A 55,835-nucleotide genomic window follows, 5' to 3' on the forward strand; every position below is an offset into this window, starting at 1 on the left:
AGTGCCCTTGATGTATGGCTGCGCAAGCGCGGTTGGACTTTCAAAAAAAGACCGCACATGCATTGGAGCAAGAACGGCCCGACCTGCTGAAACGTCGTCGCGACTGGTTCGATGGTCAGCTTGATCTGGATCCGGCAAGGCTCGTGTTCATCGATGAAACTGGCCTGTCTACGAAGATGTCCAGGCTGCGCGGCAGGTCCCCTTGCGGCGAGCGTTGTCGAGCCGCGATCCCACATGGGCACTGGAAGACGACGACTTTCACCGGTGCGCTCAAGCTCTCGGGCATGACCGCGCCCATGGTGCTCGATGGTGCCATGAACGGCACGGCCTTCCGCGCATATGTCGAACAGGTTCTGCTTCCAACGCTGACAGTTGGCGATGTCGTTGTGATGGATAATTTGCCTGCGCATAAAGCGGATGGTGTGCGGCAGGCTATTGAGAGCGTTGGTTGCCAGCTTCTCTACCTCCCACCCTACAGCCCGGACTTCAACCCTATTGAAAAGGCCTTTTCCAAGCTCAAGGCGCTCCTGCGTGCGCGAGCCAAGCGCAACGTCGAAGCACTGTGGGACACGGTCGGCGAAATCGTCCCCCTCTTCAAACCCAAAGAGTGCGCCAACTATTTTGCGTCGTGCGGATATGACCCCGAGTAAAGTGGACGCGCTCTAGAAGCGGCAACCAAGGTGAAAAAAAGCCGCCTCCAGATCGCGCACCCGAAGAGCAAATCGGGCTTCACCGTCATCTCATCCGATGGCGATCGATCGCAGTCAATCTCCCCGAACTTCATGATTATTGATGAGCTTTGGGCGCACAAGAAGACGGCGACGTTCCAGAGCGCGAAGGGCGCAATGGCAAAGGTCGCCGGTTCCCTCATGGTGATCGCGACAACAGCGGGTCGGGGCAGGGAAGGGCCGGACTTTTCGGAATACGAATATGCGAAAAAGGTCCGCGACGGCGAGATAGACGATCCGTCGTTTTTGCCGATCATATTCGAAGCCGACGAAGACGACGCGATCGATGATCCGGCTGTTTGGAACAAGGTGATGCCCGGTCTTCGCCATGGCTACCCCGATCTTCCGATGATCAGGAAGGCGGCGGAACAGGCTCATTTCCGGCCGGCAGAACGTGCTTTCTTCGAGCAATTCTATCTTGGCCGGCGCCAAGACAGCAGCTTAACGCCGTTCATTCCCTCGCATGTCCTCGACCTTGGCCGCCAGCCGATCAACCTTGATGACTATCGAGGAGAGCCATGTTGGATCGGCCTTGATTGCTCATCGACACGGGATCTCACCGGCCTTGTCGCCTGCTTCCGTCGTGGTGAGGAATTCCACGCCAAAGCCTGGGCCTTCTGCCCGGGTGAGAACATCGCGGAGCGCGGCGAGCGGGACAAGGTTCCGTATCCCTTCTGGGCCGAAGAGGGTTGGCTTATCCCGGCCGGGAAAAGCGCCATTGATTATTCCGTTGTCGAGGCGAAAATCAGGGAACTGATTGCCGTTTTCGACGTGCGGGAAGTCAGTTGTGACATAAAATTCGCACAACCCATCGTCGGCCCACTGATCGAGGATGGAATCGATGTTGTCGCACTACAGCAAGGTTGGGTGACCCAGAGCCCGGCACTGAATGTGCTGGAGAAGGCCGCCTACGACGGGCACCTAAAATGGGATAGTCCCGTTCTGGCCTGGTGCTTGGACAATGTCGCAATCCAGCAAGTCGACAGCAACGGCAACCGCTTGATGCACAAGGGCAAATCCCGCGATCGGATCGATCTAGCCTCCGCACTCTGGATGGCTGTTTCCCGCGCGGCGGAAGGCGAAAGCTCGCATTGGCTCGCCGATCCAACCCTCGACGTTTCGAAATTCTTCGCGGATCTCCGATGACAATTCTGGACGAACTGACTTCCTTTCTTGAAGAGAGCGCAGACGTTCCCCTTGTCTGGGGGCAATCCGATTGCACAGCATGGTCTGCTGCCTGGGTAGAGCGCGCCACCGGATGCAGAATCGTCATGCCGGAATGGTCGAGCCGCGATGAGGCGATGGAATACATCGCCGGGGCCGGGTCGTTGGCGAATCTCTGGTCCGACATCATTGATGATGATGATAGCGGCGTTCTTATGGACGGCCACGGCGAGCCATCGGCCGGCGACGTCGGCATTATTGAAACGCATCTAGCCGGACAAGTCGGCGGCGTCTTCCTGAATCATCGAAATTTCGCGTGGCGCGGTGATGCTGGAGGCTTCCGCATCATCCGCCCTCGACTGCACACCATCGTTAAATTTTGGAGGCTGCAATGCGCTTCATGAAATTCCTCGCACTTGGCGCCGCCTTATTCGCGATCGCGGCACCGGCCCACGCCACCGGCTTGGAGCTGCCAATCGGAAATGCCATCTTTGCCGGCCTCTATTCGATAGGGCTGCCAGGCGCTGTCGCCAATTTTGTCGCCAACAACTTCCTTCTTATTGGTGTGGCAACCCGCGTGATTGGGGGGTGCAAGATCAGATGACCACGATCAATTGCCATGTCTGCAGAGACAGGATTGTGGTGGTGACAGATGGCGGCTTCACGCATTTGGATCATCGGTTCATCCAAAAGATCACAGATGTTCCGGCCGGACTGTCGAAGACGGTTGTTCTGCCGCATCTGCAATGCGTCGTCGCCGCAAGAGGACCGATAGCAATCACTATGTGGCTCCCATGGTTTGCCTCATATTTTTCATCTCTTCCGGAGATGAAAGAAAAACTATCTGATCGCCTCAGAAAGGGATGTGGCGGCCTCCTCTTTCGACTGTTCCCGAAGTTGTTTGCGTGTGAATTTTTTGTAGCAGGCTACCATGAAAGGAAGCCAATAGCTTTCTGGATATCTTCGAAAGAAGGGTGGGAAACGTGCGACATTCCAGACTTCCTTGTTGCTCCGGACATCAGCACGGAAAATCTTCCGCCGGTCAACGCGCACGAGGCGCGAACGATCGACCGCCAAGCTACCGCGCGCATGTTGTCCCTCCTCAACCGTCAACGAGATGAATTCGGGCCGGCTGCCGTTTCCGGACCTTGCCAGATGACGCAGATCTTCCCCTCCGGCGACATCCTCACGCGCATCATCACAAAATTCTAAGGGTATCTCATGGGATTCTTTACGCGACTGGCGCACAGCATTTTTGCGCCATACGACGCTAATGGCGTCGCCAGAGCAATCAATCTTTCTCACATTCAGCAATGGGGAACGGAGGTTGAAGCTCTCGCGAATGCGACGGCCGTCTCAGCGGCAGTATTCGACACGGTCACCAATCTCAACGCCTCTCTTGCTTATGCTCCCAACACGCTCGCATGGGTCATGGGCGCTGGAGCCGGCATCTACCGCAAAGTGGGAGCTTCTGGATCTGGATCGTGGGCGAGGGTAGGTGATCTGCCCTACAATTTCGCTGTTGCGGTTGACGACGGATCTGGCACAGCCAACGCGGTGGCGCTGACATCTACAGTTCCCCAGTTCGACGGACTGGTCTACTGCTTCACCATCTTTCGCGCCACCACGGCGGCTCCGGTTACGGTTTCTATCAACGGCGGCTCTCCGCTCACGCTCAAAACCAACCGCGGGTCCAACGCGAGCGGATTGACCGCGGGAATGGATGTATGGTTCCGCGTGCGTGCCTCCGATAACACGGCGCGGATGCTGAACGATCAGGATGTGGCCGCGCTGGTGGCGCAGGCCGAGGCTGCACGTGACATAGCCGTTGGAGCGGCTGCGGGAATCAACCTGCCGGCCATCACCTTCGCCGATGCTGGCAAGATCCTCACCGTCAAACCGGATGGCACCGGCTATCTTGTCACGGGTGTCGCTGATGCTTTCGTCGCGTCAGTCGCGGGGCTGAAAGCGCTGGACCCGACGATTGTAACAGCAGCGTATCTGACGGCGCCAGGTCGCGCCGGACAGTTCTTGTGGCGCACGGGAGACTACGCTGCGCGTGTGACTGCCGACGCGGCGGGCGGCATGTACATCAAGGCTGACAGCGTTTCTGCATCAAGCGGCGCCTGGGTTCGCCAGACAAACGGGCCGATGTGCGTCACCTGGTTTGGCGCCACCGGCGATGGGGCGACCGATGATACCGCAGCCTTTGCGTCTGCCTTTGCGCTGGGCGCAATTCTCGGCGCGCTTCGTCTGTTTATTCCAATGGGCACCTACCAGCTTTCCGCCAAGCTTGATTGCGACGGCGTGCCGATCTGGATTGAAGGAGAGACGATCCTAACCACCATTATCAGGTGGACCACCAACACCGCCGGTTTTGCCTTCATCGGCGATAGCCCGGTGTCGGAAACGCGCGATTATGTGTCTATCGGCAAGCTTGCTTTTGTCGCGACGCAGGCCAACAGCGGCAACGCACTTTTCATCGACTGCGGTTCAAACAACGGGATTTCGGCGCCGAGCGTGCACCTCTATGATGTGCATACTTACCAAGTGTCCGGTTACTGGAATCGCGGGATTTATCTGCGAAACGCCGCATTCGCGACCGTAGAACGTCTTTACCTCAGGCATTATGGGAGCGACACCACCGAGTGCTTCTATCTCGATAGCACCACTTCCACCACTTATGCCGGTGGTCAGATCAATTTCCGAGACTGCGACATCAATGGCGGCGGCACGGCAAGCCTGCACATCTATGGCTCCTACGAAAGCGTGTATTTCTCGGGCTGCGTGATCGTCGGTGGGCGCGATTGTCTGTGGATCGAGGGCGCTGGAATATCGGTCGCGGACTTCGGTATTACCAACTGCCACATCAACGCCAAGCGCCACTCGGTCAATATCTCGGGAGCGCAGACGATTCACATCGTGGGCTCTGACATCTATTCCGGCGTCGGGTCCGGCGATGTGGACGGCCACAACCTGTTCCTCACGTCGTGCACGCGGGTGAGAATTTCTGCCAGCAAGTTTCAGACAGGGGTACCGGGTTTGAACCGCACCGGAATTTACGCGACAGGCTCGTCGAAGGTCATTGTGACCGGCAACGAGTTTGTCTACCTGCAGACCGGTATCAACATCAATGGCGCAGGCTCCTCTGAATGGATCGTATCGAACAATCTGTTCTATGGCCTCAATGGCGACCATACTGTTGCGGCCGTGACGTCTGACAGCAATCTCAACAATGCAAGGATCACAGGCAACGCCACGCAGTACTGTGACGCCGTCAAGACCGGTTCCGGAACCAACATCACGCTGGCTGATAATACGGCTTGGTGACAATCCACGTTTATTGCCGCCGCTGCCCTCACGGGTGGCGGCGGCTTTTTGCGTTTCGGGCACGTTTCCCCCAACGGGGGAAGCATCTTTTCTCATAATCGCATTCGCATAACTATACACTAAACTATTGAAAATATGAGATAATTTTTGTTTACGCGACAATGCGGCGATGATACTTAATAGCTAGTTAATAACTCGAAGGGGGAAGTGATCATGCAGAGAGTAATCATCGAGTCCCGCGTCAACGATGCGAAACGTCTGGTCCTTGCTGCGCAGGGTTTGCTGCTGCATTCAGACCTTCTTACCGGAAGACATGGCGAAATCGCCGATCAGATCGAAACCATACTGATGAAGGCCTCTGAGGATCTTTCAGCGGCAATCGCATCGATGGAGGACAACTTGTAATGACAGAGGTCATTTCTGATAGGTATTCGGTCGACGACATTGAGCGCGCGATGGACCGCGTCGCCGAGGAGATCGAGGCCAATCGAAACGGAGCATCACTGCTGCCACTTTATGAGTGGTTCGAACAGCAGTTAGAGGCGCGGCGTCGGCGGCAGTCGACCATGAATTCGGTCAAGGCAAGGTTGGCGAGGAAGAGGGGCGGGATATGAGAGACTTGAATGAAATCATTGCCGAAGAAAAGCGAAAGACGAAAGAGGCGCGCGAACGGGTTGCCGTTTTTCTGCGTTCAATTGGCTCACAAGACGCGCAGATGATACATAGTTCCTTCGCCGCAATCGAGAATGACTATTACAAAGGGGGCGGCTACAGTGCAGCGTTTTTGGGAGTGCTTCGCGTTCCGTTGATCTCGGATTTGGCCAAGGCGACATTTGTCGATATCTGGATTCAACATGGCGCTCATATCCGACAAGAAACGCGCAACCAGATTGCTCTTTTCAATGCTTTGCCCAAACTTCTACCCCGATATAACGGGCGTGACGAAATCACGATATTTCGCGGCGAAGGAGCACTCAATCGCAAACGCCGCTCTTATGGCGCTTCATGGTCCTCGGATATCGAGGTGGCGGATAGCTTCGCCAGGGACTATTGGCGCGACCATACTGGTGGAAGCGTTTTGTTACGCACAGTCGTACCGCCAGAAGCAATCATTTTCATGACTAATGAAGCTGGGGAGAGTGAGTATGTGGTTGACCGGCGGAAGCTGAAAAGGATTGAGGTCATTCGGCGGTACCCCGAACTCAGTTGGGATAAAGCCAGTCAGGAAGCCGCGCATTGAGGGCGTAGGGGTCGTGGCAATGTCACGGCCCCTTTTTGATTCGAACGCGCGCCACCGTGGGGCAAACCGACCTAAGTTGGGACTGAAAGTGTGACCGCACGAACTGTAAGGAAATTTATCCAATAAAATCAGATCCATAAAACAGGATCTGGCGGAAGAGGTGGGATTCGAACCCACGGTACGGTTTCCCGCACGCCGGTTTTCAAGTTTTACCATGCTTAGCCCTTAGCTGCACGCAATTGTACGCCACTATCCGAAAATGCCATAAGAATCAGTATCTTGATGCCCTTGCTTGCTCGTCGTAGCATGTCGTAACCCGCTGTAGCGCGCTAGAAATGCGCTATGAACAGCATCAGGAGCACGACATGGCAAAGTTGACGAAGGGATACATCGACAAAGTTCAGCCACCGGCTGAGGGGTACAAGATTCACTGGGATGAGGCGGTCAAGGGCTACGGTCTGCGTATCATGTCGAGCGGCAAGAAGGTGTTCGTCGCGCAAGGGCGAGTACGGGGCAAGCCCGTGATTGTCACCATCGGCCCCTATGGCCTTTTCACAGAAGATCAAGCCCGTAAGAAGGCCCAGAGCATCCTGCAGCAGATGCGTGACGGCATCGATCCTCGGGACGCGAAGAAGGCCGAGGAAGCTGCCGCTGTCACCCTTCGCACCGTCGCGACCGAATACATGAACCGGCCCGGCAAGCTGAAGGAAAGCAGCAAGGGCGAGATCGACCGGCACGTGACGACCACATTTGCGGCATGGCAGGACAAACCCATCGCCTCCATCAGCGAAGATGACGTTCGGAAGCGCTATCGCGAAATGCTGACGAAGGGCTTGCGCGGCAAGGCACCAGCGCCCGGCCAAGCGGCTCAGTGCATGTCCGTGCTTCGCGCGCTCATCAATTTCGCGATGCGCCGCTATAAGCGCGCCGATGGCACTCCACTTATCTTGAATAACCCCGTCAATGCCCTGAAAGACGATTGGGTCCAGTTGCAACCACGCACGTCCCGAATTCCGGACAACAGGGTTGGCGCTGTGTGGTCAGCGCTGAATGAATGGCGGGCAGAAGCCTACACTCGGGACAGCCTTGCCGGGATTGACCTTGTGATGTTCCTCCTTCTGACAGGGTGCCGCCTGAACGAGGCAGCGACGCTGACGTGGGATCGCGTCCATATCGAGGACGACCCGGCTAACTGCTGGTGGCACCTGCCTGACCCGAAGAACCATCATCCATTCTGGTTCCCGCTGTCCTCGCTGGCCGTCGAACTGCTCAAGACGCGGCAGCGCGTGGAAGGTTCGCCTTGGGTCTTCACGACCTGGAGCAAGTCCGGGCACATCATCAGCCCACGTGAGTTGCTGGAAAAGGTCAGCAAGGTCGCCGGAACCAAAGTGACCGCGCATGATCTCCGCAGGACGCACACGACCATCGGCATCGCCAATTGCGGCATCGATTTCTACAAGGTGGAATTGCTCACCGGGCACCTGCCAAACGGTAGCGTCACTGCCCGCCACTATCTGGAAACGTCGCGCCTTGGCTATCTATATCCGGAGACGCAACGCATCGCTGACTGGATTGGAGAGCAGGCCGCAAAAGCGAACGGCGGCAATGTGGTGGCTCTTCGGGCTTAGCTTGGCGAAAGGCTGCCGATAGTGAATCCATCGACGGACGACAGCTTACCCCTCCAGAGAACTCCCTGATTGCCGGGAATTGGGGCCTGACCGGGAGCGTAGAAACGAGCGTTCTTCAAATGAATGTAGCCAACAGGTCCCGGCTGCCAGTCCTCCGGAGCATCCTCGGGCTTTTCGTAGATTGCGGTAAACTGTTTCCACGAATCGCCAAGTGCATCCGAAATATCATCAGGAGCACGGGAAGCTGCCTTCATTGTCTTGGAAAGCTCTTCGAAATATTTCTTCCCTCCAATGAGCATTCCAGAAATAATCACACCATTAACGGTCAATGTGATTCCGATCTCGACTCCCTGCGAGATGATGTTCTCGATTGTCGACCTAAGAAACCAGTCGGCGTCATTGATAATTTCTACCGGCTGCACTTTCTCATCGACGGCACCTTCAATGTTCGCTCCGCCTGTCATCTTATGTCTCCTCGATTCACCAGAAGAGTGTATCAGGACTAATGTCGAGTGAGAATGACGTTTCCGCCCTCTCACCGGAAACACACGATAAACGGGCATGCCCCAAATTATCCATGTGCAATAGGAGCTTGTGCGAGCTATCGCGTGTAATGTACGGTATCAACATTACCTCGCTATCCGCCACGTTTCACACGGGGCGGGACGCTCGCAAGGGCGCATCCGGTTGCAGCATCATGGGTTGGGCGACCGGGGACTGAAATGACCACATGGGTGGTTCAGCGGGACAACGCCTCGTCCGGAAACGGGTGAGCGCAGTCGGAAGCGCAACCCATGATCCTCTCCGAAGCTACCTTTGAACATCTCTGCGACCTGTTCAGCTACTCGCCCAAGGGCCGACCGCTGGACGTGAAGGAATCTGCTGATCTGCTCGGTCTCTCAACCGACACCCTTGAGGGATACCGCTATCGCGGTGTTGGCCCCCGCTATTTCATGCCCAAAGGCACCCGCCGCGTCTGGTACTCCGAACGAGACCTGCTCGCATGGCTGGCTTCGGGCGCACGCCAAAGCACCAGCGACCAGCCCGAAGATTACGTCGCAGCATAACCCGCACCAAACATGGAAAATGCTGCCGGGCCAGATGAAAACGGAATGTGCTCGCAGGGTTCGCACTCAGTGCGGGCGCATCATCTAGCCCACTCGCAGCCAGCTCAAGAAAAAGCGGCAGGATGTGCCACCATCCCACCGCCAAGGAAACCCCAACATGGAAACCCTAGGTTTCAGCTTGGAAACAGTAGGACATGCCGCGCGAGGCGGCACCGACAAAATGCACCTCGATACACCGCTGGCGCGGGAACTCGCGCAGCCGCCGCTACAGCCACGATCAGGCAACGGCCGAGGGGGTAACGGCGGCACGGTGGCAAACGCGGCTACAGCGCCAGCGCAGCGGCCCGCAGCCGGGGAGGCGCAGCATGGCTGACCTCATGGAAAACGCTCCCGACTGGTTCAAAGAAGCGCAGGCGCGAAACCAACACCGCCCGCAGGCCAGCCTTAACGATCAATGGGCCGCTCGCGGTGTTGAAGCAATGAGCGATGCCGCCCGTGACCTCCGCGCGGCCAAGGAAGCCGAAGAGCGGATGCAGTTGCGAAAGATGAACGGCCAGCCAGTGCTCTTTGAGTTTCGTAAACCACGCGATGTATTGCGAAAAGTTACGCCACCGCCGTTCGCCTTTGATGACGTTCCTCCTGCCATCGGATACTTCGCCTACCATTACTCGCAGGCGACTGGATTTGACCAAAGCGGGGTAATCGTGGCGTGTGTTACCGCCGCTGCTTCCGTCATTGATGATCGATATAAGCTGACCGTTCGCCGGGAATCGAACTGGCACGTGTCCGCAAGGCAATGGTCGTTCCTCTGCGGTGGGCCTAGCGCAGGCAAGTCGCCCGCGATCAGGGCGGCAACCGATCACATCAAGCACATGCATGGCATCCTGCATGAAAGGTGGCGCGAGGCGAACGACGACAAACGCCGCGGCGAGAAGGCACCGGCACCCGCTCTCTACACGAGCGACACGACCATTGCCGCTCTGTCAGAGCGATTGCAGGGAAACCCGCGCGGGCTGCTCATGTTGACCGAAGAGTTCGCTTCCTGGATCGGCGGAATTGACAGCGGTGACCGGGGTGATGCGTCAAAGAACCGAGGCGACTGGCTACAGCTTCGTGATGGCGGCCCGCACCAGATTGACCGGGTAGAACGTGGATCAGTATTCGTGCCAAATTGGGGTGTCTCTGTTCTCGCTGCCTGCACCCCTGACGGCCTCGCCAAGCAGATGAAATACATGCCCGAGGACGGACTGATCCAGCGCTTCATTCCCTGTATCTTGGCGGCACCAAACTTGGACGCGACGGGTGACTGCACGCAGGCGATGGGCACATGGGCACAATCCCTTGAGTGGGCCTATTTAGCTACGACGCGCGACTTGCCAACCTATGCCGCGCTCAGCGTTGATGCGCGCGCCATGTTCGACTCCGAGGTTCGGCAACTTCGGGAGTTGGTCATCGCAACCGAAGAGTTCTCGCCCGCATATGCCGCGCATCTGGGAAAGCATCCCGGGATGTTGGCAGAGGTGGCGCTAGTGTTCCACGTCTTCAACCCTCAATCTGGCGCTCGCGAACCGGGGGGCGAGATCAGTGCCGAGGCGATGGGGTATGCGGTCCGCTACATGCGTACCGTTCGTCGCCACGCGCACACTCTCTACTCCAGCATCCTAAGCAGCGCCCCCGCTTTCGAGTTGGCACGAGCATTAGCCCGGTCAATCGTTGCGGCCGACGAGGTGCTGACCACAGTGGGACGCGATTGGATGACGCAACACTGTCAGGCTTTTAAGAAGGCCGACGACCGCCTGCGTCGGGAGGCAGTCCAGATCCTTGAAGATGCGGATTGGCTTGAATCGCAATCTCAAGCTCGTGCCTATGGTGGTTGGCCCAGCAAATATGCGGTTCACCCACAGGTCTTCAGTCTGTTTGCTCGCGAGGGCCAACAATGGCGCGCTCGTAGGGCAGCGGTACGTGATGCGATTGGCGACACTGAATAACCACGCAGAGATAGCAGAGTTGGAAATGACGAGTACCGATCTCTGCGATCTCTTGCTTGCGTGCGCCATACAGGGAAGACGATTCCTCCCTCCTAGACAAGTATGCGGCGTGCGTAATGCAGAGATAGCAGAGATGAGTTGGGTCAGTTCTACCGGTATGTGCTCGCCTTCCGCCACGCATACAGTTCGCAAACTGCGTTGTTGACGTTCCACCCATGTTCGGCCGCAGCTTCCCGCACTTCCTTTGCCGTGGTTGTCGGGTGTTCATCGAGGTAGTCCCATATGGCTGCACACTTGCCGCCAGCCTTGGGGCGCTTCGGGGTGCTGCTCTCGCTGCGCCGCCGCGTGGGGCGCGTTTCGGGGGTACTCGCCGCGTGGGTAGCTGGGGCACCGTGTTGCGGCTGTAGCGGCCCCATATCGCCGCTGCTGGTTTCCTTCTCCTTCCAGCCAAAGCGAACTTCGCCATTCTCTTTATGCACCGTGATCTTGATGCGTTCCGAAGGCACCCCAGCCGCCACGCCTGCGCGGCGGGCATTCTCTCGGCGGGTGTATGTGGTCATCTCGTCCATTTCGCAGCCTCCGTTCATGTTGTGTCCAAGTTGACGCTGCTGTTACACGACAGGTCATCCGACCCCGGCAACGACTTTTGCGGATGAAACGACCTTCGCCAAATATACAGTTTGGTGCGGGTTAGCTCGCCAATCAGACCTAACACATTGATATAAAAACTATTTCACTTGCATGAACAAAGCAAGAACAGGTAATTTGCAGCACATATCACGCCACATCAGCGTTCAAGAGGCCAAAATGAGCACTGAAATCTCAACCCAGATTACGCCTGCCCTTCATCCCGACAACGTGATGCAGATCGAGGGATACGACTCCGACACCGCGCCGATCCTCGCACCGACTATGACGGCTTTTTCCGAAGCCTATGAAGGGCTGCGGCAGGTCCACACCGCGCGGGAGAAGGCAAAGACCAACCCGACTTGGAACGAAGCCATGCAGGTCATCCACACCCAGGAGTTGGCTGACAAGGTGATGGCACGCATCACCCGGACCTTCGACGCGACCCGCGCCAACTTGGAAAAGGGCATCGCGCATCTCGAAGGTGAATTGACCAAGCCGGTTGAAAGCAAAGCGGCGGGGAGCATCGCAGCGGAGGTTCGCGCCCATGTCAAGGGCATGCCTACGGCGGAACGGATGAAGGTCATCCAGCAGGCAATCACAGACGGCGACCACATTGTCGCAACCGCAGTGCTGGGCGCGCCCGCCATGCTTTCGGGCATCGGCGCTGACATGCAGAAGACGCTCACCCGCATCTACCACGAGCGCCACAATCCGCAGATCGCCAAGCGGCTCAAGGCAATGCAGAGCGCTAAGGTGATGATCGAGGATCGCGGCGGGCTGGTGTTCAAGGCGATGGAAAAGGCGGTCGGCACCCAGCCCCACAAGGTCAAGGCTTTGCGCGAGGCGAAGAACGCTGCCGAGCAAGCCTTCATCCTCAAGGACGGCTGATCGCACTCTGATTAGTTCATGGAGCAGCACTGCATGGCGGATGTATCGCAACCGGATTGGATGCAGGGGTTCGAGGCCAAGCCTGCGAAGTGGACCCCCGGCATGAAAAGCCCGAATCCAAAGGGGCGTCCGAAGGGCATTGTGGACAAGCGGCAGAAGCTACAAGCCGCCTTTGCCGACGAAGCGGCTGACATCGCCCGCGTGGTGATCGACAAAGCTCTGGAAGGTGACATGCAGGCAGCGAATATCGCGCTGGCGCGTATTGCTCCACCGCTTCGCGCCGCTGCAGAGCGGGTTCAGTTTGAGTTGGCCCCCGAACGCCCCTTGTCAGAACAGGCTACCCAAATCCTTCTGGCGGTCGCCGATGGCAAGGTGGACCCGGAGACCGGTAAAACCCTGATTGCCTGCTTGCAGGCCGTTTCGGGCATCAAGGCGACCGAGGACCTTGAACAACGCATCATCATTCTGGAGGCGAAGCAGGCCTGATGACCATCATTCCGACCAGACGCAACACCGTCTACGCCTACGACCCCTTGCCCGAGGACACGCGCGCCGATGTGACGCTCGTGGGCAAGGACATGAACGGCAAGCCCGTTCGCCATCTGCTGCTCACGCAGACCATCGACAAATATCAAGATGCGATCCGCTGGGCTGTCGAGATGGCCGACTTCATGGAAGGTCCCATTGAGATCGTAACCATGACCGAGGCCGAATTTGAACTGCGCCGCGAGCGCAAGCTGTACGCTGGCATGGGGATTCTGCGGTGAAGAACAATGACATTGATAACCACAACGGCCCTGAGCAAACCCCGCCAACGCCCGACGACATCAAGGCCGTTGAGAAGCGCAGACTTGAGCGGCTGGAATTCGAGCAAGCCTATAGTGACTTGAATCTACGCCGCGTCCTTGCTCTCGGGCATGCCCTGTCACGGCGGAAGGGCTGACCACATTGGCGGCCCCGCGCTCACTTCTCGCACGAGTCCGCAAGCTGGAAGAAGCACGCGCCCCGGCCCAGTCGCCTATTGAGCAATGGTACGGCTCATTCGGCAGTTTCGAAGATGACGCGCGGGCGCAAGTCGAGGCCGGAGTTCTCGACCGCACCGATATGTTCGGCGAGACCGGCGAAGGCGGCGTTATCCGCGCGCTTCGTGCTTGGCACGAGCAAGGCCTATTCAGCATGTGGGAGCGCAACCGGGTCTGGGAGCGCTCGCGATAGTGAATTATCGAAGCGCGCGAGGTGTTTGCCATTGCAACCTTAGCCGCCGATTTCCATATTACTCCCATTGAAACGGGAGGACTAAATGGCCGGAAATAAGTTTAAAGCAGGTGACCTTGTCCAGTTGAAGTCTGGCGGCCCTACAATGACTGTTGAGAAATTCATGCAGCACAACGAGTCATACCGTTGCACTTGGTTTGCCGGTGCGAAGCACAATCGCGAAGACTTCGCAGAGGAAGCAATCGAACTCTACTCGGATGACAAGAAATGACGCCGGCCGAAGCTGCTGATTGGATGGTGGAGCAACTGGAGGCAAAACGCTACCTCGATCAAGAGACGGTGGCGTGGGAGCTTCATAGGCAAGACGACAGTCTCACCTATACCAATGCCAACGGCAACCTAGGAATCAGCAAGGCGGTGCTTGCTGCGTTCAACAAGCTAACGTCCAATGGGGATGTGGTGTGGTCACGCTCGGAACGCCAGTGGCGCTATCGAGCTAACTGGGACAAGCCGGGACGACAGCAAGATTAGCAATCCCTGAGCCTCTTTTGATGCTCAGGACTCACAGGAAAATCATTTATATCAACGAGTTAGTGGCGGATGGGGTGGGATTCGAACCCACGGTACGGTTCCCCGCACGCTAGTTTTCAAGACTAGAGCCTTCAACCACTCGGCCACCCATCCATTTTGCCCAACGGCTAGTATTGCGCTATACCACAACTAACCGCGAGACCAAGACCCAACGCAAGCGATTGGGTTTATTCACTGTTTTCCTTCGCCCGGCACCAGCGGCACAAGTTTTCAAGACCGGTTCCTTAAACCACTCGGACACTCTTCCGGATGCCTTCGGCGCCATGCGCCACGGTTCGGCGGTGGGTTTATCGTGCAGGCCGGGGGTCCGTCAACTGGCGATCAACGATGCTGCAATGCAACACGAGCCCCATTCACCGCTCGGTTTCTCTTGCGTTGCAGCAATACTGCCCTAGATCGGCCATGGAATGCCGTTTGGCTGCACCGAAACGGCAAAGCTTGGCTTCGATCCTTCCGGCACTGTTCCGGAACGATGCGGCAGGAGAGGTTGATGGCAGAGCAGCGGAAGACCTTGACCAGCGTTGTCTGGAGCATTTCGTCCAAGATCGCCATCTTCACCCTGAAATTCATCAGCGTCCCGATTCTGGCCCGCTACCTTTCGCCGGAAGAACTTGGCATGGTGGCGAGCGGCATGATCGTCATCACCTTCCTGCTGATGTTTGCCGGCGCGGGCCTCACGGCCGGACTGATCCGCGACGCCCGTGAAGATGCCGTCAGCGACGATACCGTGTTCTGGACCAATCTTGCGGTCTCGGCCCTCCTGGCGGTCGCCGTCTTTGTCTGGGCCGATCCGCTGGCAACGCTGCTTGGTGCGCCGGAAGCCAGCTGGCTGCTGCAGGTCTTCTCGCCGCTCTTCGTGCTTTATCTGGGGCCGGATGTGGCAAGCTCTCAACTGGCCCGGCGCATGGCCTTCGATCGCGATGCCTTCGTCACCGTGGTTGCCGAAGCCTTGGGCGCGATGGCGGCGATTGCCGTCGTGCTCGGCGGCTACGGCATCTGGGCGCTGATCGTCCAGCTCTATGTCAGCGCCATCCTTCGCTTTCTCGGCCTGTTTATCGCAGCCGGCTATCTGCCCGGCCTGCATTTCTCCTCGATCGAGTTGAAACGCCATATGAGCTACGGGGCAAGGTTGGTGGGGGCAGATTTTGTCAACTTCCTGTCCTTCCAGTCGCCCATCGTCATCATCACCCGCATGCTGGGCCTGCCGCAGGCCGGCACGTTCAACCTCACCAACCGCCTGTCTGATCTTCCGAACCAGATCGTGCTGACGGGGCTGATGAGCGTGCTGTTTCCCTCCTTCAGCCGTATGAACGAGGATACTGCCCGGCAGGCCGAGGTGCTGTCGCGCACCACCCGCGCCACCACGCTGCTGCTCGCGCCGCTGCTGTTCGGCATCTGGGCGGTCTCGGAGCCGACAATGACCGTCGTCTTCGGCGAGAAATGGGCCTTTGCCGCACCGGTGCTCGGGCTTCTCGCCGTATCCAAGGGCATCATGTCCCCCTGTGGCAGTTTCATTCCCTATCTGAAGGCCACCGGCCATGCCTCCGTGCTCTGGTGGTTCGGGCTCGGACGAGCGATCACCGTGGTGGCGGCCATGACGCTGGGCGCCTGGTGGGATGGGCTGGAAGGCCTGTGCCTGGCGCTCTGCATCGCCAACGTCTTCGTGCTGCTTGCCTATCTCGCCGTCGTGCTGAAAGTGGCGCGGCTGCCGCTGGCGCAGGGCATGCGCGACACGCTTCTGCCGCTGGCCGTCGCTGGCGCCATGGCGATCGCCGTGCGGCTGGCGCAGGGGGAGGGGCTGATCATCTTCCACGGCGCCGTGCTGCAGCTTGCGGCAGGCGTTGCGCTGGGTGGCGTCGTCTATGCGCTGCTTCTCGCGCTGACGCAGAGACGGCTTGTTCTCGATCTTGTCCGCCGCTGACAGTCGCCCGGCAATCAGCGCCGCCGGCGCGCCGCAAGCACGTGTCGGGCGCGCAGGTGCAGAGACTGCCAGCTCCAGGCCAGCAACGCGCCGCAGGCCGCCCCCATGCCTTTGACGGACGCATCCAGCAGATGCGCATGGCGCGTCGGTGCCAGCAGTTGCAGCGCCTCAATGGCGCCGGCGCTGGCGACCAGCAGCACGAGAAGCACAAGCGGTCGCCGTGGATAGGCCATCACGAACAGAAAGGCCATCACGGCAAAGGCGAGCGCGCGGTCGAGATTGACCGGCAGCGGATCATGCGGACGAAGTCCGATCGGCGAAACGGTCACGAACACGATGGCGGCGAGCGAGAGCCAGGCCAGGAAACGAAAGGGACGGGGAGACATCATCACGTCACATTGCAGCCGTCTGCCGGGGAGGCAAGGCAACAAGACGTGATCACAAGGCAGAAGGGTTTCCAATCCTGTACTGATTCGACTGGGGAGGCCAAAACATCAATTCTTCATTAACCATGATCTCATCGAATTTTCCTTATCCCCTGTTTTGGATCGCATTTTAGCCACGTTACAGGCAAGACTGCCGGGCATGAGCCTGAGCATTAACCATAGATGCAAAAAGGCGCGGGGGGACACATCCGGACGAGGACCTGGATGAACCTCAAAGCGGCGTGGGACACGATTTGACTTCTTATTCTGGTAAACTTCGGCTGGGTGCGCGGTGGCTGAGCTTGACGCTCGTCTGCATCGGCATGGCATCCTGTGCGGGCAACCCGACGACGGTTGCCAAGAAGGGCAAGAGCAAGAGCAAGGAATATTTCGCCGAGAGCGAATATGGCGTGAAGGCCAGCCCGCGGGTGATCGCGGACGGCCAGCCGGTGCCGCGGGGCGGCGGCCGCTTCCTGGTGGGCGACCCCTATGAAGTGAAGGGCAAGACCTATGTGCCGAAGGAAGATCCGAACTACAACAAGTCGGGCCTTGCCTCCTGGTACGGTTCCGCGTTCCATGGGCGCATGACCGCCAACGGCGAAGTCTATGACAGCGACTACATCTCGGCCGCTCATCCGACCTTCCCGCTGCCGAGTTATGCGCGCGTGACCAATCTCGATACCGGCTCCTCGGTGATCGTACGCGTCAACGATCGCGGGCCCTTCCACCCGGGCCGCGTGATAGACGTTTCGGAAAAGACCGCCGAACTTCTCGACTTCCGCCGCACAGGGACAGCCCGCGTCAACGTACAGTATGTCGGGCGCGCCCGCATGGACGGCCGCGACATGCCCTTCCTGATGGCCTCCTATGTCCGCAAGGGCGAGCGCGTACCAGGGGTCATCAACCCGGAAGGCCAGATCGCATCGGGCGTGATGGTGGCGTCCAACCGGTCGCTCGGGGATGATCTGCAGAGCTATGGCAGCCGCACTTCGTCGCAGACGGCCTTTGCAGGCTCCACGCCACAGGGCAAGCCGGCCAAGGTGAAGCCGCTCAGCGCCTCCTTCGAGGAAGCGGTCAGGTCCTATGACGCGCCGCAGGCCAAGCCGGCCCCGGCAGCCCGTCCGGCACCTGCTGTTGCCCAGCGCCAGCCCGTCCAGCCTCAGCCGGTGGTTCGTCAGGCAGCCCTGCCGCAGCCTGTTGCTGTCCAGCGCAAGCCTGCTCCCGTCGTGCAGCCGGCCGTACCGGTGATGCGACAGGCGCAGATGGCAGCACCAGTCCAGGCAGCCCCGGCCCACCGGGCGGAGCCGTCGCGGATCGAGGCACCGAAGGTCGCTCCGGCCAAGGCGCGCCCGGCCATGGAAACGGCATCTGCCGCGCCGGCACCGAGCGCCAAGACCCCGCGCGTGATGTTCGGCAATGTGGTGCTGCGCGAGGATGGCGTTCTCGAAACCGATGGCGGCGGAGCCGCGCCGAAAGCCGCGCGGCGCTGAACGCGCGGTTGCACCGGCCGGCCATGCTTGTTAGGCATGGCCGATGCGGTTGAAGAGTGTCCTCATGCGCTGGCCTGACCTTTCAAAGTTCCTGACAGCATGCGTCGTGGCCTGTGCGGCTGCGTTCCCCACGCCCTACGCCAGGGCAGCAGACGAGACCCGCCTGCCGGGGCTCAAATCCCGGCAGATCTATCTGGTCGAAGACAAGTCCGGCACGGTGCTGCTGGCGCAGAACGAGAATCAGGCATTTCCGCCCGCCTCGCTTGCCAAGCTGATGACGATGGATCTCGTCTTCGAAGCCCTGAAGCAGGGCGAGGTGACGGCGGATACCACCTACCGGGTCTCCGAAAATGCCTGGCGCAAGGGCGGCGCGCCCTCCGGCACGACGACCATGTTTGCCGCGCTGCGCTCCGAAATCCGCCTCGAGGATCTGATCAGGGGCGTCATCATTCACAATGCCAATGATGCCTGCATCATCCTCGCCGAGGGCCTTAGCGGGTCTGAAGCCCGCTTTGCCGAGCGCATGAGCGCGCGCGCACGCGATCTCGGCCTGACCCGCAGCCTGTTCGGCAATGCCACCGGCCTGCCGTCCGAGGAAAGCCGCTCCACGGCGCGCGACCTCGTGGAACTGGCCCGCCATATCTATCACCAGTACCCGGACTATTACCGGCTCTACGCCCAGCCGGATTTCGAGTGGAACAAGATCTTCCAGCGCAACAAGAACCCGCTGTTGTCACTCGGCATGGGCATTGACGGGCTGGGCGCCGGCTATGCGGAAGGTTCCGGCTTCGCGGCGGTTGCCTCCGTCGAGCGGGACGGCACGCGCCTGTTTCTTGCGCTCGGCGGCCTGCAGAGCGACAAGGACCGCCAGGACGAAGCGCGCCGCGTGCTGGACTGGGCGCTGTCGTCGTTTACCACCCGCGTGCTGTTTCAACCGGGCGAGGCGATCGGTCAGGCTTCGGTCTATGGCGGCGACCGCCATGCAATCGATCTCGTGGCGCGCGAGGCCGTGGATGTCTATGTACCCTCACGCAATGCAGAGCGTTTGTCGGGACGTATTGTCTATCGCTGGCCGCTGCGCGCGCCGGTCGCCGAAGGCCAGCAGGTCGGCGTCCTGAAGATCTTCGAGGGCGAGCGGCCGCTGAAGGAGGTGCCGCTTTATGCGGCCGCGCCGGTGGGGCAGGGATCGCTCGTCTCGCGCGCCACCGATGCGCTCCTCGAACTTGCCCTGTTCTGGCTTTAACGCAGACCGCGCGGTTTCGCATTGTGGCGCAATCGGCTAGAACCGAGTGCAGCAGGACAGGAAAAGCGACGGAAAAGTGGTCAATACACCCGGATTGTTCGTGAGTTTCGAGGGCGGGGAAGGGGCCGGCAAGTCCACCCAGATTCGCCGCCTGGGAGAAGCGCTGAAGGCGGCCGGCCATGATGTGGTGGTCACGCGGGAGCCGGGCGGTTCGGCCGGCGCGGAAGCGGTGCGCCATGTCATTCTCTCCGGCGCGGCCGAACCCTTTGGCGTACGCATGGAAGCCATGCTGTTTGCCGCCGCGCGCGCCGATCACGTCCGCGCCCTGATCCGTCCGGCGCTCGCCGCCGGCAAGGTGGTTCTCTGCGACCGCTTCATCGATTCCTCCCGGGTCTATCAGGGCATTACCGGCGATCTCGACCCCGTCTTCATCGAACGGCTGGAGCGGGTGGCGATCGACGGCGTGAAACCGGATCTGACCCTGATCCTGGACCTGCCCGCCGCCGAGGGGCTCGCGCGCGCCGGCCGCCGCAGCGCAGCCGCAGCTGCGGGGCAGGCGGTGTCGCCCGACCGCTTCGAGAAGGAAGAGATCGCCGTGCACGAGACGCGCCGCCAGGCCTTTCTCGCCATTGCCGCCGCGGAACCCGACCGTTGCCGCGTGCTCGATGCGGCGCGCGACGAGGCCACGATTGCCGAAGAGATCCTGCAACTGGTAGAGGCCAGCCTTGCAGAACGGATGGCGGAGACAGGCACGGCATGAGCGAGGAAGGCCACGGCATTCTGGAGGGTGCGGTTGCGCCGCAGGTCAATCCGCACCTGTTCGGGCACGCCGATGCGGAAGATTTCCTGGCGCGCTTCTATCGGTCCGGCCGCAGCCACCATGCGATTCTGATCGAGGGACCGGAGGGCATCGGCAAGGCAACGCTCGCCTTCCGCTTTGCCAATCACGTGCTCTCCCATCCGGCGCCTGCCAGCGCGCCCGAACGGCTTGGCGACCCCGATCCGAACACGCCGGTCAGTCGGCAGATCGCGTCGGGTGCCTCGCACAATCTCCTGCATCTCACACGGCCGGTGGACGAAAAGACCGGCAAGGCGAAGACGGCGATCACCGTCGACGAGGTCCGAAGGGCAGGGCACTTCTTTTCCCAGACCTCGGGCACGGGCAACTGGCGCATCGTCATCATCGATCCGGCCGATGACCTCAACCGCAATGCCGCCAATGCCATCCTGAAAATCCTCGAGGAGCCGCCGAAGCGGGCGCTGTTTCTGGTGCTGAGCCATGCGCCGGGACGGCTGCTGCCGACCATCCGCTCCCGCTGCCTGCCGCTGAAACTGTCGCCGCTTTCCCGTCCGGATCTGGCCAAAGCCCTGACGTCCCTCGGTCTCGCCCCGGATGGCGGGCGCACCTCCGAAGACGTGCTCACCGAGGCGGGTGGAAGCGTTTCACAGGCGCTGAAGCTTCTGAACTACGGCGGCACGGAGATCGTTGCCGCCTTCAACGAGGTGCTGCAGTCCTCCGGCCCCGCCGCGCGGCGCGCCATGCACCGGCTGGCGGATGTGCTCTCGGCCAAGGACAATGACGTGATCTTCGGCTTCTTCCTCGATCACCTGCGCGAGCATCTGGTGGAGCGCGCGCGGGCCGCCGCATTCGCTGGCGATCTGGCCGGCGCCGACCGCGCCTCGCGCCTGTCATCCGAGATCGGCGAGCGGATCGGCATCTCGCAGGCCTACAATCTCGACCGCAAGCAGACGATCCTGTCGCTGCTGGAGGATGTGACGCGGTAGCGGGCTGGGGTATCAAACGGAAACTTGCTGTTTCGCATCCGCGAAACTTGCGTTAAGACGCGGACCAGAGAACCTGAACAAGAACGGTAATGCTGGCCGCAATGTCCACGAAGACCCCCTACTACATCACGACCGCCATCTCCTATCCGAACGGCAAGCCGCATATCGGCCATGCCTACGAGCTGATCGCGACCGACGCCATGGCGCGTTTCCAGCGGCTCGATGGCAGGGATGTGTTCTTCCTGACGGGAACGGACGAGCATGGCCAGAAGATGCAGCAGACGGCCCGCAACGAAGGCATCACGCCGGAAGCCCTTGCCGAGCGCAATTCCAATGAATTCCGCGCCATGGGCGGACTGCTCAACGCCTCCAACGACGATTTCATCCGCACCACCGAACAGCGCCACCACCTGACGGTGCAGGAGGTCTGGCGCCGCATGGCCGCCAATGGCGACATCTACAAGGACAGCTATGCCGGCTGGTATTCGGTGCGCGACGAGGCCTATTACCAGGAAGAGGAAACCGAGGTGCGCCCCGACGGCGTGCGCTACGGACCGCAGGGCACGCCTGTCGAATGGGTGGAGGAGGAAAGCTACTTCTTCCGGCTCTCGGCCTATGAGGAGAGGCTGCTTGCGCTCTATGACGCGCAGCCGGATTTCATCGGTCCGTCCGAGCGCCGCAACGAGGTGGTATCCTTCGTCAAGTCGGGCCTGAAGGATCTCTCCATCTCGCGCACCACCTTCGACTGGGGCATCAAGGTGCCGGACGATCCGAAGCACGTGATGTATGTCTGGGTCGACGCGCTGACCAACTACATCACCGCCACCGGCTATGTGGACGACCAGAACGGCCCGCGCGCCAAATACTGGCCGGCCGATGTGCATATCATCGGCAAGGACATCATCCGCTTCCACGCCGTCTACTGGCCGGCCTTCCTGATGTCGGCGGGTCTTCCGCTGCCGAAGCGCGTCTATGCCCACGGCTTCCTGCTCAACAAGGGCGAGAAGATGTCGAAGTCGCTCGGCAACGTGGTTGATCCGGTCAATCTGGTGAACCATTTCGGCCTCGACCAGGTGCGCTACTTCTTCCTGCGCGAAGTGTCCTTCGGCCAGGACGGCAGCTATTCGGAAGAGGCGATCGCCGCCCGCATCAATGCCGATCTCGCCAACGGCATCGGCAATCTGGCCTCGCGCTCGCTGTCGATGATCGCCAAGAACTGCGAGGGCAAGATCCCGCAGCCGGGCGAACTGACAGATGCGGACAAGGCCATTCTCGCCACGGCCGACGAGGCGATTGCCGTCTGCCGCGAGGAGATGGGCCGCCAGCAGATCCACAAGGCGGTGGCTGCGATCATCAACATCGTCAACGAGGCCGACCGCTATTTCGCCGCCCAGGAGCCCTGGGTGCTGCGCAAGACGGATGTGCCGCGCATGGAAACGGTGCTGTGGGTGACGGCCGAAGTGGTGCGTGAAATCGCCATCCTCTTCCAGCCGATCATGCCGCAGTCTGCTGCGAAGATCCTCGATCTGGTCGCGGTGGCGGAAGAGGATCGCGGCTTCGACAGGCTGGGCGAGGCGGGTCGTCTGCAGCCCGGCACGGAACTGCCGGCACCCTCGCCGGTGTTCCCGCGTTATGTTGCGCCGGACGCCGACAAGGCCTGAGACATCATCATGCTGATCGATACCCACTGCCATCTGGATTTTGCCGATTTCGACGCCGAGCGCGACGAACTGGTCCAGCGCGCCCATGCGGCGGGCGTGTCCCAGATGGTGACCATCTCGACGCGGGTGAAGAAGCTTCCGACCCTGCTTGCACTGACGGAACGCTATCCCACCGTGTTCTGCTCGGTCGGCACGCATCCGAACAATGCCAATGAGGAACTGGACGTCACGGCCGACGATCTGGTGCACCTCGCCGAAAGCCACGAGAAGATCGTCGCGATCGGCGAGGCGGGCCTCGATTACTTCTACGACACGCAGACGCCCGCCGACCAGCAGACCGGACTTCGCCGTCACATCGAGGCGGCGCGACGCACGCAGCTGCCGCTCGTCATCCACAGCCGCAGCGCCGACGAGGACATGGCGGCGATCCTGCGGGACGAAACGGGGAAGGGCGCCTTCCCCTTCATCCTGCACTGCTTCTCCGCCGGACAGGCGCTCGCCGATTGCGGCGTGGAACTCGGCGGCTACATCTCCTTTTCCGGCATCCTGACCTTCCCGAAGTCCGAGGAGATCCGGGAGATCGCCAAAACCGTGCCGCTCGACCGGCTGCTGGTGGAAACCGATGCGCCGTATCTTGCGCCCAAGCGCTGGCGCGGCAAGCGCAACGAGCCGTCCTACGTGGTCAACACGGCAGAAGTGCTGGCCGAGGTGAAGGGCATCTCCTACGAGGAGATGGCGCGGATCACGACGGAAAACGCATTCCGTTGCTTCTCGAAGATGACCAGGGTGTAGGTTCGGTGCAGGGGTTTCGGCAGCGCTTCACCATTCTCGGCTGCTCCTCGTCGCCCGGCGTGCCGCGGCTCGATGGCGATTGGGGCGCCTGCGACCGGACCGACCCGCGCAACCGCCGCCGCCGTGCCGCCTTTCTGGTGGAGCAGGTCGCACCGGACGGCGCCAAGACCACCGTGGTGATCGATACCGGCCCCGATTTTCGCGAACAGATGATTTCGGCCGGCGTGACGCGGCTCGACGCCGTTCTCTACACCCATGCCCATGCAGACCATCTGCACGGGATCGATGACGTCCGCGGCTACTTTCACGCCCAGCGTCAGCGCATTCCGATCTTCGCCGATGCCTTTACCATGGAGCGGATCCGCCAGGGTTTTGGCTACTGCCTGGAGACACCGCCGAGCGGCAATTATCCGCCGATCGTTCAGCCGAATCTGATCGAGGATCTCACCGCACCGATCGCCGTCAGCGGTCCGGGCGGCACGATCGCGTTCCGGGCGCATCGCCAGGTGCATGGCGACATTCACTCGCTCGGCTTCCGCATCGGCAACGTGGCCTATTGCAGCGATGTCAGCGACTTTCCGGCGGAAAGCCTGGACAGCCTGCAAAGCCTCGACGTGCTCATCATCGATGCGCTACAATACAGGCCGCATCCGAGCCATCTGTCGCTGGAACAGGCGCTCGACTGGATCGAGCGCCTGAAGCCGAAACGCGCCATCCTGACCCACATGCACATTCCGCTCGATTACCAGACGGTGATGGCAGAGACACCGGCGCATGTGGAACCGGCCTATGACGGCCTCAGCTTCGAACTTGACGCGATCTGAGGGCACCACGCCAACCAACTGATCATCTTCGCAAAGCCCATTTGTTCCATAATCTACCTTATCCTGCATTTGTGTTTCAGGGGGGCAGTTTCCATTTCGAAGTGCGACCCAGCACCTCCTCTTGCGTTGATCGGCGGCGGTGCGCGGCGATGTCAGATGGTGGGATGAAGCCGCGGTTCGCCCAGCTTGAACCAGGCCTTGGCGATCTTGCCATCGGCGACCTCGTAGAGACAAATGACCTCCACCTCACCCTTTCCCTCTGGAAAGTTGCGGGTGACGATTTCGTGGTCGATGACGAGATTGCCGAGGCTCGTGCGGCTCAGCAATCGCCCATGCAGATCCGGTTCAAGGAAGCGCGTGACATGGCGCGCCCGGATCGCATCTGCGCCCTTCGCCAGCAACTGGTCGGGGAACGCGTAATAGAGGCAGTCGTCCGCCCACCAGCGCATGAAGGCGTCGATGTCGCGTGCATTGTAGGCCTTGAGCTGTTCCTGCACCGGCCAGGCCGGATGATCGGAACTGACGGCTTCGCCCGGCAGGCTCACGTCGGAAGGCCGCTTGATGGCGCGATGAACTGGAAATAGGCCCAGACAAGCACGAGGCCAATCAGGATGGCTGCAGCGACCAGCGCCTTGCGCAGGCCCGGCGGCACCTGACGCGGCGGCTTCTGGGGCTTGGGGCGTTGGAACTTGATGACGTTGTTCATGACGGTCCTGACAGGCGCTGCACACCTGCATTCCCTATCCGATTTTACCCCTTCGTTCCAGAGAGATGACAGCGGACCGGGCGCATGGATGCGACGCGCACAGGCAGCCTCTCCGTGACTGGCCTGTCGCGCCAATTTTCCGCTTGGTACAACCGAATCTGTTGACGGGACGGCGCGAAGCAGTGATGTGTGCCCCAGATGATTCAAGGGTGCCCCGTCCGGGGCGATGGCGCAGCAAGCCCGACCGGATGGATCGTTCGTCAGCCACCTCTGGCCTGCCGGCAACTCTGCCGCGCAAGTCAGGCGCAAGGTGGCGCGCCTAATCTTGGCTCCAACCGCCGGGATGGACACGGCGCAGACAAGGGGCATGAACATGAACGAGTTGGATGGGCAGATGGAACTTCGGGACACGGCGATCGCACTCTTCCTGGAGGAAAACGATCTCGACCAGATCACCGATATTCTCGTGGCCGCGCTGGACGATGCGCTTCGGCTGATGGCCGAGGAAATCGCCCAGGACACGGTGCACTGACAGCCTGCAGCACCCCGTCAGGCGTGACGGGCAACGGTGATGGGGCACACTCTTTCGCCAGAAGCCGGGCAGTCTCGGTGAGGCGCTGTCGCTTAGAGCGAGTTTCGATCTGACTGAATCAGATATTCGCTCTAACCTTTTATTTTTGAAGCATAATCTTATCGATTCTCGTTTCGCTCCGGTCGGATTATGCTTCAGCCCGCCCTCTCCCGCATCAGGCGGATGACCACCCGCAATCCATCGCCGCGGCTTGCGTCCTCAAGCGTCAGCGTGCCACCATGCAGCCGGGCGATCTCCTCGACGATCGGCAGGCCAAGGCCGCTTCCCGGAAGCCCTGCGGAACTTGCGCGCTCGAACCTCTTCAGAACGTCGGCGCGCCTGTGCCGCGGAATGCCGGGACCGTTGTCCTCCACTTCGATGCAGACGGCTGCATCGTCTTCCGACACGCGCACGGTCACCTCCGCGCCGCGCCCGGCGTAGAGGATGGCATTGGAAATCAGGTTTTTCAGCATTTCCGCGAGCAGCAGCGGCTCGCCCCGCAGCAGCACGGCGCCCTCCCCCTCGAAGCCGAGGTCGATCCCGGCCTCCGCGGCAGACGGAATGTGATCGGCTGTCAGAGATCGGGCAAACGCGGTGAGATCGACATCGGTCAGAGCTGAACCCTCCGCCCGTGCCGCAGCATCGATGCGCGCCATCATCAGAAGCTGCGCCAGCACCCGCTCGGCATGGGCGACGGCCTCATCGGCGCGGGCGATCGCAGCGGCGAGATCGCCCGCTTCCTCGGCACGCGCGGCGAGCGCCAGCTGCGTGCGCACCACGGCCAGCGGGGTGCGCAGTTGATGGCTGGCATTGCCGGTGAAATGGCGCAACGCCTCCAGCGCCGAATTCAGCCGCACCATGAAGGAGTTGACCGTCTCGACCAGCCCTTCGACCTCGCTCGGTACGTGCTCGCCGATCGGATCGAGATCGTCCGGGCTGCGCTCGGCGATGGCGGAGCTCAGCCGGTAGAGCGGACGCAGCGACAGCGACACCGCGATCCAGACGATCAGCGCAGCACCGGACATCATCAGCGCGAGGCGCAGCGCCGAATGCAGCAGGATCGACCGCGTCAGCTGCCGGCGCGCCATGGTGGTTTCTGCAACCGTGACCGTAAAGGGCACCGAGGAAATGCCTGTGGACGCCGAGCGGGCGAGCGTCGCGACACGGATCGGCTCGCCCCGGAAGGTCGCGTCATCGAAGGCCGTCGATTGCCCCTCGCGGCGCGGCAGGGTCGGCAGCGCCTGATAGCCGGTAATGAAGATGCCGGGGGGACCATCGACGCGATAGAACACGCGATCCTGTGCTGCAGACGTCAGCATTTCCAGCGCGACATAGGGAATGTCGACCTCGAGCGAGCCATCCTCCGCCACGACAACACGTTCAGCAATAGCGAGCGCGGAGCCGGCCAGCACGCGATCGGAGACCTCGTTGGCGGTCTGCCGCGCCTCGCGCCAGGTATCGGCCAGCGCCAGAGAGCCGAGGACGGCCGTGGCCGCCAGCAGCCAGGCGAGCAGCCGGCCGCGCAGCGAGCGGGTCACGTTTCTCATGTCACGCCTCTCATGCCACCCCCGTCACGCGGTTTCGGCAGCCGTATCGAGATAATAGCCGATCCCGCGCGCCGTCTTGACCGTCAGCTGATGCGCTTGCAGCCGCCGTCTCAGCCGCGAGACATATTGCTCGATGGCATTGGGCGACAGATCGGTATCGAAACCGGCGAGCGAGCCGATGATCGCCTCCTTGGACACCACCTTGCCGGCCCGCAGGAACAGCAGTTCCAGCAATGCCAGTTCCCGCGCTGGAATATCCACCGGACGGCCCTGCGCTGAAAAGCTGCGGGATGTCAGATCGAAGGCCAGACCGCCGAACTCGACGCGGGAGGAACGCAGGCCGGCCTGCCGCCGCAACAGCACGCGAATGCGCGCCTCCAGCTCGGAAATGTCGAAGGGCTTGGTCAGATAGTCATCGGCACCGAGATCCAAGCCACGCACCCGTTCCTCCGGCGCACCACGTGCGGTGAGAATCATCACCGCCGTCTGGTTCTGGCGGGCACGTAAGGAGCGTAGCACCTGCAAACCGTCCATCTCGGGAAGGTTGAGATCGAGGATGATCAGATCGAAGCGTTCGGCCGTCGCCACAGCCTCCGCCGAAAGGCCATCGGCCACCACGTCCACCACGTAGCCGCTGCCGCGCAGAATGGCCGAAAGCCCTTCGGCAAGTGCCTGATTGTCCTCCACCAGCAGAATGCGCACGCAACCCTCCCTCTTCACCCACCAAGGATAGAGGCGCCACGCGGGCCTGTCACCGTCCCTGCGCTGCAAAACCCAAGGTTCTCATGGCAAGTCCCGCACACCTGCCCGCTTGTCTGCCTCCATCGGCTCGGGCATCATGGCCAGATGCAACGGCTTTTCCCCACACTTTTCCTGTCTTGCGTCCTGTCCGGGACGGCGGTGGCCGATGTGACGGAATTTCCGGCGATATCAGGCCGCAGCGATGCGCCTCGCCTCCTCGTCTATTCCTCGCTCGACCAGCCTATGGCGCGGCCGATGATCGAGGCCTTCCAGCGTGCCAATCCCGATATTGCCGTCCGCTACGAGGACATGCTGACCGGCCAGATCTACGAACGGATCATCGAGGAAACCGATTCTGGCCAGAAAACGGCGGATTTTGCCTTTTCCTCCGCCATGGACCTGCAGGTGAAGCTGGCGAATGACGGCTATGCCCAGCAGAGCCGGCTTGCCCTCAGCGCCTCCTGGCCGGCCTGGGCCAACTGGAGGGACACGGCCTATGCGCTGACCTTCGAGCCGGCGGTTTTCGTCTACCACAAGCCGAGCTTTATCAGCGAACCACCACCGGCCAGCCGGGCGGAATTCATCGACTATCTCCGGCGCAAGGGCGATGCCGTGCACGGCCGCATCGCCACCTATGATATCGAGCGTTCCGGTGTCGGCTTCCTTTTCATGTCACGCGACCAGGAACAGTTCGACGACATCTGGTCCGTCGTGGATGCCATGGGCGAGGCCGGCGTGCGGCTCTATTCCACCAGCCAGGCCATCCTGGAACGGGTTGCCGACGGCCGATTCGTGCTGGGCTACAATATTCTCGGCTCCTATGCGGCGGACTGGGCCTCGAATCATCCCGAAGTCGGCATCGTGCTGCCGAAGGATTACACGGTGGTGATGTCGCGGATCGGCCTCGTGCCTCAGGCCGCAGCCTCGCCGGATCTCGGTCGGCGCTTCCTTGATTTCTTCATGTCGCGCCAGGGACAGACCATTCTGACGCGCGAACTGCAGATCCCGGCGGTGAACCCCGAGGTGGCCGAAGGCAATACGGCAACCACGATGCGGGAAATGCTGGGCGGCCAGTTGAAGCCGGTGCCGGTCAGCCCAGGCCTGATGGTCTATCTCGATCAGGTGAAGCGCGCACGCCTGATTGCCCGCTGGAACGACGTGCTGCGCATTCGCTGACGTCGTGCACCAGTCTCCTTCAAGGGCGGGCAATGCCTCCCTGCGCCTCCCTGACAGGCAACGTCAGGTAAATGTCAGCATAATGTGATCGCTTGATGGTGTCCGGGTTCGTGGAGGCCAATCCGGACAAAATGCGGGGAGGAGGAGCCCGCCGGCAGCAGCCGGCGCCGTTGTGGCTGTTTTCTTCCTTCCGGCTGCAACGAACACAGCGCGTCACTTGACGCCCCCCAGGAGGAACAACCTTGAAACACGTATTTATCGCTACGCTGCTTGCCGGCTCGATCGCCCTGCCCGCCTATGCCGCCGACTACACCATCATGGCGCCGGCCGCTCCCGGCGGTGGATGGGACCAGACGGCCCGTTCGCTGCAGACGACAATGCAGCAGGAAGGCATTTCCAAGAATGTGCAGGTCATCAACGTGCCCGGCGCCGGCGGCACGATCGGCCTTGCCCAGTTCGCCAGCCAGCAGAAGGGCAATGCGCACGCCCTGATCGTCGGCGGTTACGTCATGGTTGGCGCCATCCTGACCAACAAGGCCCCGGTGACGCTGAAGGACGTCACCCCGATCGCACGCCTGACCGGCGAAAACGAGGCGATCGTGGTTCCGGCATCCTCGCCGCTGAAGTCGGTCAAGGATCTCGTCGAGGCACTGAAGAAGAACCCGGGCTCGGTTTCCTGGGGCGGCGGTTCCGCCGGCGGCGTCGATCACATCACTGCCGGCCTGATTGCCAAGGCAGCCGGCGTTGACCCGACCAAGATCAACTACATCGCGTTTTCGGGCGGTGGCGAGGCGCTGGCCGCCATTCTCGGCGCCCAGGTCACCGTCGGCATTTCCGGCTATGGCGAGTTTGAAGGCCAGGTGAAGGCCGGTACGCTGCGTCTGCTCGCCACTTCCGGCGAACAGCGCATTCCCGGGACCGATGCCCCCACGCTGAAGGAAGCCGGCCTGGATGTGGCCGTTCAGAACTGGCGCATGGTTGCCGCCGCGCCGGGCCTCACGCCTGAGCAGAAGGCCGCCGTGACGGCTGACGTGAAGAAGCTTGCCACCTCCAAGACCTGGCAGGAAACGCTGAAGACCAAGGGCTGGCAGGACACCTATCTGGATGGCGACGCCTTCACCACGCAGCTTTCCAAGGAAATCGCCGCAACCGAAGCCATCCTGAAGGACATCGGACTGGTCAAATGAGCCAAGAGCCTCTCAACACACAGGCAAAGGAGCGCCGCCCGGAATGGGCGGCGTTTGGAATTGCGGCCATCCTGGTGGCGATCGCGGCGGTCATCCTTGTGGATGCCTCGCGGCTGCGCGAAGTCAGCGGCTATTCGCCGGTCGGACCCGGCACGGTGCCGATGGCCATCGGCGTGATCCTGCTGCTGCTGGCAGGATGGACGGTGATTGCCGCCATCCGCGGTGATTTTCCGGAGCGTGAGCGGCAGGAACTGCCGCCGGTGATCTGGATCGTCGGCGGGCTTGCCGCGCAGATGTTGCTGCTGAACATTGCCGGCTTCTCGATTGCCACCGGCGTGCTGTTTGCCGCGACCGCCGCGGGCTTCGGCAAGCGCAGGCTGTGGGTCTCGCTGCCCGTCGGCATCGTGCTCTGTCTCGTCGTCTGGCTCATCTTCGCCGGTCTTCTCCAGCTCTCGCTTCCGGCCGGTCCGATCGAGCGCCTCTTCCAGTGAAAGTCACGCCATGAGCACCTTTGAATTCCTGCTGCAGGGCCTGCTGGTGGCGGCCCAGCCGATGAACCTCCTCTATGCGCTGATCGGCGTGACGCTCGGAACCGCCGTCGGCGTGCTGCCTGGCATCGGGCCTGCGCTGACGGTGGCGCTGCTTTTGCCGGTCACTTACCGGCTCGATCCGGCAGGTTCGCTGATCATGTTCGCCGGTATTTACTATGGCGGCATGTATGGCGGCTCGACCACCTCGATCCTGCTCAATACGCCCGGTGAAAGCTCTTCCATCGTCACGGCGCTGGAGGGCAACAAGATGGCACGGGCCGGCCGCGGTGGACCGGCGCTTGCCACCGCCGCCATCGGCTCCTTCGTGGCCGGCCTGATCGCCACCTTCGGTCTTGCCTTCATCGCTCCCGTCATCGTCAAGCTGGCGCTGGTCTTCGGCCCCCGCGAATATTTCGCGCTGATGGTGCTCGCCTTCGTCACCGTCTCCTCCGCCTTCGGCGATTCGACCCTGCGCGGTCTCACCTCGCTTTTCATCGGACTTGCCCTGTCGATCATCGGCATCGACCAGCTCACCGGCCAGACGCGTCTTGCCTTCGGCGTACCGGACCTGCTTGACGGCGTGGAAGTCACCACGCTCGCCGTTGCCATGTTCGCGATCGGCGAGACGCTGTTCATCGCAGCCCAGGGCAATACCGGGCCGGACAAGGTGGAAGCCGTCAAGGGGTCGGTCTGGATGAACGCGGCAGACTGGGCGCGCTCCTGGAAGCCCTGGCTGCGCGGTACCCTGATCGGATTTCCGATCGGGGCCATGCCGGCCGGCGGCGCCGAAATCGGCACCTTCCTCTCCTACGCCACGGAGAAGCGGCTGACCAAGCATCCGGAGGAGTTCGGCAACGGCGCCATCGAAGGTGTCGCCGGGCCGGAAGCGGCCAACAATGCCTCGGCCGCCGGAACGCTGGTGCCGCTTCTGACGCTCGGCCTTCCGACGACCGCGACGGCCGCGATCATGCTGGCCGGCTTCCAGCAATATGGCCTGCAGCCGGGCCCGTTGCTGTTTGCCACCAATCCGCAGCTCGTCTGGGGTCTGATCGCCTCGCTGCTGATTGCAAACTTCATGCTGCTGGTGCTGAACCTGCCGCTTGTCGGCCTCTGGGTGCGCCTGCTGACGATCCCGAAGCCGTGGCTCTATGCCGGCATCCTGCTGTTTGCCACGCTCGGCACGATCGGCGCCAACCCCTCGGTGTTCGAACTCGGCATGCTGCTCGCCTTCGGCATGCTCGGCTATGCGATGCGCGTCTTCGGCTATCCGATCGCGCCTGTCGTGGTGGGTCTGATCCTCGGTCCGCTCGCCGAACAGCAGCTGCGCCGGGCGCTCGCCATCAGCCAGGGGGACTTTACCGTGCTGTTCACCTCGCCGATCGCCGCCGTGCTTCTGACGATCGCAGCGCTTGCCTTCATCGTGCCGCTGATCCTGCGTGCCCGTGGCAAGGGCGAGGTTCTCTCGCAGATGGCAGCCGAGGAAGACTGAACCTGCCGCAAACTTTCCCGTCGGCCGGCCCGGCCGGCGGGAACAAGACGCCATCTTCTTCGTTCACAGGCACGCATTCTGGTGGACGATCCATGGCCGCATTTTTCCGACATTGCTCCTTCCGCAGCCCGCAGCGCATCACACACGCGACGGGAGGATGCGCATGAGCGGAAGGAAGAAACGTCTCACCTGGGGCATGATGCTGTTCGGCTTCGCGCTGGCGGGCTATCTTCTCTATGTCGGCCTCAGCAAGTTCACCTGGGACGATATCGTCCGCTCCGTGCGGGCCATACCTGGCTGGAACATGGCGCTCGCCCTTTTCTACTGCGCCCTCTCCTATCTCTGCCTGACCGGCTTCGACTGGACCGGCGTGCGCTCTGTGAAGAGCGACCTCGCCTATCCCCGCATCGCGCTCGCCTCCTTCGTCAGCCTCGGACTTGGCCAGACGATCGGTCTTGCCGGCCTCAGCAGCGGTGCCATCCGCTATCGCTACTATGCCCATTGGGGCCTCTCGACGGAGGATGTCGCGAAGATCGTGCTGCTGTCGGGCGTCACCGTCGGCCTTGGCCTGATGGTGCTCGGCGGGCTGGTAATGGTGCTGAACCCGTCTGACACCGCCGGCATCCTGCGCCTCGGTCCGAACGTGGTGCGGATGCTCGGCGTTCTCTGCCTCGCGCTTGCGGTGGCCTATGTGGCGCTTGCCGCGTTTCTGCGCACGCCGCTGCGCATCCGCGGCTGGTCCTTCCAGTTGCCAAGAGCCCGGCTTGCTGTCGCCCAGATCGTCCTCGGCACGCTGAACTTCGCCTTCGTCTCCGCCTGCCTGATGGAACTGATGCAGGCGACGGAGAATGTCAGCTTTCTCAAGGCCGCCACCGCCTTCGTGCTCGGCAATATCGCGATCCTCATCACCCATGCGCCGGGCGGGCTCGGTGTACTGGAGGTAACGGTGCGGCATGTGATGGGCGAACAGGCCTCGATCGGCGCGCTTGTCGCCTTCCGGGTGATCTACTTCTTCATTCCGCTCTTCATCGCCCTGCCTGTCGCGCTGATCAGCGAAGCAGCCTTCCGGATCGCCCGCCGTCGTCAGGATCCCAGCAGCGGGCCGCCCGAGGGCACTGCCCGCGTTACACCGGCCGTCGAGCTGCCTTCGGTGTGAAGGCCGCCTCCGCCTCCACCACCCGAAGATAGGCTTCCCAGCCGAAAACGCTGCGGCCGCCATAAGCGGATGAGCGGCTAAACTCGCCGGCAACGATTTCCTTGAGATCCGGGCCGGTCACATACTGCTCCATCAGGCGCGCCTGCGCATCCAGCCGCCGCAGCGCCTCCAGTTCCTCGTCAAGCCCCAGCCTGCCCTTGCGCACTGCCGACTTCATGACCCGGATCGTTTCGTCATAGACCTTGATCGGGACCGGAAAGGGGTGGCGGTCCTTGCCGCCATGCGCCAGCGAAAATCTTGCGGGATCGGAAAAGCGGCAGGGCGCGCCATGCACCACCTCCGCCACCAGTGCCAGCGCCTCCACGGTGCGCGCGCCGACGCCAGGCGTCAGCAGCAGGTCCTCGAAATCCTGTGGCCCCCGGTCGGCGGCGGCAGCGAGCGCCCCGTGCAGCCGGCGCATGTTCACGTCCTTTTCCCTGACATCATGATGGTCCGGCATCACCAGATGCGGCAAGATCGGTTGGGCAACCGGTTCCGCCGTCTGCCGATTGACGGCCGAAAGTTCGCGGATAATCCGGTCGGGACAGAGACCGGCCAGCAGGTCGAGCTGGCCGCTGCGTGATCGCTCCGCGCGGCGATCGGCAAGGTTGACGATCTCGCCCTGCCCCCTGCCCTCGATCGCTGCATGCGGCGAATCGAGAAAGCCCGACATGCCCTCCGACATCCAGTGATAGCGCCGGGCCTGCCGCCTCTCGTCGCTCATGCCCTGCTGCACCACCACCCACTTGCCATCATCGGCGACGATGAAGCCGTGCAGATAAAGGCTGAACCCATCCTGCACCGCCGCGCTGTCGACCTTTGCCACCAGCCTGCTGGTGCGGGCCATCGCGGCGCCATCGAAGCCGATGCGATGACCGATCGCCATCAGTTCATCGGGCGTGCGGCGCGAATGCTGGCCGCGACCGCCGCAGACATACAGGCCGAGTTCGCCGGCCATGGGGGCAAGCCCGCGCTTCAGCGCGCCGATCACGCTGGTGGTTATGCCGGACGAATGCCAGTCCATGCCCATCACAGCCCCGAAGGACTGGAACCAGAAGGGACTTGCCATGCGCCGCAGAAATTCGTCACGGCCATAGTGCTGAACGATCGCTTCCGTGATCAGCGCGCCGAGCCTGGTCATCCGCTGGCCGAGCCAGGCAGGAACCCGGCCACCATGCAAGGGAAGATCGGCGCTACCAGCTCTCTTTGCCATGTTCTTCTTTCGTTCGTTTCATCCGTCATACATCAGACGGCAGCCCTTGTGTAGAAATCCCGAAACCTTTTTGATGGCGGGCGGTCTGAAAGAGGCGGGCCTACGGTCCGCCGCAACGCGACCGGAGAAGACGGGAATCATAGCCGCCATGCCCTGCACCGAAGGCGCACCCCTGGCCCACGGTGAGACCAAGTCCTACTCGTCATGCCGCCGTCAGCCCCAATCGCGTCTTGCGCGTCTTTTGAGGCAAAATGCCTTCATTTCCGCTGCGCTTTGTTCTAGAGACAAACCTTCAAGGCTGCCGGTGGCAGCGCCAGCTATCCTTTCGCAAGGTAATGTCGATCGATGCTTGATTCCCTCAGATCCGCTTCCCGCTCGTGGGTGGCGAAGTTGCTGTTCCTCATCCTCGTGGTTTCCTTTGGCATCTGGGGAGCCTCCGCATCGATTGTCAGCCCCGGCAGCAACGCCGTCATGACCGTGGGCGACCAGCGCATCCGGCCGGAAGAATTCCGCCTTGCCTATCAGCGCCAGCTGAGCGCGCTGAGCCGCCAGTTCGGCACGCAGCTGACCCGAGAACAGGCCCGCGCCTTCGGTGTCGAACAGCAGGCTTTCGCACAGCTTGCCGCCGGTGCTGCCCTCGATCAGCTCTCGCAGGACATGCGCCTCGGCCTCTCACAGGATCGTCTGGCCGGCCTGATCGCCGAAGATCCGGCCTTCCGTGGCAATGACGGCCGTTTCGACCGCCAGCTGTTCAGCAGCCGCCTGCGCAATGCCGGCATCCGCGAGGACGACTACATCAGCGAACGCAGCAAGGTTGCCGTGCGCAGCCAGATCGTCGACGCCATCTCCGATGGCTTCCAGCCGCCGAAGGTGCTGGTCGAGGCGCTGAAGCAGTATCGTGACGAAGAACGCGACGTGAACTATCTGCTGCTCTCCTTTGCCAATATCGACCCCGTCAAGGCGCCGGACGAGGCCGTTCTGAGCGCCTGGTTCGGCAATGCCAAGAGCCGCTACCGCGCGCCGGAACTGCGCCGCTTCGCCTATGTGACGCTGCAGCCGGGCGATGTCGCCGATCCGACCAGCGTCACCGACGAGCAGGTGAAGACCGAATACGATCGCCGCAAGGACAGCTATCGCACGCCGGAAACCCGCACCATCGAACAGCTGCCCTTCCCGAGCAAGGAAATGGCCGATGCCGCGCTGGCACAGATGAAGGAACGCAGCCTGACCTTCGACCAGCTGGTGGCCGATCAGGGCAAGACCGCAGCCGATGTAATGCTCGGCGATTTCACGAAGGACCAGCTGCCGGACCAGAAGATTGCCGATGCGGCCTTCGCGCTTGGCCCGCAGGGTGGCGTGACGCCGGTGGTACAGGGCACGTTCGGCCCGGTCGTTCTGCGCGTCACCAATGTCCGCCCGGAAACCACCAAGTCCTTCGACACGGTCAAGGACGAGATCCGCCGCAACCTGGCCCTCTCGGCCGCGGCCCAGGCGGTCCAGTCGGTGCATGATCGCTTCGAGGACCTGCGTGGCTCCGGCTCCTCGCTGGAGGAAGCCGCCAAGCAGCTGCAGCTGAAGGCCGTCGAGGTGACCGTGGACCGCAGCGGCAATGATGGCAGCGGCAAGCCGGTGGCAACGCTTCCGAAATCGGAGGGTCTGCTGACGGAGGTCTTCCGCACCGATGTCGGCGCAGAAGCGCTGCCGGCCAATCTGGGCCGCGATGGATATGTGTGGTTCGATGTGCGTGAAGTCATTGCCGAACGCGACCGCAGCCTGTCGGAAGTGCATGACAAGGCAGTGGCCGACTGGACGACGGAACAGCAGCGCGCCGCCCTCAAGACCCGCGCCGACGAGCTGAAGGCCCGTCTTGACAAGGGTGAGGACATGGCTGCCATCGCCACCGAACTCGGCCTTGCCGTCGAGAGCAAGACCAATCTGAAGCGCCAGAGCACGGACCCGATCTTCGGCGGCGAAGCGGTTCAGGCTGCTTTCAGCGGACCGGTCGGCACCAATGCGACCGCTCAGGCTGCCGATGGCGAAAGCCGTCTTCTCGTGCATGTCACGGCCGTCAACCATCCGCCGGCCGATGCGCTGAGCGGCGAGGAACAGCAGCTGCAGCAGATTGCACGTGCGGCTGGTGACGACATTCTCGACCAGATGGTCAACCAGCTGCAGACGCGCTACGGCGTGTCGATCAATCAGGCGCTGGCCGACCAGGCCATGGTTCGCTAGCAGGACGAAGGGGGAGCCGGCATGGGAGAACTGAAACCCTTCATCGCCAAGGTGGCCAATGGCGAGGCGCTCTCCCGCGAGGACGCACGCGCCGCCTTCGATATCCTGATGTCGGGCGAGGCGACGCCCTCGCAGATCGGCGGCTTTCTGATGGCGCTGCGGGTGCGCGGCGAAACGGTGGAGGAGATCGCTGGTGCGGTCTCCACCATGCGGTCCAAGATGCTGCCGGTGGCAGCGCCGTCTGATGTCATCGATATCGTCGGCACGGGTGGCGACGGGCTCGGAACCTACAACATTTCGACGCTCGCAGCGATCATCGTCGCCGGCGCCGGTGTCCGGGTCGCCAAGCATGGCAATCGGGCATTGAGTTCGAAATCCGGCACGGCGGATGCCCTGACGGCCCTTGGCGTGAAGCTCGACATCCCGCCAGCCCTGATCAGCCGGTGCATCGAGGAAGCGGGTATCGGCTTCATGTTCGCGCAGGTGCATCACGCGGCCATGCGCCATGTCGGCCCGAGCCGCGTGGAGCTTGGCACGCGCACCATCTTCAACCTTCTCGGCCCCCTCTCCAACCCGGCCGGGGCCCGGCGCCAGTTGCTCGGCGTCTTCTCGCCGCGCTGGTTGCAGCCGATTGCGGAAGTGATGCGCGATCTCGGCTCCGAAAGCCTCTGGGTGGTGCACGGCCAGGGCATGGACGAGATCGCCACCACCGGCGTGACGCATGTCACCGCACTGGAAAATGGCGAGATCCGGAGTTTCGATCTGACGCCCGAAGATTTTGGCGTCGCGCGCGCCACGATCGAGGAACTGAAGGGCGGCGACGGCGAGGTGAATGCGCGTGCATTGCGCGCTGTGCTCGGTGGTGCCCGCAATGCCTATCGTGATATCGCTCTTTGCAATGCTGCTGCGTCCCTCGTGGTTGCCGGCAGGGCCGCCGACGTGCTGGAGGGCATGATCCTTGCCACCCAGTCGCTGGACAGCGGCAATGCGGCGGCCGTTCTCGACCGCCTCGTCGCTGTCTCCAACGAGACCATCTGAGGTTCCCCGAGGTTTTCATGAGCGACATTCTGAAGAAGATCGAAGCCTACAAGCTGCAGGAAATCGCGGCCGCCAAGGCGCGTGTCTCCGAGGCAGACCTGAAGGCCATGGCTGCCGACCAGCCAGGCCCACGCGGTTTTTACCAGGCGCTGCGGGAAAGGCAGCAGGCAGGCACCTTCGGCCTGATTGCCGAAATCAAGAAGGCGAGCCCGTCCAAGGGTCTGATCCGGCCGGATTTCGATCCGCCGGCACTCGCAAGGGCCTATGAAGAGGGCGGCGCTGCCTGCCTCTCCGTGCTGACCGATGCGCCGAGCTTTCAGGGTGCGCCCGAATTCCTGACCGCCGCACGCGCGGCGTGTTCACTGCCGGCGCTGCGCAAGGATTTCATGTTCGATCCCTATCAGGTGCTGGAAGCCCGCGCCTGGGGGGCCGACTGCATTCTCCTGATCATGGCCTCGCTCCGCGACGACGACGCCAAGCGGCTGGAGGACGAAGCCTTCGCGCTCGGCATGGATGTACTCATCGAAGTGCATGATGAAGAGGAGATGGAGCGGGCCCTGAAGCTTGCCTCACCGCTCGTCGGCATCAACAACCGCAATCTGCGCACCTTCGAGGTCAGCCTCGAGGTCAGCGAACGGCTGGCAGGACTGGTTCCCGCGGACCGGTTGCTGGTCGGCGAAAGCGGCGTCTTCACCCATGCCGATTGCCTGCGTCTCCAGAAGAGCGGCATCTCGACCTTCCTCGTCGGCGAAAGCCTGATGCGCAAGGACGACGTGACAGCGGCAACGCGCACGCTGCTGACCGGCGAGGCCGCAAGCCAGGCGGCCGAGTGATGGTGGACGACGCCCGCCTGAGCCATATCAACGCTGCCGGTGAAGCGCATATGGTCGATGTCGGCGACAAGGCCACGACAGTGCGGATCGCGACCGCCGAGGGCCATGTCCGCATGCAGCCCGAAACGCTGGCGCTGATCCGCGCCGGCAATGCGAAAAAGGGCGACGTGATCGGCACGGCGCGGCTTGCCGGCATCATGGCGGCGAAGCAGACCGCCGCACTCATCCCGCTCTGCCATCCTCTGATGCTGAGCAAGGTCTCCGTCGAGATCACCGAAGACGAGGCCCTGCCGGGCCTGCGTGTCGAGGCAACCGTCAAGCTGAGTGGCCAGACGGGTGTCGAGATGGAGGCGCTGACCGCGGTCTCCATTGCCTGCCTGACGATCTATGACATGGCCAAGGCCGCGGACAAGGGCATGCAGATCGGCGGCATCCAGCTTCTCGCCAAGAGCGGTGGCAAATCCGGCGACTGGCAACGCAGCAAGGAATGACACCATGGCAGGCCCGCTCCTTCCCGTTTCCGACGCCCTCCAGCGCCTTTTGTCGCGCGCCAGGCCGGGGGCGGAGGTGGAACGGATCGGCCTCAGGCAGGCAGCCGGCCGCGTGCTGGCGGAAGATCTTGCCGCACGCCTGACACAGCCCCCCTTTCACGCCTCCGCGATGGACGGCTATGCACTGCGCGCCGCCGACGCTGCCGAGATCGCCGCCGAACTGACCGTGATCGGGCAGTCAGCAGCTGGCCACGCCTTTGGCAGCACGCTCGGCCCCGGCGAAGCCGTGCGCATCTTTACCGGTGCGCCGGTGCCTGAGGGCGCAGACGCGGTGCTGATCCAGGAGGATGCCGAGCGGCTGGACGACAACCGCATCCGCACGACTTTCGCCGTGACGGCGGGACGACATATCCGTCCGCGTGGTCAGGATTTTGCCGAGGGCGAGGTGGTGCTGAAGGCCGGCACCAGGCTCGACCATGCCCATGTGACCGTTGCGGCGGCGATGAACCATGCGACAGTCTCCGTCTACCGACGTCCGCGTGTGGCGCTGATTGCCACCGGCGACGAACTGGTCGCTCCCGGCGGCGCCCCCGGACCTGATCAGATCATTGCCTCAAATACCTTCGGCGTGGCGGCCCTGATCGAGGCAGCTGGCGGCGAGGTTCTGGATCTCGGCATCGTCGGCGACGACCGCACCCTCATCGAGGCGCAGATCGGCATGGCTGTCGAGGCCGGCGTCGATGTGCTGGTGACGCTCGGCGGCGCCTCCGTCGGCGACCACGACCTGGTGCAGGCAAGTCTCAAGGCCAAAGGGATGGCGCTGGATTTCTGGCGCATCGCCATGCGCCCCGGCAAGCCGCTGATGGTCGGTGCACTCGGAGACATGCAGGTTCTCGGCCTGCCCGGCAATCCGGTGGCAAGCCTCGTCTGCTGCCTGCTGTTCCTGGAGCCGCTGATCGCCCGGCTGGCGCACCAGCCGCGTCCCGACCGTAGCGGGACGGCCGTGACTGCAACGACGCTTTCCGCCAACGACCAGCGGCAGGACTATCTGCGCGCCACGCTTTCGCGCGACACGGAGGGCCATCTGGTCGCGACCGCCTACGGCAAGCAGGATTCCTCGATGATGAAGATCTTTGCCCATTCCGACGCGCTGATCGTGCGGCCGCCGCACGCGCCGGAATTGCCGGCGGGCAGCCCCTGCCCCATCATCCTGCTGCGGCCGTTCCCCGGGTGATCTGCAGCGCGGGCGTATCCGTAAGCGGCTGACAAATACTCGAAATTCCGGAGCTGCCGCGTGTCCGACCGATCCCCCGTCCTTCTCTGGTTCCGCAAGGATCTGCGTCTCGATGACAATGCTGCGCTGATGGCAGCAGTCCAGAACGGCGGGCCGGTGGTCTGCGTCTATGTGCGCGAACCGCAATCGGAAAAGGTCGGGCCCCTGGGCGCCGCACAGGAATGGTGGCTGCATCATTCGCTGACAGCCCTCGACGCGGCACTGTCCGAAAAAGGCAACCGGCTGATCCTGCGCAGTGGCACGGCGGTCGAGGCGCTGGCGATACTGGCGCGCGAGACCGGCGCAAGATCCCTTTTCGTCAATCGCCTCTACGAGCGCGACGAGATCGACCCCGCCATCCTCGAACAGCTTCACAGGACCGGGCTGGAGATCCGTCGCTTCAAGGGCCAGCTCCTGCATGATCCGAAGACGATGCGCACCGGCACGGGCGGACCCTACCGGGTCTACACACCCTTCTGGAGGGCGCTGGAAAAGGAAGGCGAGCCACGTGAGCCGGTGGATGCGCCCGCCTCCATTCCCGCGCCTGCGCATGTTCCCGCCTCCGAATCGCTTGCCGATTGGGATCTCCTGCCGCAACGCCCGAACTGGGCGGTAGAATTCGAAAACCTCTGGCAACCGGGAGAAGCGGGTGCCCATCAGCGCCTCAAGCGGTTCATCGACAAGCCAATCGAACGCTACAAGCGCGACCGCGACTTTCCGGGGCTTGAGGATGCAACCTCGATGCTCTCCCCGCACCTCGCCTTCGGCGAAATCTCGCCGGCCCGCATCTGGCACGCAACGCGGGGCCTGACCGCCACGGAAGACATGATCCATTTTCGCAAGGAACTGGTCTGGCGCGAATTTTCCTACCACCTGCTGGTGGAGTTTCCCCGGCTTGCCAGCGCCAACTGGAACGATCGGTTCGATACTTTCCCCTGGGCGTTTGACAAGGCGCAGTTCGCCGCCTGGACGACGGGGCAGACGGGCTATCCGATCGTCGATGCCGGCATGCGACAGCTGTGGCGGCACGGCTACATGCACAACCGGGTGCGGATGATTACGGCCTCCTTCCTGATCAAGGACCTGATGATCAACTGGCGAAAGGGCGAGGCCTGGTTCCGCGACACGCTGCTGGATGCCGATGCCGCCTCGAACGCCGCCAACTGGCAATGGGTGGCCGGGTCCGGCGCGGATGCCGCCCCCTTCTTTCGCATCTTCAACCCGATCCTGCAGGGCGAGAAATTTGATCCCGCGGGTGATTACATCCGTCGGTTCGTGCCGGAGATCGCAGGACTGCCGAACCGCTATCTCCACAAGCCCTTCGAGGCGCCGCTTGCCGTGCTGAAAGAGGCTGGCGTGACGCTCGGCACCACCTATCCGAAACCCGTCGTCGACCACGGCCTTGCCCGCGACCGGGCGCTGTCGGCCTATGCGCATGTCACCGGCAGGAGCGCCGATCCGGACCCGCGGGATTGAGGGGTTGCGACTCCCGCGACCGACCAAACAATCCCCCTTCAACAAAAAGCCCCCTGCCCGGCTTCGCGGACAAGGGGCGATGATGTTTTACAGGATCTGGCCTCAAACCAGGCGGCTCTGCTCCAATGCCGCTTCGATGAAGCTTGCAAACAGCGGATGCGGATCGAGCGGACGGCTCTTCAGTTCCGGATGGTACTGAACGCCGATGAACCACGGGTGATCGGCATATTCGATGGTTTCCGGCAGCAGCCCGTCCGGCGACATGCCGGAGAAAACGAGGCCACAGCTCTCCAGCCGGTCCTTGTAGTCCACGTTGACTTCGTAGCGGTGACGATGGCGCTCGGAAATGTCAGTCGAACCGTAGATCTCGGCAATCTTCGTCTCGCGCTTCAGCGCCGCCTTGTAGGCGCCGAGACGCATGGTACCGCCGAGATCACCGGACGCGGAGCGCTTCTGCAGCTCGTTGCCCTTCACCCATTCGGTCATCAGGCCGACCACCGGCTCCTTGGAGGGTCCGAATTCGGTGGAGGACGCAGATTCGATGCCGGCGAGGTTGCGGGCAGCTTCCAGCACCGCCATCTGCATGCCGAAGCAGATGCCGAAATAGGGCACCTTGCGTTCACGGGCAAAGCGGGCGGCATTGATCTTGCCTTGTGCGCCGCGCTCGCCGAAGCCGCCGGGCACCAGAATGCCATTGACCTTTTCCAGATAAGGCGCCGGATCTTCCTTCTCGAAGATTTCCGACTCGATCCATTCGAGCTTCACCTTCACGTGGTTCGCGATCCCGCCATGATGCAGCGCCTCGATCAGCGACTTGTAGGCATCCTTGAGGCCGGTGTACTTGCCGACGACGGCGATCGTAACCTCGCCCTCCGGCGTACGGATGCGGTTACAGACCTCTTCCCAGGCTTCCAGACGCGGCTTCGGAGCCGGCTCGATGCCGAAGGCGGCCAGCACTTCGTTGTCGAGGCCTTCCTTATGATAGGCCATCGGCACGTCATAGATGTTGGCGACATCCAGCGCCTGGATGACGGCGGACGGACGCACGTTGCAGAACAGCGAAAGCTTGCGGCGTTCGGCCTCCGGGATCTCGCGGTCGGCACGCACCAAAAGGATATCCGGCGCAATGCCGAGTGCCTGCAACTCCTTCACCGAATGCTGGGTCGGCTTGGTCTTCAGCTCGCCGGCCGCCGGAATATAGGGCATCAGCGTCAGATGCAGGTAGACGGCCGATCCGCGCGGCAGCTCGTTACCGAGCTGGCGGATGGCTTCCACGAAGGGCATCGCCTCGATATCGCCGACCGTTCCGCCGATCTCGCAGATGACGAAGTCATACTCGTCATTGCCTTCGACGACGAAGTCCTTGATCTCGTTGGTGACATGCGGGATGACCTGCACGGTCGCGCCGAGGTAGTCACCGCGACGTTCCTTGTCGATGATGTTCTTGTAGATCCGGCCGGTCGTGATGTTGTCGGTCTTGGTGGCCGAACGCCCCGTGAAGCGCTCGTAATGGCCGAGATCGAGGTCGGTTTCCGCCCCGTCATCGGTCACGAAGACCTCGCCATGCTGCGTCGGGCTCATCGTGCCCGGATCGACGTTGAGATAAGGGTCGAGCTTGCGAAGTCGAACCCGGTAACCACGGGCCTGTAGCAAGGCTCCGAGGGCTGCGGCCGCAATTCCTTTTCCGAGGGAAGAAACCACGCCGCCTGTGATGAATACATATCGCGCCATGGGAGTCACCGGATACCTTTAAACGAACGATTCCACCAGCAGAATTCTAACGCCCCTGCGTTAAAGCTGTTGAAATCTGGACAAAAGAAAACCGGCAGGCTTTCGGCCTGCCGGATGTTTTATGCGTCACGCGGCCTTATTGGCCCGTCGGAACCGCCTTCGGATCGGCCGGAGCCGGAGCTGCCGGTGCGGCAGCGCCGTTACCGGCAGCCGGTGCAGCGGCGCCATTCGCCGGAGCCTGGCCTGCCGGTGCTGCGCCGCCGAGCGAATCGAGAATACCGTTGCCGCTACCCTGCTGCGAGGCGGGAATGCGGTTCAGGATATCCGTCGGGCGCGAATCGTAACGGGCGAGAATGCCGAGTGCCAGCGAGGTGATGAAGAACAGCGTGGCGAGGATCGCCGTGGTGCGCGTCAGCGCATTGGCCGTGCCGCGCGCCGACATGAAGCCGGAACCGCCGCCGATGCCGAGGCCGCCGCCTTCGGAACGCTGAATCAGCACGACGCCGACGAGCGCCAGCACGATCATGAGATGGATAACGATCAATACGGTCTGCATATCAGTCCAGTCCTGCGCGCCGGCTGGCGGCAATCAAAAACAGTCTGGCCGGCTCTTTAGCCGAGCCGGGCCAGCATTCCAAGGGGCAAGTGCGCCGGAACGGCGTTTTGCGGCAAATTAACCGACAAGGTCCTCATAGGCCTTGTAGATGGCGAGGAAGTCGGCCGCTTTCAAGCTTGCGCCGCCCACCAGTGCGCCGTCCACATTGGCAACCCCCATCAATTCCTTCGCATTGGAAGGCTTTACGGAGCCGCCATAGAGAATGCGGATCGCCTTGCCGGCCACCCCGAAGCGGGCCACCAGTTCGGCGCGCATGAAGGCATGCGCCTTTTCCACGTCCTCGACCGTCGGCGTCAGGCCGGTGCCGATTGCCCAGACGGGCTCGTAGGCGATCACGGTGTTTTCCGAATTGGCGCCGTCCGGAACCGAGGCGGCCAGCTGGCGCTTGAGGATTTCCAGCGTCTGGCCGGCCTTGCGCTCATCGGCCGTCTCGCCGATGCAGATGATGGCGGTCACATCGGCGGCAAAGGCTGCTTCCGCCTTGGCGCGCACCAGATGGTCTGTTTCGGCATGGTCGCTGCGGCGCTCGGAGTGGCCGACGATCACGAAGGTGCCGTAGCAATCGGCGATCATCTCGGCCGAAATATCACCGGTATGGGCGCCCGATGCGTTCTGGTGGCAATCCTGGGCGCCGATCATCAGCGGGCTGTCCGTGCACAGCGCTGTCGAGACGTAGAGAAGCGTGGCCGGCGGGCAGATGAGCGCATCGACCTTCTCCGAAAGGGGACCCTGCACGCCTTCGGCAATCGCCTTGATCTGGTCCAGCGAGGACCGCGTGCCATTCATCTTCCAGTTTCCAGCCACCAGCGGGCGAACATCCGGCGTCATCGCGGTTTGTCTTCCTTCATCCCGAGCCGTTCCAGAAACAGGAACGGCATCCTCACATTTTCAACAGACGGGGTTTTAGACGGTTATCGCGTGAATTGGTATGGAAAATCGCAGGCTTGGTTCAGAAGTCTGGTTAAAATTCCAGTCAATCAGCGCGCCGCCTGCGTCAGCATGAAGTTGAGGATCTCGCGCCAGTCGCTCATGCGAACCGGTGTGCCATGGCCGCCCGTACGAAACAGGCGGAAACGCGTCGGATATGCCTTGCTGATCATCTTCTGATAGACGGCGATCTGCTCTTCTGCCTTGTAAACCTTGTCCGCACTGCCGTGGCTGAAGAAGACGGGAATGCGCAGCTTGGCGGCCGGCGTCGTCAGAAAGCCGGGGTCCGGCGGACCGCCCATCACCACCAGCCCCTTCAGATAGCGCACGGCCTCCTTGTCACGCGAGACGCTCTGGCAGATGAAATTCCCCATGGACGCGCAGGCCAGGATGACCGGGCGTCCCTTCGAATTCTCGAACACGAACCGGATGAGGGCGGCGACATCGGCCGCGCCGTTCGGATCGAAACCCGGCACGCTCGGTGCATAATAGGTGCCGCCGCTCGTGACGGTGAGGTTCTTCAGACGGTTGAAGTTGCCACCGAAGGAAAAATCATTGGCGCCCAGCCTGCGGTCGCCGCCGCGGCCATGGATGAAGATCACCGTGAAGGCAGCATTTTCCAGAGGCCCGACGCGGGTAACATCGAGCCGCATGCCGCCAAGCGACAGCGTCTCGTTCACCTGCTGCCTGTGGCTGACCGCCGTATCGACATAGGCAGACTTGACCCGCCGTTCCGGCTCCTCGTCGCGGCCGTTGATGTCACGCTGTTCCTGATAGTCGATCACCTCGAATGCCCCGTCATCGCGGCTTTCCAGCACGGTCTGGCGAGAGAAGAGATCATCCTTGAAGGGGGGAATCGGGCCATTCGTCCCCTGGGCTGCGGCCGCGGAAGCAAGGCCGAAGACAAGCCCAAGCGCGGCAAGCCACCGCAGGGTACGCGCTTGCGGCAAATCATCTGTGGACATGCGGCGGTTCATCCACTTCCTGTCAAAACTCGGTCTTGCCAAGGACTGCGCTGCAGCGCACATCCTGTCGCAACGCCTGCTTCTTTGCACGAGCATCGCGAAAAAGCCACGTCATCTGGCACGTTCGCAGACGATTCGATAGCCACCTCCAAGCCGGAAATCCGTATCCCGCGCTTCCGTTGCTTGCTCACAGGCCCTATAGACGGACCCATGGACGACACGAACGATCTTTTCGCCAGCCTTCCGAGCACGGCTCCCAAGCCGGCCGAAAAGGCACCCGACGCAGCCGAGGCCGCTCCCAAGGCGCCGGCCGCCCGCCCGCAACCTGCTGCGCCGACAGCGGGTGGCGACAGCTATGATGCCTCCTCGATCCGGGTGCTGGAAGGGCTCGAACCCGTCCGCATGCGGCCCGGAATGTATATCGGCGGCACAGACGAGAAGGCGCTGCACCATCTGTTTGCCGAAGTCATCGACAACTCGATGGACGAGGCAGTGGCGGGCCACGCCAACTTCATCGAGGTGCATCTCGATGCGGCGGGCTTCCTGACCGTCACTGACAACGGCCGCGGCATTCCCGTGGAAAACCATCCGCAGGTGCCAGGCAAGTCCACCCTAGAAGTGATCATGACCAAGCTGCATGCCGGCGGCAAGTTCGACGGCAAGGCCTACGAGACATCCGGCGGTCTGCATGGCGTGGGTGTCTCCGTCGTCAATGCGCTGTCGGATCTGCTCGAAGTGGAGGTGGCGCGCAATCGCAAGCTCTATCGCCAGCGCTTTTCGCGCGGCGTGCCGCAAGGCGGGCTGGAGGAACTCGGCGACGTGCACAACCGGCGCGGCACGCGCGTGCGCTTCCATCCCGATCCGCAGATCTTTGGCGATCACGCAAAATTCGATCCGGGCCGCATCTTCCGCATGGCGCGCTCCAAGGCCTATCTGTTCGGCGGCGTGGAAATCCGCTGGAGCTGCGATCCGGGCGTCGTGCCAGCCGGCGGCGAGATCCCGGAAAAGGCCGTCTTCCATTTTCCCGGCGGCCTTAAGGATTATCTGGCGGCAACGCTCGGCAAGGATTTCACCGTCACCCGCGAGATCTTTTCCGGTCGCACGGAAAAGACCGGCGGTCACGGCGCGCTGGAATGGGCGATCACCTGGTATGGCGGCGACCCGCAGGTCCATTCCTACTGCAACACCATTCCGACCCCCGAGGGCGGCACGCACGAGGCGGGCCTTCGCATCGCGCTGACCAAGGGCCTGAAGAACTATGCCGAACTGACGCAGAACAAGCGCGCCCAGCAGATCACCACCGACGACGTGATGATCTCGGCCGTCGGCATGCTGTCCGTCTTCATCCGTGAACCGGAATTCGTCGGCCAGACCAAGGACAAGCTGGCGACCGTCGAAGCGCAGCGCATTGTTGAAAACGCGCTGCGCGATCCCTTCGACCATTATCTGGCGGGCAATCCGGCGGAAGCGGCAAAGCTGCTGGACTGGGTGATCGAGCGGGCCGAAGAGCGTCTGCGCCGGCGCAAGGAAAAGGAAGTGAACCGCAAGACGGCGGTGCGCAAGCTGCGCCTGCCCGGCAAGCTGGCCGACTGCTCGCAGAACACCGCCGAGGGCGCTGAACTCTTCATCGTCGAAGGCGATTCGGCCGGTGGTTCCGCCAAGCAGGCGCGCAACCGCATGAATCAGGCGATCCTGCCGCTGCGCGGCAAGATCCTCAATGTCGGCAGCGCCAGCCGCGAAAAGCTCTCCGCCAACCAGCAGATCGCCGATCTGATCCAGGCGCTCGGCTGCGGCACGCGCACGAAATATCGCGAGGAAGACCTGCGCTACGAGCGCGTCATCATCATGACCGACGCCGACGTGGACGGTGCCCACATCGCCTCGCTGCTGATCACCTTCTTCTACCAGGAAATGCCGGAGCTGATCCGCGGCAGCCATCTCTATCTGGCGGTGCCGCCGCTCTATGTCATTCGCCAGGGTGCAAAAACGGTCTATGCGCGAGACGATGCGCATCGGGCCGAACTGATGGAAACGGTGTTCAAGGGCAAGAAGGTGGAAATCGGCCGCTTCAAAGGTCTCGGCGAAATGATGCCGGCGCAGCTCAAGGAAACCACCATGGATCCCGGCAAACGCACCCTGTTGCGCGTCGAGATCGACGAGGTGGATTTCGAGGGAACCCGCGAGGCCGTCGACAACCTGATGGGGACGAAGGCCGACGCCCGCTTCCGCTTCATCCAGGACCGCGCGGCCTTCGCCGACAATCTGGACATCTGAGCCAATCTTTCTGATCGCATATTCTGCCGGTCCCCTGCGCGCCGACAGAAGAGCAGATGCCGGCTCAGGCGCTGGGCACCGGCTCGCGGGCGGCCAGCACGCGCAGGATGGCACCGATGAGCGCGGTCGCCTCATAGGGCTTGCGCACAACCGGTGCGGCGAAGCTTGCAGGAATGACGGATTGGTCACTGTAGCCCGTGGCAAAGACGAAGGGCACGCCGAGGCGGCTCAGTTCCTCCGCAATCGGCAGCGAGGTGCCCGATCCGAGATTCACGTCGAGCACTGCCACATCAGGCGTCATGCGTTTCAACTGACGCAGCGCCTCGGCAGACGACGGCGCCGTTGTAATCTTGGTAATGCCCTGATCTGACAGCATCGATTCCACGTCGGCAGCCACCAGCATCTGGTCTTCCACCAGCAGCAATTCGAGATCGGCCAGGATACCGGCGATCTCGCGCGGCGAGGCGGCGTTCAGGACGCTTTCCGCTTCATCTTCCGCCGCTTCCGTACCGTGAATGTGACGGGCGGGAATGACAAACCGCGCCACAATGCCGTCGGCATCGTACTGGATACGGCTTTCGCCACCGAGTTCATAGGGAATGCTGCGATCGATCAGCACGGTGCCGAAACCGGACCGGCGCGGGGCCGTCACCGGCGGGCCGCCGGCCTCCCGCCAGGTCAGAATGCAATTGCCGCCTTCGTCCTGCGACCAGCCGATCTCCAGACGTCCGCGCTGCACCGCCAGCGCCCCATATTTCGCGGCATTGGTGGCCATCTCGTGCAGCACGAGGGCCATGACGGAGAACCCCCGGCTATCCAGCCAGACATGGCCGCCTGACAGGCGGATCTGCCGTTCGCCGTCGCGATAGGGTCTGAGTTCCGCCTCCATCAGATCCTTGAGCGAACCGCCATCGCCGCTGCGCACCACCTGATCATGGGCAAAGGCCAGAGCCTGGATGCGCCCCTTCAACGTCGAGACATAATCCCCGATCCGGCGTCCCTCCTCCACGGGATGGCCGACCAGCGCCTTGATGACCGCCAGAATGTTCTTCACCCGGTGGTTCAGTTCCTCGTTCAGCATGCGCTGGCGCACATCCGCCTTGCCGCGCTCGTCCGCCAGAAGCTCGTTATGATGGAGCACGACCTCCACCAGCACGGATCGGATGGCTTCCGCAATCTCGCGCTCGCTTTCCGTCCATCGCTGGGCCTTCCGGTGCACAGTCTCCTTCCAGATGGCAAAGCTCCGGCGCGGCGTCAGCCGCTCGCCCATGGGACCCGTCTCGTAGAGCTTGTCCGGATTGCCGGCCCAGTTGAGCGTCCTCACCAGCTCGCGCCGGAAGAAGAACAGGTAATCGCGCGGACGCTGCGACAGCGGAATAGCCAGCACGCCACACACGTTCTCGGCATAGTCTTCCGCCTGCGGCAGGTGCAGGGAGAGGTGATCCGTCGCCCAGATGCGGCCACCGGAAACCGAGCCGACGAAATCGGCGATACCAGCCATGGCGGATTCCGGCGGCAACAGGCCCTCGCCGCTCCAGTGCCCGTCAAGCCAAAGGCCGATGCCATCGCAAGGCATGAAACGGGCGAAATCGCCGAGCGACTGGCGAAGCAGGATGGCGATGTCGGGCGCGCCGGATGCCTGCTGCAGGAAACGGTCGAGCGAGCGACGGGCGCCGTTGGCGGTTTCCAGGATCTGCTTCTGCTTCAGCGCGCCGAGATGCATCGAGAAGAACTCGCCAAACATCTCCGCCGCCACACGCTGCGAAAGGCCAAGGGATTTCGGCTGGTAGTGATGGCAGGCGATGAGCCCCCAGAGTTCACCATCCACGACGATCGAGATCGACATGGAGGCCGCGACCCCCATGTTGCGCAGATATTCGCAATGGATGGACGAGACGCTGCGCAGATGCGCATGGGAAAGGTCCAGCGGCCGGCCGGCTTCATCCCGTTCCGGAATGATCGGAATCCGGATATCGCGGGCATCACAGATGATGCGGATGGTGTTGCTCAGATAAAGCGCGCGTGCCTGCTTCGGAATGTCGCTGGCCGGAAAATACTGTCCCTTGAAGCTTTCGAGGTCACGGCGCTTGTATTCGCTGATGACCTTGCCGGCCCCGTCATGCTCGAAGCGATAGATCATCACGCGGTCGTAGCCGAGCGTCGCAAAGATCAGGCGCGCCGACTTTTCGATGAGTTCGGAGATGTCCTCGATCGACCGGATTCGGCTGATCAGCATCCGGGCCGTTTCAAGCGGCTGGTCGGAATGAGGGCTTGCCGGCTCGAATTCCATGATAGCCTGATCATCCTTGCGGTGCACGGATACATCAAACCGGCCCCCCGGCAGGCAAAGTCCCATGCGCAGCGCAGGGCGTGCGGGATCCACTGTCGTCGCCAGCGCATTGCGAAGCGCATGTGCCGGTTCGTCGCCGAGCACCTGGTCAAGCCGCAGCCCGTTGACCAGGGACGGCAGGCCGAGCATTTCGGGAAGATTGGCGGAATGGCGCCTGACGATGCCACCGGATGCATCACTCACCAGAAGAGCGCCACAGGGCTGAATGCTGCCGGGGATATGGATCGGTTCCCGATCGCAATTGGTCAGATCGACCTCGGACGTGGTAGTCATTGCAGTGTCCTTCGCGGCGGCGGCCTGCGCGCGACCTGCAGCACGGCATCCGCCCTGTTCATATCGACCGTGGTGCAGCCGCCTCGCCGACGACCGCCGCGCGCAAAAGGCACCGATGTAACCGCTCGGGCTTCGCTCCCGGCGGTGGGGCAAACCGGGGATCAACACGCCTCGAACGGATGGTGAGGTAGCGCAGCCCTCCTCGCCTTTCCAGAGTTGCGCACGCTAAATTTCCCAGGCGTGCCGCATTTGCGTCATACGCGCATCACGCCAGGTCCGTAAGCAGACGACGCGTCTGCCTTCGTATCGCCGGCGCCGTGGCATCCAAAGCGGATCGTACAGGATCGGATTTCATCGACAGAGCCGGTCGCGTTGCTCCGGGTGCGGAAGTTCTGGCGCAGCGGACACAAGGTGGATATGGTGCCGCACCACGTGTCATCTGCAGGCAGGGGGATGCCGACGGATGGCGAGGGTGACGTCATCACGCAGACGGTCTTGCCGAAGGCGTGCCGGACCGGAAGCGGCTCGGGCCGGGCCGTCATGCGCTTCGGTTTGCCTTCCGTCAGGTCGGGAGCGACGATCTGCCTGGACACACGGGGGAATTCTGGCTTGCACCATGCGGTCTTGCGGACCATATGGGCAGGCAATGAACAGGGATGATTGAACGATCGTGAGCGAGAGAGACACCTCTACCAAGGAACCGCGCTGGCTCGGGCCCGTTGCGCCCATGCGCATGGCCCTCATTCCGCCGATTTCGGCGGCCCGCTGGCTGCTGGTCCTGATCGTCTTTGCAGGCATCTATTTCTTCCACGGCTTCGTGGTTCCCGTGCTGGCCGCTCTCGTGATCGGCTTTGCCAGCTGGCCACTCTATCGCGACCTGCTGCGGCGCACCGGCGGCAATACAACGGTCGGCGCCACCATCGCCATCGTTCTCGTCATCACCTTCCTCGTCGTCCCGGTCGGCATCGCGATTTCCTATACCATCGGCGAATTGCGCGACTGGTTCGGCTGGGCGCTGCAGGTCAACCGGGTGGGCTCCCCTCCGCCGAAATGGATCGTGGACCTGCCGGTTGCCGGCGAATGGCTTGGCCTGCAATGGGAAAGGCACGTCGGTGAACCCGGCGCCATCGGCCAGTTGGTGCAACTCGTCAGCGGCGCCAATATCGGCAATATCTACCGCGCCGTGATTGCCGCCGGCGACGGCGCCTTCCACCTGTTGCTTTCGCTGCTGTTCATGCTGATCGCGCTGTTCTTCGTCTATCGTGACGGCGCATCCTTCTCCCGCCAGATCGACATGCTGGGCGAGCGTATCCTGCCGTCCCGCTGGGAGCGGATCTCGCGCGTCGTACCGGCGACGATCAGTTCGACCGTGACGGGCATGACGCTGATCGCGATCGGCGAAGGCATCGTGCTCGGCGTGGCCTACTGGATCGCGGGCGTCCCCTCACCCGTCACCCTCGGCGTTCTGACGGGCATCATGGCACTGGTGCCGGGGGGCGCGCCTCTCTCCTTCACACTGGTATCGGTCTATCTCGCGGCGCGTGGCTCGCTGTTTGCCGGGGCGGCACTGCTGATCTGGGGCTCCGTCGAACTCTTCATTGTCGACAAGACCATCCGGCCGCGTCTTGTCGGCGGGCCGATCAAGCTGCCCTTCCTGCCCACCTTCTTCGGCCTTGTCGGCGGCGTGAAGACCATGGGCTTCCTCGGCCTGTTCATAGGCCCCGTGCTGATGGCACTGCTTGTCGCCATCTGGCGCGAATGGATGCGCGAGATCGAACTCTCCACGTCGATCCATGACCCGGCGTCCCCCGGGACTCTCGAGGAACTGCCGAAAGGCCGGCGCTCGGCCTGACGGCGCGATCTCAGGCGGCGGCGTCCAGCCGCCGCTCCATGAACAGGCTGAGCGGATCGGGCTGGTAGCTGCCAAAGGGCGGGATCTCGACAAATCCGTTGCGGCGATAAAGGCCGATCGCCTCCGGCTGGTGGATGCCGGTTTCCAGCCTCACCACGGTCACGCCAAGCCGCAGGCCTTCCTCCAGCAGGGTTTCCAGCAATCGCTGGCCAAGACGCAGGCCGCGCGCCGTCTCATCGACGAACATCCGCTTGATCTCCGCCTCGCCTTCGCCTTGCCTGACCAGCGCAGCGCAACCGAGAATCGCTTCGCCCCTGCTCGCGACGAAGAAGGAAACCGTCGGCCTTTCCAGATCCTCCAGGGGCAGCATGTGGTTGCTTTCGGCGGGATAGAGCGCGGCAACATAGGCATTGGACAGCTCCAGCAAGCGGATCACGCCCTCCTGACGCGGCGCCTCGCGCCCGATGATAATGGTTTCGTCCATGGTGGCGTCTCCTGTTGTCTGCCGCGCCTTGCGATCGTCATGATCCTTCCCATAAGGTGCTGTTCACACCTTGCCAAGGATGCTCCATGCGCACTGCCCTTGTGATGATGACGATTCTCGGCTGCGACGACAGCGGAAACGACTGCCAGTACATCGCCACGCTGCAGCAGCGCTGGCCGACGATCGAGTTGTGCAATGCCGTCTCGGAGAAGGAGCTGGCCTCCTTCGCCAATGTCTCCTATCCCGTCGTCATCGCGGTATGCCAGGATCCGACCCTGGCTGCGCGTCCGCCGGCCGGCAAGGCGCCGGTACCGACGGCAAGGCCGGAGCAACCCCAGCAGGCGCTGACACCCGCGGAAGAGCGCGAGCAGGAACAGAGCCTTGCGCAAACGGCCATAAACCGCGTCAAGGATATCCTGCCGAGCCGTGAAGCTGTCGGCAATGTGGTGACGAGCCCTGTGCGCATGGTCCAGGATGGCTACGCCTGGGTAGCCCGCAGACTGCGCTGAGCGGGATCAGGCGGCGAAGCGATCCGGCTGCGGGATCAACCGCCCTCGACGTCGTTCGGCCGTCGCCTCCATGCGTTCGATCAACTGCAGAAGCTCGTTGACGGGCGCATAGGGATCGGCCGGCCGCGGGACGCAGTTTTCGAGCTCCTCCAGCAAGCTTCCTTCCGCCAGCGGGTTCTTCTCTGCCGCACGCCGGCGCCAGAACAGGGTAGCCTGCACGAAGATCTCGGCGACCTCCCGGGAAAGGCAACAGGATTCGTAAAGTGCGCGCAGCGCGGCATGCCGGCCCGTAGCCATCAGCGACCGCACGCGACGATCCTCCAGCCCGGTCAGCGCGGTTACACAGGCCGCGAAGACATCGATCCAGCCTTCGACCAGCGCACGCAACAGAAAAACGATACTTAATCGGCCACTTGCCGCCAGATGCTGAACCAGTCTCTCAAGATCCTCCGGACCGCACTCGCCTGCGATCCGAAGAACCGCACCGTCGCCCGCCTCCTGCAGCAGATGCGCGAGGCGCGCAGGCTCGACCAGCGCCGCGACAAGCGGGCAGCGTCCCAGCAGGTCACCGACCCGTCTGACGAGAATTTCGCGGGCGAAGGCGGGCAAATCGCGGCGCTCCAGCAGCCTCGCGCGCACCGCACCATCATGCCCCAGGCGCTCGGCGATCCGGCCCAGCGCATAGCGGGTAATGGCTGCTCGCGGATTTTCGAGAAGAACGAGAATTTCGCCGGCGTCACCGATCTCGGCGATGGCGGCTGCCGTTCCCGGACCAAGGTTCGGCCGAGCCGCGATGACGCCCCGGATGAGACGGCTGCCGCGCCCGGCGAGGTCGACCAGATCACGCTCGGTGAGGACGGGCGAGAGTGTCAACACGTGGCAGGCGATGTCAGGCTGGTCCTCCGCCAGCGCCAGAATGATCGCGCGCGGCGCCAGCGACGAGGCAGCCAGCGTTTCCGCAAGCGACCTGCGAACGGAAGGCGCCGGATCATCCAGAAGGTGAAGCATGGCAAGCGCCGCTTCGCGCCGCTGCGGATCCTCCGGGCAGAGGCGCAGGAAAGCCTGTGCCAGGGCGACGGCCGCCCGCGCCCTGTCATGCGCGCCTGCCGTTTCCGCCCAACGAAGAAATGCCCTGACGATCACCGATACTACGTCCCATATCCGGGAAGCCACCCATGCCGCAGCATCACGCTCCCACAAGACAGGCTAGGCAGAAATGGTTTATGTTCCGTTCACCATATTCGTTAGGAATCAGGGGCTTCCTCTGCCAGACATCACCACCGCCTCAACGTCTCCGTCGCCCTTCTCCTGCTGGCTTCGCCTCGCGCCAATGGATGAGCACACGGCCGCACCTCCTGCGCGGGCGCAAGCGCCCTTCATTGCTGTCGATCTGCCGCCGCTCAATGATCCGGATTTCGAGGTGGCGCTTCATACTGCCGTTCGCAACCGGCCGCAGGCGGTGATTGTTCGCAGTGTCCTTTGCGGGGCCGACATCCAGAATCTGGCGGTCGCTCTGAGCGTCGCCGAACTGGACGCAGGTCTGCCA

Annotated in this window: 57 protein-coding genes, 1 tRNA gene and 1 pseudogene (1 of these 59 running past the window's edge); 42 read left to right on the plus strand and 17 right to left on the minus strand. The window is 62.4% G+C overall.

Translation table 11 applies throughout. From position 1 onward, the window contains the following. The 10 genes and pseudogenes from F3H95_RS15985 to F3H95_RS16030 all read left to right on the plus strand — a co-directional run. Positions 1-650, plus strand: a pseudogene (locus F3H95_RS15985) (IS630 family transposase); the annotation flags it as partial. A gap of 30 nt (positions 651-680) precedes the next feature. After that, entirely contained in the window at positions 681-1,874 is a 1,194-nt protein-coding gene (locus tag F3H95_RS15990) for a terminase TerL endonuclease subunit (protein WP_149746729.1), read from the plus strand. Then, entirely contained in the window at positions 1,871-2,296 is a 426-nt protein-coding gene (locus F3H95_RS15995; protein WP_149746730.1) for a hypothetical protein, read from the plus strand. Before F3H95_RS15990 ends, F3H95_RS15995 begins: the two co-directional genes overlap by 4 nt. Beyond that, the gene (locus tag F3H95_RS16000) at positions 2,284-2,496 is read left to right on the plus strand and encodes a hypothetical protein (RefSeq protein WP_149746731.1); all 213 of its coding nucleotides are present in this window, start codon (positions 2,284-2,286) and stop codon (positions 2,494-2,496) included. The genes F3H95_RS15995 and F3H95_RS16000 overlap by 13 nt, the downstream gene beginning before the upstream one ends. Next, positions 2,493-3,104, plus strand: a complete 612-nt coding sequence (locus tag F3H95_RS16005) for a hypothetical protein (protein WP_149746732.1) — start codon at positions 2,493-2,495, stop codon at positions 3,102-3,104. Before F3H95_RS16000 ends, F3H95_RS16005 begins: the two co-directional genes overlap by 4 nt. Positions 3,105-3,113: 9 nt before the next feature. Beyond that, positions 3,114-5,222, plus strand: a complete 2,109-nt coding sequence (locus F3H95_RS16010; RefSeq protein WP_149746733.1) for a right-handed parallel beta-helix repeat-containing protein — start codon at positions 3,114-3,116, stop codon at positions 5,220-5,222. A 213-nt stretch (positions 5,223-5,435) separates the two neighbouring features. Continuing rightward, entirely contained in the window at positions 5,436-5,627 is a 192-nt protein-coding gene (locus tag F3H95_RS16015) for a hypothetical protein (RefSeq protein WP_149746734.1), read from the plus strand. After that, entirely contained in the window at positions 5,627-5,836 is a 210-nt protein-coding gene (locus F3H95_RS16020; protein ID WP_149746735.1) for a hypothetical protein, read from the plus strand. The genes F3H95_RS16015 and F3H95_RS16020 overlap by 1 nt, the downstream gene beginning before the upstream one ends. A 5-nt stretch (positions 5,837-5,841) precedes the next feature. Beyond that, the gene (locus F3H95_RS16025) at positions 5,842-6,462 is read left to right on the plus strand and encodes a hypothetical protein (protein ID WP_149746736.1); all 621 of its coding nucleotides are present in this window, start codon (positions 5,842-5,844) and stop codon (positions 6,460-6,462) included. Between the two features lie 365 nt (positions 6,463-6,827). After that, on the plus strand, positions 6,828-8,090 hold the full coding sequence (locus F3H95_RS16030) for an integrase family protein (RefSeq protein ID WP_149746737.1): 1,263 nt from the start codon (positions 6,828-6,830) through the stop codon (positions 8,088-8,090). Here F3H95_RS16030 and gvpU read toward each other — a convergent pair. Continuing rightward, entirely contained in the window at positions 8,087-8,554 is a 468-nt protein-coding gene (gvpU, locus tag F3H95_RS16035) for a gas vesicle accessory protein GvpU (protein ID WP_149746738.1), read from the minus strand. The genes F3H95_RS16030 and gvpU overlap by 4 nt on opposite strands. 330 nt (positions 8,555-8,884) lie before the next feature. Here gvpU and F3H95_RS16040 point away from each other — a divergent pair, with 330 nt between their 5' ends. After that, the gene (locus F3H95_RS16040; RefSeq protein ID WP_244618040.1) at positions 8,885-9,157 is read left to right on the plus strand and encodes a helix-turn-helix domain-containing protein; all 273 of its coding nucleotides are present in this window, start codon (positions 8,885-8,887) and stop codon (positions 9,155-9,157) included. Between the two features lie 365 nt (positions 9,158-9,522). Beyond that, complete coding sequence (locus F3H95_RS16045) at positions 9,523-11,145, plus strand: DUF3987 domain-containing protein (RefSeq protein WP_188134403.1); 1,623 nt, start codon at positions 9,523-9,525, stop codon at positions 11,143-11,145. Positions 11,146-11,294: 149 nt separating this feature from the next. Here the strand turns inward: F3H95_RS16045 and F3H95_RS16050 are convergent, their stop codons facing one another. Further along, the gene (locus tag F3H95_RS16050) at positions 11,295-11,714 is read right to left on the minus strand and encodes a hypothetical protein (RefSeq protein ID WP_210248567.1); all 420 of its coding nucleotides are present in this window, start codon (positions 11,712-11,714) and stop codon (positions 11,295-11,297) included. A 238-nt stretch (positions 11,715-11,952) separates the two neighbouring features. On the opposite strand from F3H95_RS16050, the gene F3H95_RS16055 reads away from it, so the two are divergent. The 6 genes from F3H95_RS16055 (at position 11,953) to F3H95_RS16080 (ending at position 14,409) form a co-directional block, all read left to right on the plus strand. Then, on the plus strand, positions 11,953-12,663 hold the full coding sequence (locus F3H95_RS16055; protein WP_149746740.1) for a hypothetical protein: 711 nt from the start codon (positions 11,953-11,955) through the stop codon (positions 12,661-12,663). A gap of 33 nt (positions 12,664-12,696) precedes the next feature. After that, complete coding sequence (locus F3H95_RS16060; protein WP_210248568.1) at positions 12,697-13,149, plus strand: DUF5681 domain-containing protein; 453 nt, start codon at positions 12,697-12,699, stop codon at positions 13,147-13,149. After that, complete coding sequence (locus F3H95_RS16065; protein ID WP_149746741.1) at positions 13,149-13,430, plus strand: hypothetical protein; 282 nt, start codon at positions 13,149-13,151, stop codon at positions 13,428-13,430. The genes F3H95_RS16060 and F3H95_RS16065 overlap by 1 nt, the downstream gene beginning before the upstream one ends. Next, the gene (locus F3H95_RS16070) at positions 13,427-13,606 is read left to right on the plus strand and encodes a hypothetical protein (protein WP_149746742.1); all 180 of its coding nucleotides are present in this window, start codon (positions 13,427-13,429) and stop codon (positions 13,604-13,606) included. The genes F3H95_RS16065 and F3H95_RS16070 overlap by 4 nt, the downstream gene beginning before the upstream one ends. Before the next feature lie 357 nt (positions 13,607-13,963). Next, a complete protein-coding gene (locus F3H95_RS16075) occupies positions 13,964-14,149 on the plus strand; it encodes a DUF2158 domain-containing protein (RefSeq protein WP_149746743.1) in 186 nt (61 codons plus the stop codon). Then, positions 14,146-14,409: a hypothetical protein gene (locus tag F3H95_RS16080; protein ID WP_149746744.1), complete on the plus strand. Its 264-nt coding sequence runs from the start codon at positions 14,146-14,148 to the stop codon at positions 14,407-14,409. Before F3H95_RS16075 ends, F3H95_RS16080 begins: the two co-directional genes overlap by 4 nt. Positions 14,410-14,472: 63 nt before the next feature. Here the strand turns inward: F3H95_RS16080 and F3H95_RS16085 are convergent. Continuing rightward, a tRNA-Ser gene (locus F3H95_RS16085) sits at positions 14,473-14,562 on the minus strand. A 397-nt stretch (positions 14,563-14,959) separates the two neighbouring features. Here F3H95_RS16085 and F3H95_RS16090 point away from each other — a divergent pair. Then, on the plus strand, positions 14,960-16,390 hold the full coding sequence (locus F3H95_RS16090) for a lipopolysaccharide biosynthesis protein (protein ID WP_188134404.1): 1,431 nt from the start codon (positions 14,960-14,962) through the stop codon (positions 16,388-16,390). 14 nt (positions 16,391-16,404) lie between these two features. Here the strand turns inward: F3H95_RS16090 and F3H95_RS16095 are convergent, their stop codons facing one another. Then, positions 16,405-16,779: a VanZ family protein gene (locus F3H95_RS16095; RefSeq protein ID WP_185969707.1), complete on the minus strand. Its 375-nt coding sequence runs from the start codon at positions 16,777-16,779 to the stop codon at positions 16,405-16,407. 359 nt (positions 16,780-17,138) lie between these two features. On the opposite strand from F3H95_RS16095, the gene F3H95_RS16100 reads away from it, so the two are divergent. The 7 genes from F3H95_RS16100 (at position 17,139) to F3H95_RS16130 (ending at position 24,610) form a co-directional block, all read left to right on the plus strand. Beyond that, positions 17,139-18,305: a septal ring lytic transglycosylase RlpA family protein gene (locus F3H95_RS16100; RefSeq protein ID WP_149746952.1), complete on the plus strand. Its 1,167-nt coding sequence runs from the start codon at positions 17,139-17,141 to the stop codon at positions 18,303-18,305. A 64-nt stretch (positions 18,306-18,369) separates the two neighbouring features. After that, positions 18,370-19,548: a D-alanyl-D-alanine carboxypeptidase family protein gene (locus tag F3H95_RS16105; RefSeq protein WP_149746746.1), complete on the plus strand. Its 1,179-nt coding sequence runs from the start codon at positions 18,370-18,372 to the stop codon at positions 19,546-19,548. Between the two features lie 76 nt (positions 19,549-19,624). After that, positions 19,625-20,308, plus strand: a complete 684-nt coding sequence (tmk, locus tag F3H95_RS16110) for a dTMP kinase (RefSeq protein ID WP_149746747.1) — start codon at positions 19,625-19,627, stop codon at positions 20,306-20,308. Further along, positions 20,305-21,333: a DNA polymerase III subunit delta' gene (locus tag F3H95_RS16115; protein ID WP_149746748.1), complete on the plus strand. Its 1,029-nt coding sequence runs from the start codon at positions 20,305-20,307 to the stop codon at positions 21,331-21,333. Before tmk ends, F3H95_RS16115 begins: the two co-directional genes overlap by 4 nt. A gap of 101 nt (positions 21,334-21,434) precedes the next feature. Next, positions 21,435-22,994 (plus strand): methionine--tRNA ligase, encoded by a 1,560-nt coding sequence (gene metG / locus F3H95_RS16120; RefSeq protein WP_142880907.1) that lies wholly within the window; start codon positions 21,435-21,437, stop codon positions 22,992-22,994. 9 nt (positions 22,995-23,003) lie between these two features. Further along, the gene (locus F3H95_RS16125; protein ID WP_149746749.1) at positions 23,004-23,786 is read left to right on the plus strand and encodes a TatD family hydrolase; all 783 of its coding nucleotides are present in this window, start codon (positions 23,004-23,006) and stop codon (positions 23,784-23,786) included. Next, positions 23,759-24,610 carry an MBL fold metallo-hydrolase gene (locus F3H95_RS16130; RefSeq protein WP_244618041.1) on the plus strand — a complete coding sequence of 284 codons (852 nt, stop codon included), beginning with the start codon at positions 23,759-23,761 and terminating at the stop codon, positions 24,608-24,610. The genes F3H95_RS16125 and F3H95_RS16130 overlap by 28 nt, the downstream gene beginning before the upstream one ends. Before the next feature lie 152 nt (positions 24,611-24,762). Here F3H95_RS16130 and F3H95_RS16135 read toward each other — a convergent pair whose 3' ends face one another. Continuing rightward, complete coding sequence (locus F3H95_RS16135) at positions 24,763-25,155, minus strand: nuclear transport factor 2 family protein (RefSeq protein WP_244618042.1); 393 nt, start codon at positions 25,153-25,155, stop codon at positions 24,763-24,765. After that, the gene (locus tag F3H95_RS27175; RefSeq protein WP_185969708.1) at positions 25,152-25,316 is read right to left on the minus strand and encodes a hypothetical protein; all 165 of its coding nucleotides are present in this window, start codon (positions 25,314-25,316) and stop codon (positions 25,152-25,154) included. The genes F3H95_RS16135 and F3H95_RS27175 overlap by 4 nt, the downstream gene beginning before the upstream one ends. A gap of 373 nt (positions 25,317-25,689) precedes the next feature. Here F3H95_RS27175 and F3H95_RS27180 point away from each other — a divergent pair, with 373 nt between their 5' ends. Next, the gene (locus F3H95_RS27180; protein ID WP_185969711.1) at positions 25,690-25,848 is read left to right on the plus strand and encodes a hypothetical protein; all 159 of its coding nucleotides are present in this window, start codon (positions 25,690-25,692) and stop codon (positions 25,846-25,848) included. A gap of 194 nt (positions 25,849-26,042) precedes the next feature. Here F3H95_RS27180 and F3H95_RS16140 read toward each other — a convergent pair whose 3' ends face one another. Together F3H95_RS16140 and F3H95_RS16145 are read right to left on the minus strand one after the other, a co-directional pair. Then, positions 26,043-27,434, minus strand: coding sequence for a sensor histidine kinase (locus F3H95_RS16140; RefSeq protein WP_149746750.1), 1,392 nt, complete (start codon positions 27,432-27,434; stop codon positions 26,043-26,045). A 24-nt stretch (positions 27,435-27,458) separates the two neighbouring features. Then, positions 27,459-28,136, minus strand: a complete 678-nt coding sequence (locus F3H95_RS16145) for a response regulator transcription factor (RefSeq protein ID WP_142880916.1) — start codon at positions 28,134-28,136, stop codon at positions 27,459-27,461. Positions 28,137-28,280: 144 nt separating this feature from the next. Here F3H95_RS16145 and F3H95_RS16150 point away from each other — a divergent pair, with 144 nt between their 5' ends. The 5 genes from F3H95_RS16150 (at position 28,281) to F3H95_RS16170 (ending at position 33,713) form a co-directional block, all read left to right on the plus strand. Further along, on the plus strand, positions 28,281-29,351 hold the full coding sequence (locus F3H95_RS16150) for an ABC transporter substrate-binding protein (RefSeq protein ID WP_149746751.1): 1,071 nt from the start codon (positions 28,281-28,283) through the stop codon (positions 29,349-29,351). A gap of 242 nt (positions 29,352-29,593) precedes the next feature. Beyond that, positions 29,594-30,538 carry a tripartite tricarboxylate transporter substrate binding protein gene (locus tag F3H95_RS16155; protein WP_142880918.1) on the plus strand — a complete coding sequence of 315 codons (945 nt, stop codon included), beginning with the start codon at positions 29,594-29,596 and terminating at the stop codon, positions 30,536-30,538. Further along, positions 30,535-31,029 (plus strand): tripartite tricarboxylate transporter TctB family protein, encoded by a 495-nt coding sequence (locus F3H95_RS16160; RefSeq protein WP_149746752.1) that lies wholly within the window; start codon positions 30,535-30,537, stop codon positions 31,027-31,029. The genes F3H95_RS16155 and F3H95_RS16160 overlap by 4 nt, the downstream gene beginning before the upstream one ends. A 10-nt stretch (positions 31,030-31,039) precedes the next feature. Continuing rightward, positions 31,040-32,557 carry a tripartite tricarboxylate transporter permease gene (locus tag F3H95_RS16165; RefSeq protein WP_149746753.1) on the plus strand — a complete coding sequence of 506 codons (1,518 nt, stop codon included), beginning with the start codon at positions 31,040-31,042 and terminating at the stop codon, positions 32,555-32,557. A gap of 163 nt (positions 32,558-32,720) precedes the next feature. Continuing rightward, the gene (locus F3H95_RS16170; protein WP_149746754.1) at positions 32,721-33,713 is read left to right on the plus strand and encodes a YbhN family protein; all 993 of its coding nucleotides are present in this window, start codon (positions 32,721-32,723) and stop codon (positions 33,711-33,713) included. Here the strand turns inward: F3H95_RS16170 and F3H95_RS16175 are convergent. Next, positions 33,682-34,965: a DUF763 domain-containing protein gene (locus tag F3H95_RS16175; protein ID WP_149746755.1), complete on the minus strand. Its 1,284-nt coding sequence runs from the start codon at positions 34,963-34,965 to the stop codon at positions 33,682-33,684. The two genes, F3H95_RS16170 and F3H95_RS16175, sit on opposite strands and share 32 nt — an antisense overlap. Positions 34,966-35,310: 345 nt before the next feature. Between F3H95_RS16175 and F3H95_RS16180 the strand changes: the two genes are divergently transcribed. The 6 genes from F3H95_RS16180 to F3H95_RS16205 are packed head-to-tail and all read left to right on the plus strand — an operon-like array spanning position 35,311 to position 42,308. After that, positions 35,311-37,197 (plus strand): peptidylprolyl isomerase, encoded by a 1,887-nt coding sequence (locus tag F3H95_RS16180; RefSeq protein WP_149746756.1) that lies wholly within the window; start codon positions 35,311-35,313, stop codon positions 37,195-37,197. Positions 37,198-37,218: 21 nt separating this feature from the next. After that, positions 37,219-38,235 carry an anthranilate phosphoribosyltransferase gene (gene trpD, locus F3H95_RS16185; protein ID WP_149746757.1) on the plus strand — a complete coding sequence of 339 codons (1,017 nt, stop codon included), beginning with the start codon at positions 37,219-37,221 and terminating at the stop codon, positions 38,233-38,235. Positions 38,236-38,252: 17 nt separating this feature from the next. Then, positions 38,253-39,068 (plus strand): indole-3-glycerol phosphate synthase TrpC, encoded by an 816-nt coding sequence (gene trpC, locus F3H95_RS16190; RefSeq protein ID WP_149746758.1) that lies wholly within the window; start codon positions 38,253-38,255, stop codon positions 39,066-39,068. Further along, a complete protein-coding gene (moaC, locus tag F3H95_RS16195; RefSeq protein ID WP_149746759.1) occupies positions 39,068-39,559 on the plus strand; it encodes a cyclic pyranopterin monophosphate synthase MoaC in 492 nt (163 codons plus the stop codon). The genes trpC and moaC overlap by 1 nt, the downstream gene beginning before the upstream one ends. Positions 39,560-39,563: 4 nt before the next feature. After that, positions 39,564-40,793: a gephyrin-like molybdotransferase Glp gene (gene glp, locus F3H95_RS16200; protein ID WP_149746760.1), complete on the plus strand. Its 1,230-nt coding sequence runs from the start codon at positions 39,564-39,566 to the stop codon at positions 40,791-40,793. A 60-nt stretch (positions 40,794-40,853) separates the two neighbouring features. After that, entirely contained in the window at positions 40,854-42,308 is a 1,455-nt protein-coding gene (locus tag F3H95_RS16205; RefSeq protein ID WP_244618043.1) for a deoxyribodipyrimidine photo-lyase, read from the plus strand. 102 nt (positions 42,309-42,410) lie between these two features. On the opposite strand, the gene F3H95_RS16210 is transcribed toward F3H95_RS16205, so the two are convergent. The 4 genes from F3H95_RS16210 to F3H95_RS16225 all read right to left on the minus strand — a co-directional run bounded on the left by F3H95_RS16210 (position 42,411) and on the right by F3H95_RS16225 (position 46,547). After that, entirely contained in the window at positions 42,411-44,039 is a 1,629-nt protein-coding gene (locus tag F3H95_RS16210; RefSeq protein ID WP_142880928.1) for a CTP synthase, read from the minus strand. A 136-nt stretch (positions 44,040-44,175) separates the two neighbouring features. Beyond that, the gene (secG, locus tag F3H95_RS16215) at positions 44,176-44,595 is read right to left on the minus strand and encodes a preprotein translocase subunit SecG (protein WP_142880929.1); all 420 of its coding nucleotides are present in this window, start codon (positions 44,593-44,595) and stop codon (positions 44,176-44,178) included. Between the two features lie 117 nt (positions 44,596-44,712). Further along, complete coding sequence (gene tpiA / locus F3H95_RS16220; protein ID WP_149746761.1) at positions 44,713-45,483, minus strand: triose-phosphate isomerase; 771 nt, start codon at positions 45,481-45,483, stop codon at positions 44,713-44,715. 149 nt (positions 45,484-45,632) lie between these two features. Then, entirely contained in the window at positions 45,633-46,547 is a 915-nt protein-coding gene (locus tag F3H95_RS16225; protein WP_149746762.1) for an alpha/beta hydrolase, read from the minus strand. Between the two features lie 210 nt (positions 46,548-46,757). Here F3H95_RS16225 and parE point away from each other — a divergent pair, with 210 nt between their 5' ends. After that, positions 46,758-48,821 carry a DNA topoisomerase IV subunit B gene (gene parE, locus F3H95_RS16230; RefSeq protein ID WP_149746763.1) on the plus strand — a complete coding sequence of 688 codons (2,064 nt, stop codon included), beginning with the start codon at positions 46,758-46,760 and terminating at the stop codon, positions 48,819-48,821. Between the two features lie 64 nt (positions 48,822-48,885). Here parE and F3H95_RS16235 read toward each other — a convergent pair whose 3' ends face one another. After that, positions 48,886-51,444, minus strand: a complete 2,559-nt coding sequence (locus tag F3H95_RS16235) for an HWE histidine kinase domain-containing protein (protein ID WP_142880933.1) — start codon at positions 51,442-51,444, stop codon at positions 48,886-48,888. A 254-nt stretch (positions 51,445-51,698) separates the two neighbouring features. Further along, positions 51,699-52,037, minus strand: coding sequence for a hypothetical protein (locus F3H95_RS16240; protein WP_149746764.1), 339 nt, complete (start codon positions 52,035-52,037; stop codon positions 51,699-51,701). A gap of 134 nt (positions 52,038-52,171) precedes the next feature. Here F3H95_RS16240 and F3H95_RS16245 point away from each other — a divergent pair, with 134 nt between their 5' ends. Then, positions 52,172-53,296: an AI-2E family transporter gene (locus F3H95_RS16245; protein WP_142880968.1), complete on the plus strand. Its 1,125-nt coding sequence runs from the start codon at positions 52,172-52,174 to the stop codon at positions 53,294-53,296. 10 nt (positions 53,297-53,306) lie between these two features. Here F3H95_RS16245 and F3H95_RS16250 read toward each other — a convergent pair whose 3' ends face one another. Next, positions 53,307-53,780 (minus strand): GNAT family N-acetyltransferase, encoded by a 474-nt coding sequence (locus F3H95_RS16250; protein WP_149746765.1) that lies wholly within the window; start codon positions 53,778-53,780, stop codon positions 53,307-53,309. An 86-nt stretch (positions 53,781-53,866) separates the two neighbouring features. On the opposite strand from F3H95_RS16250, the gene F3H95_RS16255 reads away from it, so the two are divergent. Beyond that, positions 53,867-54,289: a hypothetical protein gene (locus F3H95_RS16255; RefSeq protein ID WP_149746766.1), complete on the plus strand. Its 423-nt coding sequence runs from the start codon at positions 53,867-53,869 to the stop codon at positions 54,287-54,289. Between the two features lie 6 nt (positions 54,290-54,295). On the opposite strand, the gene F3H95_RS16260 is transcribed toward F3H95_RS16255, so the two are convergent. Further along, positions 54,296-55,432 (minus strand): DUF2336 domain-containing protein, encoded by a 1,137-nt coding sequence (locus F3H95_RS16260; protein ID WP_149746767.1) that lies wholly within the window; start codon positions 55,430-55,432, stop codon positions 54,296-54,298. Between the two features lie 73 nt (positions 55,433-55,505). Here F3H95_RS16260 and F3H95_RS16265 point away from each other — a divergent pair, with 73 nt between their 5' ends. Beyond that, positions 55,506-55,835 carry the beginning of an aldolase/citrate lyase family protein gene (locus F3H95_RS16265; RefSeq protein ID WP_149746768.1) on the plus strand. It continues 387 nt past the right edge of the window, so the window shows 330 of its 717 coding nt (coding positions 1-330); the start codon lies at positions 55,506-55,508; the stop codon falls past the right edge of the window.

The organism is Rhizobium sp. RU35A (assembly GCF_900156005.1).
Classification (GTDB): Bacteria; Pseudomonadota; Alphaproteobacteria; order Rhizobiales; family Rhizobiaceae; genus Neorhizobium; species Neorhizobium straminoryzae.

What these genes read in the sequence shown, in the direction of transcription:
- F3H95_RS27180 (WP_185969711.1), top strand. Translation starts at nt 25,690, where the DNA reads ATGAACGAGTTGGATGGGCAGATGGAACTTCGGGACACGGCGATCGCA.
- F3H95_RS16095 (WP_185969707.1), bottom strand. Translation starts at nt 16,779, where the DNA reads ATGATGTCTCCCCGTCCCTTTCGTTTCCTGGCCTGGCTCTCGCTCGCC.
- F3H95_RS16075 (WP_149746743.1), top strand. Translation starts at nt 13,964, where the DNA reads ATGGCCGGAAATAAGTTTAAAGCAGGTGACCTTGTCCAGTTGAAGTCT.
- F3H95_RS16175 (WP_149746755.1), bottom strand. Translation starts at nt 34,965, where the DNA reads ATGGCAAAGAGAGCTGGTAGCGCCGATCTTCCCTTGCATGGTGGCCGG.
- F3H95_RS16170 (WP_149746754.1), top strand. Translation starts at nt 32,721, where the DNA reads ATGAGCGGAAGGAAGAAACGTCTCACCTGGGGCATGATGCTGTTCGGC.
- tpiA (WP_149746761.1), bottom strand. Translation starts at nt 45,483, where the DNA reads ATGACGCCGGATGTTCGCCCGCTGGTGGCTGGAAACTGGAAGATGAAT.
- F3H95_RS16100 (WP_149746952.1), top strand. Translation starts at nt 17,139, where the DNA reads ATGGCATCCTGTGCGGGCAACCCGACGACGGTTGCCAAGAAGGGCAAG.
- parE (WP_149746763.1), top strand. Translation starts at nt 46,758, where the DNA reads ATGGACGACACGAACGATCTTTTCGCCAGCCTTCCGAGCACGGCTCCC.
- F3H95_RS16055 (WP_149746740.1), top strand. Translation starts at nt 11,953, where the DNA reads ATGAGCACTGAAATCTCAACCCAGATTACGCCTGCCCTTCATCCCGAC.
- F3H95_RS16180 (WP_149746756.1), top strand. Translation starts at nt 35,311, where the DNA reads ATGCTTGATTCCCTCAGATCCGCTTCCCGCTCGTGGGTGGCGAAGTTG.
- F3H95_RS16245 (WP_142880968.1), top strand. Translation starts at nt 52,172, where the DNA reads ATGCGCATGGCCCTCATTCCGCCGATTTCGGCGGCCCGCTGGCTGCTG.
- moaC (WP_149746759.1), top strand. Translation starts at nt 39,068, where the DNA reads ATGGTGGACGACGCCCGCCTGAGCCATATCAACGCTGCCGGTGAAGCG.
- trpD (WP_149746757.1), top strand. Translation starts at nt 37,219, where the DNA reads ATGGGAGAACTGAAACCCTTCATCGCCAAGGTGGCCAATGGCGAGGCG.
- F3H95_RS16020 (WP_149746735.1), top strand. Translation starts at nt 5,627, where the DNA reads ATGACAGAGGTCATTTCTGATAGGTATTCGGTCGACGACATTGAGCGC.
- F3H95_RS16065 (WP_149746741.1), top strand. Translation starts at nt 13,149, where the DNA reads ATGACCATCATTCCGACCAGACGCAACACCGTCTACGCCTACGACCCC.
- F3H95_RS15995 (WP_149746730.1), top strand. Translation starts at nt 1,871, where the DNA reads ATGACAATTCTGGACGAACTGACTTCCTTTCTTGAAGAGAGCGCAGAC.
- F3H95_RS16000 (WP_149746731.1), top strand. Translation starts at nt 2,284, where the DNA reads ATGCGCTTCATGAAATTCCTCGCACTTGGCGCCGCCTTATTCGCGATC.
- gvpU (WP_149746738.1), bottom strand. Translation starts at nt 8,554, where the DNA reads ATGACAGGCGGAGCGAACATTGAAGGTGCCGTCGATGAGAAAGTGCAG.
- F3H95_RS16030 (WP_149746737.1), top strand. Translation starts at nt 6,828, where the DNA reads ATGGCAAAGTTGACGAAGGGATACATCGACAAAGTTCAGCCACCGGCT.
- F3H95_RS16080 (WP_149746744.1), top strand. Translation starts at nt 14,146, where the DNA reads ATGACGCCGGCCGAAGCTGCTGATTGGATGGTGGAGCAACTGGAGGCA.
- F3H95_RS16160 (WP_149746752.1), top strand. Translation starts at nt 30,535, where the DNA reads ATGAGCCAAGAGCCTCTCAACACACAGGCAAAGGAGCGCCGCCCGGAA.
- F3H95_RS16050 (WP_210248567.1), bottom strand. Translation starts at nt 11,714, where the DNA reads ATGGACGAGATGACCACATACACCCGCCGAGAGAATGCCCGCCGCGCA.
- F3H95_RS16105 (WP_149746746.1), top strand. Translation starts at nt 18,370, where the DNA reads ATGCGCTGGCCTGACCTTTCAAAGTTCCTGACAGCATGCGTCGTGGCC.
- F3H95_RS16060 (WP_210248568.1), top strand. Translation starts at nt 12,697, where the DNA reads ATGGCGGATGTATCGCAACCGGATTGGATGCAGGGGTTCGAGGCCAAG.
- secG (WP_142880929.1), bottom strand. Translation starts at nt 44,595, where the DNA reads ATGCAGACCGTATTGATCGTTATCCATCTCATGATCGTGCTGGCGCTC.
- F3H95_RS16115 (WP_149746748.1), top strand. Translation starts at nt 20,305, where the DNA reads ATGAGCGAGGAAGGCCACGGCATTCTGGAGGGTGCGGTTGCGCCGCAG.
- F3H95_RS16235 (WP_142880933.1), bottom strand. Translation starts at nt 51,444, where the DNA reads ATGACTACCACGTCCGAGGTCGATCTGACCAATTGCGATCGGGAACCG.
- F3H95_RS16015 (WP_149746734.1), top strand. Translation starts at nt 5,436, where the DNA reads ATGCAGAGAGTAATCATCGAGTCCCGCGTCAACGATGCGAAACGTCTG.
- F3H95_RS16040 (WP_244618040.1), top strand. Translation starts at nt 8,885, where the DNA reads ATGATCCTCTCCGAAGCTACCTTTGAACATCTCTGCGACCTGTTCAGC.
- glp (WP_149746760.1), top strand. Translation starts at nt 39,564, where the DNA reads ATGGCAGGCCCGCTCCTTCCCGTTTCCGACGCCCTCCAGCGCCTTTTG.
- F3H95_RS16045 (WP_188134403.1), top strand. Translation starts at nt 9,523, where the DNA reads ATGGCTGACCTCATGGAAAACGCTCCCGACTGGTTCAAAGAAGCGCAG.
- F3H95_RS16225 (WP_149746762.1), bottom strand. Translation starts at nt 46,547, where the DNA reads ATGTCCACAGATGATTTGCCGCAAGCGCGTACCCTGCGGTGGCTTGCC.
- F3H95_RS16010 (WP_149746733.1), top strand. Translation starts at nt 3,114, where the DNA reads ATGGGATTCTTTACGCGACTGGCGCACAGCATTTTTGCGCCATACGAC.
- trpC (WP_149746758.1), top strand. Translation starts at nt 38,253, where the DNA reads ATGAGCGACATTCTGAAGAAGATCGAAGCCTACAAGCTGCAGGAAATC.
- F3H95_RS16005 (WP_149746732.1), top strand. Translation starts at nt 2,493, where the DNA reads ATGACCACGATCAATTGCCATGTCTGCAGAGACAGGATTGTGGTGGTG.
- F3H95_RS16255 (WP_149746766.1), top strand. Translation starts at nt 53,867, where the DNA reads ATGCGCACTGCCCTTGTGATGATGACGATTCTCGGCTGCGACGACAGC.
- F3H95_RS16150 (WP_149746751.1), top strand. Translation starts at nt 28,281, where the DNA reads ATGCAACGGCTTTTCCCCACACTTTTCCTGTCTTGCGTCCTGTCCGGG.
- F3H95_RS16250 (WP_149746765.1), bottom strand. Translation starts at nt 53,780, where the DNA reads ATGGACGAAACCATTATCATCGGGCGCGAGGCGCCGCGTCAGGAGGGC.
- F3H95_RS16210 (WP_142880928.1), bottom strand. Translation starts at nt 44,039, where the DNA reads ATGGCGCGATATGTATTCATCACAGGCGGCGTGGTTTCTTCCCTCGGA.
- F3H95_RS16140 (WP_149746750.1), bottom strand. Translation starts at nt 27,434, where the DNA reads ATGAGAAACGTGACCCGCTCGCTGCGCGGCCGGCTGCTCGCCTGGCTG.
- F3H95_RS16125 (WP_149746749.1), top strand. Translation starts at nt 23,004, where the DNA reads ATGCTGATCGATACCCACTGCCATCTGGATTTTGCCGATTTCGACGCC.
- F3H95_RS16165 (WP_149746753.1), top strand. Translation starts at nt 31,040, where the DNA reads ATGAGCACCTTTGAATTCCTGCTGCAGGGCCTGCTGGTGGCGGCCCAG.
- F3H95_RS16090 (WP_188134404.1), top strand. Translation starts at nt 14,960, where the DNA reads ATGGCAGAGCAGCGGAAGACCTTGACCAGCGTTGTCTGGAGCATTTCG.
- F3H95_RS27175 (WP_185969708.1), bottom strand. Translation starts at nt 25,316, where the DNA reads ATGAACAACGTCATCAAGTTCCAACGCCCCAAGCCCCAGAAGCCGCCG.
- metG (WP_142880907.1), top strand. Translation starts at nt 21,435, where the DNA reads ATGTCCACGAAGACCCCCTACTACATCACGACCGCCATCTCCTATCCG.